The 55,193-nt window shown below is 62.3% G+C and carries 51 protein-coding genes and 1 pseudogene; 16 read left to right on the top strand and 36 right to left on the bottom strand.

Annotation, left to right across the window (positions count from 1 at the left end; translation table 11 throughout):
- The 4 genes from Q8L50_RS17710 to Q8L50_RS17695 all read right to left on the bottom strand — a co-directional run.
- Positions 1-686: sigma-54 dependent transcriptional regulator (locus tag Q8L50_RS17710; protein ID WP_305349952.1), on the bottom strand; the 686-nt coding region annotated here is incomplete at its 3' end.
- Positions 687-717: 31 nt separating this feature from the next.
- A complete protein-coding gene (locus Q8L50_RS17705; RefSeq protein ID WP_305349951.1) occupies positions 718-2,430 on the bottom strand; it encodes a PAS domain-containing sensor histidine kinase in 1,713 nt (570 codons plus the stop codon).
- Positions 2,431-2,670, bottom strand: coding sequence for a PP0621 family protein (locus Q8L50_RS17700; RefSeq protein WP_305349950.1), 240 nt, complete (start codon positions 2,668-2,670; stop codon positions 2,431-2,433).
- Positions 2,667-3,467, bottom strand: a complete 801-nt coding sequence (locus tag Q8L50_RS17695; RefSeq protein WP_305349949.1) for an inner membrane protein YpjD — start codon at positions 3,465-3,467, stop codon at positions 2,667-2,669. Before Q8L50_RS17695 ends, Q8L50_RS17700 begins: the two co-directional genes overlap by 4 nt.
- An 85-nt stretch (positions 3,468-3,552) precedes the next feature.
- On the opposite strand from Q8L50_RS17695, the gene ffh reads away from it, so the two are divergent.
- The 9 genes from ffh to ruvC all read left to right on the top strand — a co-directional run bounded on the left by ffh (position 3,553) and on the right by ruvC (position 12,445).
- The gene (gene ffh / locus Q8L50_RS17690) at positions 3,553-4,911 is read left to right on the top strand and encodes a signal recognition particle protein (protein ID WP_305349948.1); all 1,359 of its coding nucleotides are present in this window, start codon (positions 3,553-3,555) and stop codon (positions 4,909-4,911) included.
- 138 nt (positions 4,912-5,049) lie between these two features.
- Positions 5,050-5,634 carry a YqiA/YcfP family alpha/beta fold hydrolase gene (locus tag Q8L50_RS17685; RefSeq protein WP_305349947.1) on the top strand — a complete coding sequence of 195 codons (585 nt, stop codon included), beginning with the start codon at positions 5,050-5,052 and terminating at the stop codon, positions 5,632-5,634.
- A gap of 64 nt (positions 5,635-5,698) precedes the next feature.
- Positions 5,699-7,768 (top strand): ribonuclease catalytic domain-containing protein, encoded by a 2,070-nt coding sequence (locus Q8L50_RS17680; protein ID WP_305349946.1) that lies wholly within the window; start codon positions 5,699-5,701, stop codon positions 7,766-7,768.
- Positions 7,769-7,786: 18 nt separating this feature from the next.
- The gene (locus Q8L50_RS17675) at positions 7,787-8,635 is read left to right on the top strand and encodes an energy transducer TonB (RefSeq protein ID WP_305349945.1); all 849 of its coding nucleotides are present in this window, start codon (positions 7,787-7,789) and stop codon (positions 8,633-8,635) included.
- A 9-nt stretch (positions 8,636-8,644) separates the two neighbouring features.
- Positions 8,645-9,484 (top strand): shikimate dehydrogenase, encoded by an 840-nt coding sequence (aroE, locus tag Q8L50_RS17670; RefSeq protein WP_305349944.1) that lies wholly within the window; start codon positions 8,645-8,647, stop codon positions 9,482-9,484.
- Complete coding sequence (locus Q8L50_RS17665; RefSeq protein ID WP_305349943.1) at positions 9,481-10,242, top strand: transglycosylase domain-containing protein; 762 nt, start codon at positions 9,481-9,483, stop codon at positions 10,240-10,242. The genes aroE and Q8L50_RS17665 overlap by 4 nt, the downstream gene beginning before the upstream one ends.
- Positions 10,239-10,874 (top strand): 1-acyl-sn-glycerol-3-phosphate acyltransferase, encoded by a 636-nt coding sequence (locus Q8L50_RS17660; RefSeq protein ID WP_305349942.1) that lies wholly within the window; start codon positions 10,239-10,241, stop codon positions 10,872-10,874. The genes Q8L50_RS17665 and Q8L50_RS17660 overlap by 4 nt, the downstream gene beginning before the upstream one ends.
- Positions 10,874-11,854 carry a phosphatidate cytidylyltransferase gene (locus Q8L50_RS17655; RefSeq protein WP_305349941.1) on the top strand — a complete coding sequence of 327 codons (981 nt, stop codon included), beginning with the start codon at positions 10,874-10,876 and terminating at the stop codon, positions 11,852-11,854. The genes Q8L50_RS17660 and Q8L50_RS17655 overlap by 1 nt, the downstream gene beginning before the upstream one ends.
- A gap of 42 nt (positions 11,855-11,896) precedes the next feature.
- Entirely contained in the window at positions 11,897-12,445 is a 549-nt protein-coding gene (gene ruvC / locus Q8L50_RS17650) for a crossover junction endodeoxyribonuclease RuvC (RefSeq protein WP_305349940.1), read from the top strand.
- 16 nt (positions 12,446-12,461) lie between these two features.
- Here ruvC and Q8L50_RS17645 read toward each other — a convergent pair whose 3' ends face one another.
- The 21 genes from Q8L50_RS17645 to Q8L50_RS17545 form a co-directional block, all read right to left on the bottom strand.
- Entirely contained in the window at positions 12,462-12,638 is a 177-nt protein-coding gene (locus tag Q8L50_RS17645) for a hypothetical protein (RefSeq protein WP_305349939.1), read from the bottom strand.
- A gap of 200 nt (positions 12,639-12,838) precedes the next feature.
- Positions 12,839-13,762: a UDP-3-O-acyl-N-acetylglucosamine deacetylase gene (lpxC, locus tag Q8L50_RS17640; protein ID WP_305349938.1), complete on the bottom strand. Its 924-nt coding sequence runs from the start codon at positions 13,760-13,762 to the stop codon at positions 12,839-12,841.
- A 563-nt stretch (positions 13,763-14,325) separates the two neighbouring features.
- Positions 14,326-15,558, bottom strand: coding sequence for a cell division protein FtsZ (gene ftsZ / locus Q8L50_RS17635; RefSeq protein ID WP_305349937.1), 1,233 nt, complete (start codon positions 15,556-15,558; stop codon positions 14,326-14,328).
- A gap of 143 nt (positions 15,559-15,701) precedes the next feature.
- Positions 15,702-16,931 (bottom strand): cell division protein FtsA, encoded by a 1,230-nt coding sequence (gene ftsA, locus Q8L50_RS17630; RefSeq protein WP_305349936.1) that lies wholly within the window; start codon positions 16,929-16,931, stop codon positions 15,702-15,704.
- A 4-nt stretch (positions 16,932-16,935) separates the two neighbouring features.
- Positions 16,936-17,727, bottom strand: a complete 792-nt coding sequence (locus Q8L50_RS17625) for a cell division protein FtsQ/DivIB (RefSeq protein WP_305349935.1) — start codon at positions 17,725-17,727, stop codon at positions 16,936-16,938.
- The gene (locus Q8L50_RS17620) at positions 17,724-18,701 is read right to left on the bottom strand and encodes a D-alanine--D-alanine ligase (RefSeq protein WP_305349934.1); all 978 of its coding nucleotides are present in this window, start codon (positions 18,699-18,701) and stop codon (positions 17,724-17,726) included. The genes Q8L50_RS17625 and Q8L50_RS17620 overlap by 4 nt, the downstream gene beginning before the upstream one ends.
- Complete coding sequence (murC, locus tag Q8L50_RS17615) at positions 18,698-20,131, bottom strand: UDP-N-acetylmuramate--L-alanine ligase (protein WP_305349933.1); 1,434 nt, start codon at positions 20,129-20,131, stop codon at positions 18,698-18,700. The genes Q8L50_RS17620 and murC overlap by 4 nt, the downstream gene beginning before the upstream one ends.
- On the bottom strand, positions 20,128-21,204 hold the full coding sequence (gene murG / locus Q8L50_RS17610; protein WP_305349932.1) for an undecaprenyldiphospho-muramoylpentapeptide beta-N-acetylglucosaminyltransferase: 1,077 nt from the start codon (positions 21,202-21,204) through the stop codon (positions 20,128-20,130). Before murG ends, murC begins: the two co-directional genes overlap by 4 nt.
- A 109-nt stretch (positions 21,205-21,313) precedes the next feature.
- A complete protein-coding gene (ftsW, locus tag Q8L50_RS17605; RefSeq protein WP_305349931.1) occupies positions 21,314-22,564 on the bottom strand; it encodes a putative lipid II flippase FtsW in 1,251 nt (416 codons plus the stop codon).
- On the bottom strand, positions 22,561-24,408 hold the full coding sequence (murD, locus tag Q8L50_RS17600) for a UDP-N-acetylmuramoyl-L-alanine--D-glutamate ligase (protein ID WP_305349930.1): 1,848 nt from the start codon (positions 24,406-24,408) through the stop codon (positions 22,561-22,563). The genes ftsW and murD overlap by 4 nt, the downstream gene beginning before the upstream one ends.
- The gene (gene mraY, locus Q8L50_RS17595; protein WP_305349929.1) at positions 24,405-25,583 is read right to left on the bottom strand and encodes a phospho-N-acetylmuramoyl-pentapeptide-transferase; all 1,179 of its coding nucleotides are present in this window, start codon (positions 25,581-25,583) and stop codon (positions 24,405-24,407) included. Before mraY ends, murD begins: the two co-directional genes overlap by 4 nt.
- Positions 25,573-26,970 (bottom strand): UDP-N-acetylmuramoyl-tripeptide--D-alanyl-D-alanine ligase, encoded by a 1,398-nt coding sequence (murF, locus tag Q8L50_RS17590; protein WP_305349928.1) that lies wholly within the window; start codon positions 26,968-26,970, stop codon positions 25,573-25,575. The genes mraY and murF overlap by 11 nt, the downstream gene beginning before the upstream one ends.
- Complete coding sequence (locus Q8L50_RS17585) at positions 26,967-28,463, bottom strand: UDP-N-acetylmuramoyl-L-alanyl-D-glutamate--2,6-diaminopimelate ligase (protein WP_305349927.1); 1,497 nt, start codon at positions 28,461-28,463, stop codon at positions 26,967-26,969. Before Q8L50_RS17585 ends, murF begins: the two co-directional genes overlap by 4 nt.
- Entirely contained in the window at positions 28,463-30,196 is a 1,734-nt protein-coding gene (locus Q8L50_RS17580; RefSeq protein WP_305349926.1) for a penicillin-binding protein 2, read from the bottom strand. The genes Q8L50_RS17585 and Q8L50_RS17580 overlap by 1 nt, the downstream gene beginning before the upstream one ends.
- Positions 30,189-30,479, bottom strand: coding sequence for a cell division protein FtsL (gene ftsL / locus Q8L50_RS17575; RefSeq protein WP_305349925.1), 291 nt, complete (start codon positions 30,477-30,479; stop codon positions 30,189-30,191). The genes Q8L50_RS17580 and ftsL overlap by 8 nt, the downstream gene beginning before the upstream one ends.
- A complete protein-coding gene (gene rsmH, locus Q8L50_RS17570; protein WP_370869832.1) occupies positions 30,476-31,435 on the bottom strand; it encodes a 16S rRNA (cytosine(1402)-N(4))-methyltransferase RsmH in 960 nt (319 codons plus the stop codon). Before rsmH ends, ftsL begins: the two co-directional genes overlap by 4 nt.
- 4 nt (positions 31,436-31,439) lie before the next feature.
- Positions 31,440-31,868, bottom strand: a complete 429-nt coding sequence (gene mraZ, locus Q8L50_RS17565; protein ID WP_305349955.1) for a division/cell wall cluster transcriptional repressor MraZ — start codon at positions 31,866-31,868, stop codon at positions 31,440-31,442.
- A gap of 399 nt (positions 31,869-32,267) precedes the next feature.
- Complete coding sequence (locus Q8L50_RS17560) at positions 32,268-34,112, bottom strand: STAS domain-containing protein (protein ID WP_305349923.1); 1,845 nt, start codon at positions 34,110-34,112, stop codon at positions 32,268-32,270.
- Between the two features lie 34 nt (positions 34,113-34,146).
- Positions 34,147-35,322, bottom strand: a complete 1,176-nt coding sequence (gene dksA / locus Q8L50_RS18975) for an RNA polymerase-binding protein DksA (protein WP_370869831.1) — start codon at positions 35,320-35,322, stop codon at positions 34,147-34,149.
- A 310-nt stretch (positions 35,323-35,632) separates the two neighbouring features.
- Complete coding sequence (locus Q8L50_RS17550; protein ID WP_305349922.1) at positions 35,633-36,694, bottom strand: GTP-binding protein; 1,062 nt, start codon at positions 36,692-36,694, stop codon at positions 35,633-35,635.
- 176 nt (positions 36,695-36,870) lie between these two features.
- Complete coding sequence (locus tag Q8L50_RS17545) at positions 36,871-38,052, bottom strand: class I SAM-dependent rRNA methyltransferase (RefSeq protein WP_305349921.1); 1,182 nt, start codon at positions 38,050-38,052, stop codon at positions 36,871-36,873.
- A gap of 99 nt (positions 38,053-38,151) precedes the next feature.
- On the opposite strand from Q8L50_RS17545, the gene Q8L50_RS17540 reads away from it, so the two are divergent.
- The gene (locus Q8L50_RS17540) at positions 38,152-39,906 is read left to right on the top strand and encodes a 7TM diverse intracellular signaling domain-containing protein (protein ID WP_305349920.1); all 1,755 of its coding nucleotides are present in this window, start codon (positions 38,152-38,154) and stop codon (positions 39,904-39,906) included.
- 115 nt (positions 39,907-40,021) lie between these two features.
- Here the strand turns inward: Q8L50_RS17540 and Q8L50_RS17535 are convergent, their stop codons facing one another.
- From Q8L50_RS17535 to dapF, 3 genes are read right to left on the bottom strand one after another with little or no spacing between them, the layout of a single operon-like run.
- Positions 40,022-41,023, bottom strand: coding sequence for a tyrosine recombinase XerC (locus Q8L50_RS17535; protein WP_305349919.1), 1,002 nt, complete (start codon positions 41,021-41,023; stop codon positions 40,022-40,024).
- Between the two features lie 10 nt (positions 41,024-41,033).
- Complete coding sequence (locus Q8L50_RS17530) at positions 41,034-41,732, bottom strand: DUF484 family protein (RefSeq protein ID WP_305349918.1); 699 nt, start codon at positions 41,730-41,732, stop codon at positions 41,034-41,036.
- A 35-nt stretch (positions 41,733-41,767) separates the two neighbouring features.
- Positions 41,768-42,655 (bottom strand): diaminopimelate epimerase, encoded by an 888-nt coding sequence (gene dapF, locus Q8L50_RS17525; protein WP_305349917.1) that lies wholly within the window; start codon positions 42,653-42,655, stop codon positions 41,768-41,770.
- 73 nt (positions 42,656-42,728) lie between these two features.
- Between dapF and Q8L50_RS17520 the strand changes: the two genes are divergently transcribed.
- Both Q8L50_RS17520 and Q8L50_RS17515 read left to right on the top strand, forming a co-directional pair.
- A complete protein-coding gene (locus Q8L50_RS17520) occupies positions 42,729-43,280 on the top strand; it encodes a carboxymuconolactone decarboxylase family protein (protein ID WP_305349916.1) in 552 nt (183 codons plus the stop codon).
- A 2-nt stretch (positions 43,281-43,282) separates the two neighbouring features.
- Positions 43,283-44,566 carry a lytic murein transglycosylase gene (locus tag Q8L50_RS17515; protein WP_305349915.1) on the top strand — a complete coding sequence of 428 codons (1,284 nt, stop codon included), beginning with the start codon at positions 43,283-43,285 and terminating at the stop codon, positions 44,564-44,566.
- A gap of 293 nt (positions 44,567-44,859) precedes the next feature.
- Here Q8L50_RS17515 and Q8L50_RS17510 read toward each other — a convergent pair whose 3' ends face one another.
- The 4 genes from Q8L50_RS17510 to Q8L50_RS17495 all read right to left on the bottom strand — a co-directional run bounded on the left by Q8L50_RS17510 (position 44,860) and on the right by Q8L50_RS17495 (position 47,447).
- Complete coding sequence (locus tag Q8L50_RS17510; RefSeq protein WP_305349914.1) at positions 44,860-45,336, bottom strand: CopD family protein; 477 nt, start codon at positions 45,334-45,336, stop codon at positions 44,860-44,862.
- A 25-nt stretch (positions 45,337-45,361) separates the two neighbouring features.
- Positions 45,362-45,955: an exopolysaccharide biosynthesis protein gene (locus Q8L50_RS17505; protein WP_305349913.1), complete on the bottom strand. Its 594-nt coding sequence runs from the start codon at positions 45,953-45,955 to the stop codon at positions 45,362-45,364.
- On the bottom strand, positions 45,952-46,944 hold the full coding sequence (locus Q8L50_RS17500; RefSeq protein WP_305349912.1) for a TerC family protein: 993 nt from the start codon (positions 46,942-46,944) through the stop codon (positions 45,952-45,954). Before Q8L50_RS17500 ends, Q8L50_RS17505 begins: the two co-directional genes overlap by 4 nt.
- A gap of 83 nt (positions 46,945-47,027) precedes the next feature.
- Entirely contained in the window at positions 47,028-47,447 is a 420-nt protein-coding gene (locus Q8L50_RS17495) for a hypothetical protein (RefSeq protein ID WP_305349911.1), read from the bottom strand.
- Between the two features lie 109 nt (positions 47,448-47,556).
- On the opposite strand from Q8L50_RS17495, the gene Q8L50_RS17490 reads away from it, so the two are divergent.
- Positions 47,557-48,438 (top strand): LysR family transcriptional regulator, encoded by an 882-nt coding sequence (locus Q8L50_RS17490; protein ID WP_305349910.1) that lies wholly within the window; start codon positions 47,557-47,559, stop codon positions 48,436-48,438.
- 87 nt (positions 48,439-48,525) lie between these two features.
- Here the strand turns inward: Q8L50_RS17490 and Q8L50_RS17485 are convergent, their stop codons facing one another.
- The gene (locus Q8L50_RS17485) at positions 48,526-49,044 is read right to left on the bottom strand and encodes a YqhA family protein (protein WP_305349909.1); all 519 of its coding nucleotides are present in this window, start codon (positions 49,042-49,044) and stop codon (positions 48,526-48,528) included.
- Between the two features lie 312 nt (positions 49,045-49,356).
- Entirely contained in the window at positions 49,357-50,250 is an 894-nt protein-coding gene (locus tag Q8L50_RS17480) for a LysR family transcriptional regulator (protein ID WP_370869830.1), read from the bottom strand.
- Between the two features lie 51 nt (positions 50,251-50,301).
- On the opposite strand from Q8L50_RS17480, the gene Q8L50_RS17475 reads away from it, so the two are divergent.
- Both Q8L50_RS17475 and Q8L50_RS17470 read left to right on the top strand, forming a co-directional pair.
- The gene (locus Q8L50_RS17475; RefSeq protein WP_305349908.1) at positions 50,302-51,249 is read left to right on the top strand and encodes a DMT family transporter; all 948 of its coding nucleotides are present in this window, start codon (positions 50,302-50,304) and stop codon (positions 51,247-51,249) included.
- A 19-nt stretch (positions 51,250-51,268) separates the two neighbouring features.
- Positions 51,269-51,475 (top strand): annotated as a pseudogene (locus Q8L50_RS17470) (tyrosine-type recombinase/integrase); the annotation flags it as partial.
- A 375-nt stretch (positions 51,476-51,850) separates the two neighbouring features.
- Here the strand turns inward: Q8L50_RS17470 and Q8L50_RS17465 are convergent.
- Entirely contained in the window at positions 51,851-53,059 is a 1,209-nt protein-coding gene (locus tag Q8L50_RS17465) for an ATP-binding protein (protein WP_305349907.1), read from the bottom strand.
- A gap of 128 nt (positions 53,060-53,187) precedes the next feature.
- Complete coding sequence (locus Q8L50_RS17460) at positions 53,188-54,165, bottom strand: tripartite tricarboxylate transporter substrate binding protein (RefSeq protein ID WP_305349906.1); 978 nt, start codon at positions 54,163-54,165, stop codon at positions 53,188-53,190.
- Between the two features lie 134 nt (positions 54,166-54,299).
- Here Q8L50_RS17460 and Q8L50_RS17455 point away from each other — a divergent pair.
- A partial coding sequence (locus Q8L50_RS17455; RefSeq protein WP_305349905.1) for an NUDIX domain-containing protein occupies positions 54,300-55,193 on the top strand: 894 nt, incomplete at its 3' end.

Raw genomic sequence — 55,193 nt, 5'->3', positions numbered from 1 at the left:
CCGAAAAACTCCGCTTCCAGCAGGTTCTCGGGAATGGCGCCGCAATTGACCGCGACAAAAGGCCCGGCGGCGCGATGGCTGCAGTCGTGCACCGCACGCGCGACGAGTTCCTTGCCGGTGCCTGACTCGCCCTGGATCAGCACCGGCGCCATGCTGCCTGCAACCTTGATGATGCGGGCCTTGACGGTCTGCATGACGGCCGACTCGCCGACCAGGCGCTGCAGTGTCAGCGCGCCGTCCTGGGATTTGCCGGGCCGGGCGGCGCCGGCAGCGCCGGTATCGCTGTCGGCTCTGGGTTTTTCCGTGCTTGCCGGGCCCTGGATCGCCGAAGCCACCACGTTGCGGAACTGCTTGAGGTCGACCGGCTTGGTCAGGTAGTCAAACGCGCCAGCCTTCAGCGCCTCCACCGCGTTTTCGGCAGAGCCATGCGCGGTGATGACGACGCAGCGCTCAGGACGCTGCTGGCTCACCATCTCGCGCAGCAACTCCAGTCCCAGGCCGTCGGGCAGCCGCATGTCGGTGATCACGGCATCAAAGCGACGCTCCTGCAACTGCACGCGCGCCTGCGCCAGGTCGGCGGCAGCTTCTACCCGGTAACCCTCACGCAGCAGTGTCAGCTCATAAAGGGTGCGCAGGTCCGGCTCATCGTCGATGACCAGGATGTGGGCCGGATTCGGAGGGCTCATGGGTGTCGTGTTTTATCAGGAAAGCAGCGTGTCAGAACAAGGTGTCCGGGACGGCCAGTGGGAGCACCGAATCGGCGGACGCCGGCCTGAAGATGACAAAAAACTCGTTGCCTTCCACATTCTGCCGTGCCACCCGCTGGTAGCCTATCAGCGCGCCGTGGCGTTCGCACAACTCCCTGCAGATGTACAGGCCCAGTCCGCTGGAGCGGCTTTCCGAGGAGAAAAAAGGTTCGAACAGATGCGACTGGACAGTTTTTTCCAGCGGCTGGCCGTCGCTCCAGACCAGCAGGCGAACCTGGCCCGAAGAAGCATCGGTGGTGACCTGGATGGCGTCGGCGGAGCTGGCATAACGCAGTGCATTGTCCAGCAGGTTGACCATCAACCGGCGCAGATGTTCCGCCTCGAAAAGGATCGCGGTCTGGCCGGTGCCGGCCACCACGCGCAGCCGGTGGCCGGCCGCGTTTTGCTGGGCCCAGTCCGCGCAGATACGCTGCACCATGTCGTCGAGCCGCAGCGCCCGCGTCTGCACCTCGGGCGCCTGCTCCTGCACACGCGACAGGTTGAGGATTTCCTCGACGATGCGGGCCAGCCGCTGGGCGTTCTGCGCCACCATGCCCGTCAGTTGCCGGTGCCCGGCGTCCTTCAGGTCCTCTTCCAGCAGGGCGTTGGCCTGCGTGATGGCGGCCAGCGGGTTCCTGATTTCATGGGCGACGGCCGCCGACATGCGGCCCATGGCGGCCATTTTTTCGGTGCGAACCCTGGCCTCCATTTCCCGCAGGTCTTCCAGGAACATCACGCACAGGCTTTCTTCGGAGCCGTCGCGCGATGCGGCCAGCCGGGTGCGCACCTGCAGGCGCCGTGCATGACGCGAAGCGTGTTCCAGACCCACGTCAGCCTGCTGCGGCTGTTGACGTTCAAAAGTGAGGTGTGCCAGTTTGGCCAGCGGCTGCCAGGCGGGTTGTGAGGCGAGCACAAAGGGAGCGGTGCGTGCCTCGCCCTGGGCCGTCAGCAGCCGGCGCGACGCAGGATTGGCGGCGCGAACAATGCCGCTGGTGTCTATCACCAGCACCCCGTCGACCAGGGTGTCGATCACCAGTTCGTTGACCTGGGTCTGCATGCGCGCGGCGGACTGGTTGGTGTGGGCGCGCTGCTCCTCGCGCGTCAGGCGCTGCGCGAGCTGGTTGGCCAGAAGGGCCACGGCAAAAAAGCCGGACCCGCTGAGGCCGGCCTGCAGAAACCGCGCGGTGGCGTCGCCCGGCATCTCCAGCGACACCCACCAGGCGTCGGCCAGCAGCAGCAGGGTCACGCTGGCAGCCGTTCCCAGCGCCAGCAGGATGGGTCCGAGGACGGACGCCAGCAGCACCGGCAAGGCAAACAGTGGGGTGTAGTTGAGCGCGCCGAACTGGAGAAAATTCAGCGCGGAAAACGCCACCACATCGATGCCGACGGTATACAGCCATTGGGCGTCGAAGGTACTGCCTGGCCGCTTGGGCCGGGCCCAGGCCCGGACCGCCAGCGTGGCGGCGAAGTAGGCCACGCTCAGAAGGATCATTTCCCCGCGCACCGGTTGGTCCAGCGCATAAATCGATGCCTGCAGCGCGAGCAGCACGCTGGCAATCGTGACGCGCGCGGTCATGAAGGCGCGCCACAGGCGGGCGAAGGATTCGCCGCTCGCACCCGTATCCCAGGCACTGGTGTCGGGCGGACCGAACCAGGAGTTGCCCGAGTCCGTGACGCCGCCCATCTAGGCGTCGCCCTGGCGGCGATGCGCTTCGCTGCAGTACAGGCCGTGTTTTCCCGGCACCGCATCCGGCCGCGGCAGGTGCACTGCGCAGACTGCGCAGGCCACGACCTCGGTGGCCTGTTTCGGGCCGCTGACGGTCGGACGCGGGGGTGGTTTTTTGTCGCGTGATTCAGTGCGCCGGTTGGTGCGCCATAACCAGATGCCAACCAGCAGCACTGCGAAAACGATCAGGTATTTCATACGCGCTTCAAAACGACTTCGAGCACAAAACGCGAACCGGCATAACCGAGCAACAGCAAGCCCGAGCCCAGATACAGCAGGCGCACAGCCTGGCGGCCACGCCATCCGAGGCGGGCCCGCCCGGCCAGCAGGCTGGCAAAGGTCAACCAGGCCAGCACTGAAAACACCGTCTTGTGGTTCCATTGCCCGGCCAATCCCGGACCGTACAGGGTTTCGGCAAACAGCCAGCCGACCGCCAGTGTGGCGGTCAGCAGCACAAACCCGGCCTGCACAAAACGGAAGGTCAGGCGCTCCAGCGTCAGCAGGGGAACGCCGGTGTCCGGCTGCGTCGCGGACCGCATGGACCGTTCCGACCGGTTCATCAGCCAGCCGTGCACCACGGCTGCGGCAAACAGGCCGTAGGACGCAATGCCCAGCGCCCAGTGCAGCGGCAGCCAGGGCGAGGCGATCACGTGATAGCTGGAGCCGGGAAACACCAGCGCCAGCAGCACGGCAGCCGTGCCCAGCCCTGCCAGCGTCCAGCGTGCCTTCAACTGCGGAAAGAGGCGGCTTTCCACCGCATACACGCTGAGCACCAGCCAGACGGTCATGGACAGGGCCGGTGCAAAACCGAAGCGTGGCGGATCGCCGATCAGGCCGTCGGCCAGCGCCAGCGCGTGCAGCAGCCAGGCCATGAACAGCACGATGCGGGTGCTTGATTCACTCAGGCGCCGGGCGGCCAGCGCCAGCACGGCGTAGGCCAGCGCGGCGGCAATGGCCGTCGCCAGACCCCACCCAGCGCTCAAAGTTAAAATCATGGCTACAGTTTAGCTGTAGCCGCCTGGCACGCAGGCCGGTATTTCTTCCTTCACTTCCTTTTTGCTCCAGCTGTGGAGCCTGCTCATGGCCTCTGCCCTTACTGACAAACTTTCCCGCCTCGTCAAGGAAATGCGAGGCCAGGCCCGCATCACCGAGTCCAATGTGCAGGACATGCTGCGCGAGGTGCGCATGGCGCTGCTGGAAGCCGACGTGGCCCTGCCGGTGGTGCGCGACTTCATCGCCCGCGTCAAGGACAAGGCTCTCGGCCAGGAGGTCATGAGTTCGCTGTCGCCCGGCCAGGTGCTGGTCAGCATCGTCAACCGCGAGCTCGCCGCGACCATGGGCGAAGGTGTCAGCGACATCAACCTTGCCGCCCAGCCGCCGGCCGTGATCCTGATGGCCGGCCTGCAGGGCGCGGGTAAAACCACCACCACCGCCAAACTCGCCAAACACCTGATTGAAAAGCGCAAGAAGAAGGTGCTGACGGTTTCCGGTGACGTGTACCGGCCGGCGGCGATTGAACAGCTCAAGACCGTCACCAAGCAGGCCGGCGCCGAATGGTTTCCGAGCACCGCCGAGCAAAAGCCGGTGTACATCGCGCTTGCTGCGCTGGACTATGCGCGAAAACACTTCTTCGACGTGCTGCTGGTGGATACCGCCGGCCGGCTGGCGATCGACGAAGCCCTGATGGCCGAGATCAAGGCGCTGCATGCGGCGCTCAATCCGGTCGAGACCCTGTTTGTGGTCGACGCGATGCAGGGCCAGGACGCGATCAACACCGCGAAGGCCTTCAAGGAAGCGTTGCCGCTGACCGGCATCATCCTGACCAAAACCGACGGCGACTCGCGCGGCGGTGCCGCGCTCAGCGTGCGGCAGATCACCGGCGCACCGATCAAATTCTCGGGTACCAGCGAAAAAATCGACGGCCTCGAAGTCTTCGATGCCCAGCGCCACGCCGGGCGCATTCTCGGCATGGGCGACATCGTGGCCCTGGTCGAGCAGGTCACGGCCGGCGTGGACATGGAGGCGGCGCAAAAACTCGCCGCCAAGATGAAGTCCGGCAGCGGTTTTGACCTCAATGATTTTTTGAGCCAGCTGCAGCAGATGAAAAGCATGGGCGGCCTGTCGAGCCTGCTGGACAAGCTGCCGGCACAGATGGCTGCCAAGGCGGGCCAGGTCGACATGGACAAGGCCGAGCGGGACATACGCCGCAAGGAGGGGATCATCCAGAGCATGACCCCGCTGGAGCGACGCAAGCCCGAACTCATCAAGGCCACGCGCAAGCGCCGCATCGCTGCGGGTTCAGGCGTTCAGGTTCAGGAGGTCAACCGCCTGCTCAACGAGTTTGACCAGATGCAGGGCATGATGAAAAAAATGAAGGGCGGCGGCATGATGAAGATGATGAAGCGCATGGGCGGCATGAAAGGCATGCCGAAGTTCTGACAGCCGGCCCGGTCAGGCAACTTGCGGGTCACAACGACCGCCGGCCCTTAGGGGGATTGCGCAAGCAGCTATTCACTCCATAGCAATCAAAGAGCGCGCGCAGCGTCCCGCCAGACAACGGCTGTTCACCATCGCCCCATGACCACCACCCACTTGCTCTATTTGCACGGCTTTCGTTCCTCGCCGCAATCAGCCAAGGCACGCCAGTTTGCCGCCCTGGTGCGCCAGCAGCACCCCGACGTGACCTGGTGGTGTCCGCAACTGCCGCCCTCTCCGCGCGCAGCGATGCTGATGCTGCGCGAAGGTGTTGCAGCCTGGCCGCATGCCTCCATGGCGGTGGTGGGCTCGTCACTGGGCGGCTTCTACGCGACGCATGTGGCGCACACCGTTGGCTGCAAGGCAGTGCTGCTCAATCCGGCCGTTCACCCGGCGCGCGATCTGGCGAAGTACGTCGGTGAGCAAACTGCCTGGCACGCGCCGGATGAACGGTTCTTCTTCGAACCTGCATTTGTGGACGAGTTGCGCGCCCTGGAGGTGCCCGGCCCGCAGCAGCCGCAGAACTTCCTGGCCGTCATCGCCAAGGGCGACGAGGTACTGGACTGGCGCGAAATGGCGCGCCGCTACCACGGCGCACGTATCAAGCTGCTGGAAGGCGGCGACCATGCGCTCAGCGATTTCGACCAACACATCGCGGAGATCGTGGAGTTCCTGAAACTCGCCTGAGGCCTGCCGGGAGGCGGCTGATTACACTAGTCTCCCGGGGGCCGGTTAACCAAAGGACCATGTTTTGTTTGTATTGTTTGAAGAGGCCGGCAAGTTTCTGGCCGGTCGTATTTTGTCGGAGGCGGACAGCTCGCTGCAGGTCGAGCTGGACTCGGGCAAGCGGGTCAAGGTCAAGGCCGCCAATGCGCTGCTGAAGTTTGAAAAGCCTGCGCCTGCGGAGCTGATGGCGGCCGGGCAGAAAATCAGCGAAGAGATCGAGCTGGACCTGGCCTGGGAATTCGCCAGCGAGGAAGAGTTCAGCTTCGCAGAGTTGGCGCGTGACTACTTCAGCGCCGACCCTTCCAAACCCGCGTCCACCGAACAACAGGCTGCTGCCCTGTTCCGGCTGTTCGAGGCGCCGCATTACTTCAGGCGCGCCGGAAAGGGCCGCTTCCGCAGGGCACCGGCCGAGATTTTGCAACAGGCGCTGGCTGCCATTGAGAAGAAAAAGCAGGTCATCGCCCAGATCACTGCCTGGGCCGAGGAACTGGCGCAGGGCACTTGCCCGGCGCCGGTGCGCGAGCAACTCTACAAAATCCTGTTCAGGCCCGACAAAAACAGCCCCGAATACAAGGCCGTGGTTGAGGCTTCGCGCGCCGCGCACAAGGCGCCACTTGATCTGCTACAGCAGGCCGGCGCGATTGCCTCGCCCTACCAGTTCCACTGGAAACGCTTTCTGTTTGAAAATTTCCCGAAAGGCACGGCTTTTCCCGCCGTGCAAGCGCCGCCCGTCAAGGACGAGTTGCCCTTGGCTGCAGTGCGGGCCTTTTCCATCGACGACTCCCGCACCACCGAGATCGACGACGCGCTGTCGGTGCAGGGCATCGGCAGCGGCACGGTCACCTTGGGCATCCACATCGCAGCGCCCGGACTGGCCGTGTTGCCGGGCAGCCCCATCGACCTGCTGGGCCGCGCCCGCCTGTCCACCGTCTACATGCCGGGTTACAAGCTGACCATGCTGCCCGGCGCGGTGGTGGAAAGCTACACCCTGCAAGAGGGGCGCAATTGCCCGGCCCTGTCGCTCTATGTGACCCTCGACGAAGCCACGCTGGCCATCAGCGGCACAGCGACGAGGCTGGAGCAGGTGCCCATTGCCGCCAACCTGCGCCACGACAAACTTGACGCGGTTTTTACCGAAAAATTTTTCGATGCGGCGGTAGCCAGCACCCCACCGGCCGATGTGCCCTGGGGTACCGAGTTGTCCTTTTTGCACCGGCTGGCGCGGCATCTGAAAGCCCAGCGCGAAGTCGTGCGTGGCAAGCCCGAAAACTTCAACCGCCCCGATTACAACTTCAGCCTCGACAACCCGACCGGCCAGGAGCCCGAAGGCAACGAAAAGGTCAGCATCAGCATCCGCAAGCGCGGCGCGCCGCTGGACCTGATCGTCGCTGAGGCCATGATCCTGGCCAACAGCACCTGGGGCGAATGGCTGGCCGAACACGGTGTCCCCGGCATTTACCGCAGCCAGGCCAGCCTGGCGCCCGGCGTGAAAGTGCGCATGGGCACCAAAGCCCTGCCGCACGCCGGCATAGGCGTCAAAAGTTACGCCTGGGCCACCTCACCGCTGCGCCGCTACACCGACCTGGTCAACCAGTGGCAGATCATCGCCTGCGTCAAACACGGCCGCACCGCTGCGCTGGCTGCACCCTTCAAACCCAAAGACGCAGAGTTGTTTTCCATCATCTCGGGCTTTGACGGGGCCTACAGCGCCTACAACGGCTTTCAGGCTGGCATCGAGCGGTACTGGACCCTGAAGTATCTGCAGCAAAACGGTATCAGCGAACTGAACACCACCGCATTCAAGGACCAACTGGTGCGCGCCGACGACCTGCCGCTGGTGCTGCCCGCCATGGGCGCACAAGGCTTGCCGCGCGGCGCCAGGGTGCGCATCCGCCTCGGTGAGATTGATGAGATCACACTGGACATCAGCAGCACGGTGATCGAGCGCCTGGATGTGGTGCTGGATGACGCTGCCGCCGAACAAGTGGACGAAGAAGACAACGAATCGGAAATCGCCGCTGGACCGATCTCGATTGCAGTCGATATGAGCGATATGCCCGATGACACCTCTGCGGTGGCTCCCGCGGCCACTTAGCGCTGATAATCTTTTCCTGTGAAGTCCACCAGCACCCTGCAAATTGCCCTGGGCGTATCGGTCGCCATCCACGCGGTTTTGCTGACCGTGCGTTTTGTCGATCCGGAACGCTTCAACCGCATTTTTCAGGACACGCCGCTGGAAGTGATTCTGGTCAACGCCAAGTCAAACGAGCGCCCGGAGCAGGCCAAAGCCATCGCCCAAACCTCGCTGGCTGGCGGCGGTGAGCTGGAAAAAGGCCGCGCCACCAGCCCGCTGCCGCCCTCGGCCCTGACCGAACTCGGCGACGCCAGTGAAGATGCGCGGCGCAAAGTGGAGGCCATGCAAGAGCAGCAAACCTTGCTGCTGGCACAAATCAAGAAGCAGCTGGCGAGCATGCCGCCGCCGGACCCCAAGGTAGCCGCCCGGGATCCAGCGCAACTGGAGCGTGAGGAAAAACGCAAACAACTGGTCAAGATACTGGCCGAGATCGAGCGGCGTATCAACGAGGAAAATGCCAGGCCGAAGAAGCGTTACATCAGCCCGGCCACGCGCGAAGAAGTCTATGCGGTGTACTACGACACTCTGCGTCGCAAGATTGAAGAAAAGGGAACAGTGAACTTTCCCGAACAGGCGGGCAAAAAGCTCTACGGCGAACTCACCATGATCATCACCGTCAACTTCGATGGCCGGGTGCTGTCCACCGAAGTGGCGGAAACTTCGGGCAGCCTGACCCTGGACCGGCGCGCACAAAGTATTGCGCGCAGCAGCGGACCGTTCGAGCCCTTCAACCAGGCCATGCGACGCAAGGCCGACCAGATTGTGGTGGTCTCGCGTTTCAAGTTCAATCGCGACGAAACCCTGGAAACGCGGCTCACTGAGCGCTGATCAGCACTTATGGATCACTATGGCGTTCTCGGCAACCCGGTGGCACACAGCCGCTCCCCCGCTATTCACGCGCGTTTTGCCGAACTGACCGGGCAGTCCATGGACTATGGCAGGCTGCTGGTTCCGCTGGACGGTTTCGCGCTCACGCTGCGGCACTGGATGGCGGGCGGCGCCAGCGGCTGCAATGTGACCGTACCTTTCAAATTCGAAGCCTTCCAGCTGTCCAGCACAGCCACCGACCGCGCGCAGCTGGCCCAGGCGGCCAACACCTTGCGCTTCAGCAGTGCCGGAATAGAGGCAGACAACACCGATGGCGTGGGCCTGGTCAACGACATCCAGAACAACGCCGGCGTCAGGCTGGCGGGGTGCGATCTGTTGCTGCTGGGTGCGGGCGGCGCCGCGGCCGGGGTGCTGGGGCCCCTGCTGGCAGCCGGCCCGCGCCGCGTTGTGCTTGCCAACCGTACCCATGCGCGAGCTGCCGAGCTGGTGGCGCGCCACGCCAGACACCCGTCGCTTCGGATATTGCTACAAAAAACAGAGCTGCTTGCGCAAGAGCTGCAAGGGCTGGAGGGTGATTTTGATGTCATTGTGAACGCCACCGCCAGCAGCCTCAGTAGTAGCGCGATCACGCTGGCGCCAGGCCTGATCAAGCCCGGCGCGCTGGCTTACGACATGATGTACGGCCCGGCTGCCCGGGGTTTTATGGACTGGGCCGGCGCGCTGGGGGCCGCGCCGCGCGATGGCCTGGGCATGCTGGTGGAACAGGCGGCAGAGTCCTTTTTGTTCTGGCGCGGGGTACGCCCGCCGTCGGCGCAGGTGCTGCAGGAAATGCGCGGGGCCGGCGCATGAAAGCCGCGCTGCGCTGGATCGTGTTGGCCTTGTTGGCAGGCCTGGCAGTGCAGCTGTATTTTGCGGGCCGCATCGCAATGATGGTGGTGCTCGATCCGCAATCCACCGCCTTCCAGCGCTCGGAAATTTACCGCGTCGCGACTGAAAAAGGCGCACTCCCCTGGCGCCAGCAATGGGTGCCCTACACCGCAATTTCCGACCACCTGAAGAAAGCCGTGATCGCGTCCGAAGACGCCACGTTTGTGGAGCACGAAGGTGTGGACCTGGAAGCGCTTGAAAAAGCGTGGGAGAAAAACACCCAGGCGGAAGAGCGCGCCGAAAAAGCCGCCAGCCGGCTCGGCAGCAAGGCCGCACCGGCGGGCAGCGCAAAGGCAGCGGCCAAACCACCAAAAATTGTGGGTGGCTCCACCATCACGCAGCAACTCGCCAAAAACCTGTTTCTGTCCGGAGAGCGCACACTGATGCGCAAGGGCCAGGAGTTGCTGCTGACACTGCTGCTGGAAGCCCTGCTGAGCAAACAGCGCATTCTGGAGATTTACCTGAACAATGTCGAATGGGGCGAAGGTGTGTTTGGCGCCGAAGCGGCGGCCCAGCACTACTACCGCAAACCCGCCGCCAAACTCAGTGCCTACGAAGCCGCGCGCCTGGCCGTCATGCTGCCGCGCCCCAAGTATTTTGAAACACGCCCGGGCTCGGGCTACCTCGCCTCCCGGGCCGCCACCATTGCAGCCCGCATGAGCGGGGTGGAGGTGCCATGAACAACCCGGAGCTGTCCCGGCTGCTGGCGCGCCTGATGGGCCTTTTTCTGCTGGGCCTGATCCGTGCGCTGACCGGCGCGCAGGCGCGCTGGCAAGGTTGCCCGCCCAAGGCCGAGCAGCGCATTTATTTTGCGAACCACCAAAGCCATGCCGATCTGGTGCTGATGTGGGCAGCGCTGCCCAGCGAATTGCGAAGCATCACGCGGCCGATTGCAGCCAAGGACTACTGGACCAAAACCCCGTTCAAGCAATGGATCACCACCGCAGTTTTTAATGCAATTTACGTGGACCGCGCCAAAACCGGTGATCAGGACCCGCTGGAGCCCCTGATGGATGCGCTGCAAAACGGCGACTCCATCATTTTGTTTCCAGAAGGCACACGCGGCAACCAGGAAGAGCCGCAGGCCTTCAAGTCGGGGCTGTACAACCTCGCCACCAAATTTCCGCAAGTGGTGCTGGTTCCGGCGTGGATCAACAACGTGCAGCGCGTGATGCCCAAGGGCGAAGTGGTCCCCGTGCCGATTTTGTGTTCGGTCACTTTTGGCGCCCCCATTGCGCTGGGTGACAGCGAAGAGCGCAGCGCCTTTCTGGTGCGCGCACGGCAGGCCGTGATGTCGCTAAGGGATACCTGATGAGCAGCTTTCTGCGCAACCTCAGCCCCTCACACCAGGTCGGCCTGCTGTTTGTGATGATCTTCGGCTTGCTGATTGCTGCCAGCATTGCGGCCCTGGTCATGTCCTTGCGCGACGACGGCGACAACGAAGAGCGTACCCAGGACATCCGCGAGCTCAGCAGCCTGCTCAATACCTCCTGGATCATGTGTACCGTGTTCTGGGTGGGCTGGGCACTCGGCGACACCGTGGCCACCCTGCTGTTTGCGCTGGTGGCGTTTTTTGCGCTGCGCGAATTCATCACGCTTTCACCCACGCGCCACGGCGACCACCGCAGCCTCGTGCTGGCGTTTTTTGTGGTGCTGCCTGCGCAGTTCTGGCTGGTGATCACGGAGCATTTTGATCTGGTCACGGTGTTTATCCCGGTGTATGTGTTTCTTGCCATTCCGGTGGTCAGCGCGCTGGCCAACGACCCGCAACGCTTTCTGGAGCGCAATGCCAAATTGCAGTGGGGCATCATGGTCTGTGTTTATGGCATGAGCCATGTGCCGGCCCTGCTGTTGCTGGACTTTCCGCGCTACAGCGGAAAAAACGCCTTTCTGGTCTTCTTCCTGGTGTTCGTGGTGCAGACCGGCATGCTGGTGCAACACCTTGCGGCGCGCCGGTGGCCCCGACCGCCCACAGCGCCCCAGGTCAGCAAGACCTTTCACTGGAGCAGCTGGCTCATCGGCCTGGCGGTCGGCGGCTTTGTAGGCGGTCTGATGTCGGGGCTGACCCCGTTCAAGCCAGCCCAGGCGGTGGCCATGGCCCTGATCGCCTGTGTGGCCGGTTCGCTGGGCCACCTGGTGATGAAAGCCCTCAAGCGCGACCGCGGTATCACCAACTGGGGCAGCGAAGGCAAGTCGGTCACCGGTGCCAGCGGCCTGCTCGACCGGGTCGATGCCCTGTGTTTCGCCGCACCCGTGTTTTTTCACTCGGTTCGGTGGTATTTTGGCCTCTAGCTCAATACCGGCGTGCGCAAGCAGCTACAAAATGGATAGCAGATGAGAATCCTGGGGATTGATCCTGGCTTGCAGATCACCGGTTTTGGTGTGATCGATGTGGACGGGCCGTTGCTCGCCTACGTAGCCAGCGGCACCATCAAGACCACCCACCTCGATACCGGCAACCTGCCGGCGCGCCTGAAGGCGTTGTTCGACGGCATTTGCGAAATCAGCGCCCGCTACAGCCCGGACTGCTCGGCCTGCGAGATTGTGTTTGTCAACGTCAATCCCCAGGCCACACTGATGTTGGGGCAGGCGCGCGGCGCGTGCGTCACGGCATTGGTCAGTTGCAACATCGAGGTGGCTGAATACACGCCGCTACAGATGAAAAAAGCCGTCGCTGGTTACGGCAAAGCCGGCAAACCGGAGGTGCAGGAGATGGTCAAACGCCTCTTGAGGCTGCCCGCTTTGCCGGGCAAGGACGCGGCCGACGCACTGGGACTGGCCATCACCCATGCACACGTGGGTGGATCGGCGGCGATTCTGGCAAGGGCGGCCACACTGGGCCGCAAGTCCACCGCGTCTTTCAAGGACGGGCGGCACCACTGACTAGATGTTCCAGGTCTCAGGCCAGCTGGTCGGCGATCAGGATGGCGAAAAAGATGAAGGCCGCAATCAGGGTGCCCGCAAGAATCCTGAGACCGGCGCGTTTGTAACGCGGGTTCGATGTCAACGCGAACAGCGCGAAGGACACCCCGGCTGCAGCAAGCAACAGGAAAATGACAATGCGAAAAATGGCCATGATGGGTGTCCGTGATCTCTCGTTTCGGGCATCGAGCCCGAAACGCTCGCCGGCCCCTCCGCTGGTCGATCCCCGCTAGCGGGGGTGCGCCAAAGCGTCCGCGTTGCGTAGCAAGCAGCGTCGGCGCACCATGATCGCGCTCGACGGCTTCGCTTCGCCGAGCTTACGCCTCGCGCGATCCTCGCCCCGCGCTCCGTGTCCTACCAAGCCCGCGCCAGCTGCGCAAAACCTTGGGGCGCTTTCTCTTCGTCTTCAAAAGTGACTACCTCATAGGCATCGGAATGTGACAGGAGCTCACGCAGCAGCTTGTTGTTCAGCGCATGGCCAGAGCGAAAGGCGCTGTAGGCCGCCAGCAGCGGTTTGCCGAGCAGGTGCAGGTCGCCCATGGCGTCGAGGATCTTGTGTTTGACGAATTCGTCGTTGTAACGCAGGCCGTCGGTATTGAGCACCTTGTAGTCGTCCATCACGATGGCGTTGTCCAGACCGCCGCCCAGGGCCAGCCCGTTGGCACGCATCATCTCGACATCCTTGGTGAAGCCAAAGGTTCGCGCACGCGCAATGTCCCGGCTGTAGGAGCCGCTGCCCATGTCAAACTCCACGCGCTGGCCGGTCGAATCAACCGCCGGGTGATCAAAGTCAATTTCAAACCCCAGCTTGTACCCGTTGTAGGGCGTCAAGCGCGCCCATTTTTCAGAAGCGCCCTGCCCTTCACGTACCTCCACCGGTTTGAGCACACGGATAAAACGTTTGGGCGCGGCCTGCAGCGCAATGCCCGCCGATTGCAGCAAAAATACAAAAGACGAGGCCGAGCCGTCGAGGATGGGCACCTCTTCCGCCGTGATGTCCACATAAAGGTTGTCAATGCCAAGCCCCGCGCAGGCGGACATCAGGTGTTCAACCGTGTGCACCTTGGCGCCGCCGCTGGAGATGGTCGAAGCCAGACGTGTATCGGTCACCGCCTGTGCAGAAATGGGGATATCTACCGGTTGCGGCAGATCGACCCGCCTGAACACAATTCCCGTATCAGGCGCCGCAGGCCGCAAGGTCAACTCGACCCGCTGGCCGCTGTGCAGGCCGACACCAACCGCCTTGGTCAGGGATTTGAGGGTACGTTGCTGGAGCATGGGGCCATTTTAGTGGGCATGGATGAAGCGTTGGTAAAGCACGGGGAATCAGGTTTGGAAGCAGTCCTTACCTTCAACGTTTGTGGTTCGCCTGCTTGCCGGGGGTTGCCCGGCGGCAACTCACTTTTCTTTTGCGTCGCCAAAAGAAAAGTAAGCAAAAGAAAAGGCGACCCGATGGTCTGGGACCCTTCGCTTCGCTGCGGGCACCCTGCGGTGCTCGGTAAAAGCGGGGTCTCGCTCGAACTCGGCTTCGCCTCAGACAATCGCGAGCCCTGGTCCGCTTTGACCTGCGCTCCTCGGCCCAGCCCGACGGGTGGGGGGCAAAAACAAAATACAAACTTCCGCATACCGAATTCCCATCCAGAGTGCAAGAAGCGCGTTGCGCTTCCTGCGCGGGAATCCCAACAGACCGTCATGTTTGCACGCGAGCGCAGCGCACGCGGCCAAATGAAGTCCCCCTCCATCGCCCAGCGGGGCGAGGGAGGGGCTAGGGGTGGGAGTGGGGAGTTAGGCCTACTGCCCAAAGCGAGCCGGGGACGCAGCGTGACGCCTCAACCACAAACTCAGTCGGCTTGTTTTCGCAGAAACGCCGGAATCTCGAAGTCGTCCATGCCGCCCGATGCCAGCGCATCGACCTTGGCCGCTGCTTGCGTGCGGTTGGTGCGCCAGACGCTGGGGACCGACATGTTGCCGTAATCCGGCTGGGCCGAACCCATGCTGCTGCCGCCCGGATGCGCGCCGCTGACGGTGCCGCTACCGACTGCCATGTTCAGCACCGGCATGTTGTCGGTGCCAGTGCGCAGCACCTGCAGTGGCGGTGCATGGCGGCGCGCCCCCTGGCGGCTCAGGCCGGTAGCCACTACCGTGACACGGATGTCCTCACCCAGGTCATCGTCATAAGCAGTGCCGTAAATCACATGTGCATCCGGCGAAGCATAAGCACGGATGGTGTTCATTGCCAGCTTGGACTCGTTGAGCTTGAGCGAACCCTTGGCCGCGCTGATCAGTACCAACACGCCCTTGGCACCCGACAGGTCGATGCCTTCAAGCAGCGGGCAGGCCACCGCCTGTTCGGCGGCAATACGCGCGCGGTCCGGGCCGTTGGCGCGGGCCGTGCCCATCATGGCCTTGCCGGGCTCGCCCATCACGGTGCGCACGTCTTCGAAGTCAACGTTGACGTGACCGGGCACATTGATGATCTCTGCAATGCCTCCAACGGCATTTTTCAGCACATCGTTGGCATGGGCAAAGGCTTCGTCCTGCGTCACGTCGTCGCCAAGCACTTCGAGCAGCTTTTCGTTGAGCACCACAATCAGCGAATCGACGTTGGCTTCGAGTTCTGCCAGGCCGAGGTCGGCATTGGTCATGCGGCGTCCGCCTTCAAACTCAAAAGGCTTGGTCACCACACCGACCGTGAGAATGCCCATCTCCTTGGCGATACGTGCAATCACCGGAGCGGCGCCGGTGCCGGTACCACCACCCATGCCGGCGGTGATGAATAACATGTGCGCGCCGGCAATCGCCTCGCGGATGTCGTCCACCGCCAGTTCGGCGGCGTCGCGGCCTTTTTCCGGCTTGCTACCCGCCCCCAGCCCGCTGCCGCCGAGCTGGATCTGTTTGTGCGCGCTGCCACGGCCCAATGCCTGCGCATCGGTGTTGGCGCAGATGAACTCCACACCCTGGACGTTGCGCTCAATCATGTGTTCAACAGCGTTGCCGCCACCGCCACCAACACCGATCACCTTGATCTGTGTGCCCTGGTTGAACTCTTCGATTTCAATCATTTCGATGCTCATGTGAGCCTCCTGTCAGTGAATTTGCAGTTGCCTAAAATTTTTGTAAGAACGCCTCAAGAAACAAAAAACTCATGCCGGGGGGTCTGCACCCCCCGAGTGTCTGCAACGTGAAGTCCGCCGGATAAAGTCAATGAAGTTTTTCATCAGAAGTTCCCCACAAACCAGTCCTTGACCCGACCAAAAGCGTTGTGCACGCTGCCTGCCTTCTGCGACACCCGATGGCCGCGCATGCGTGCCAGCCGGGCTTCTTCCAGCAGGCCCATGACGGTGGCGGCACGCGGCTGGGCCACCATGTCGGACAACGCGCTGGAGTAACGTGGAATGCCACGCCTGACCGGTTTGAGAAAAATGTCTTCACCGAGCTCCACCATGCCCGGCATGACGGCGCTGCCCCCGGTGATGACAATGCCGGAGGACAACACTTCCTCGTAGCCGGACTCCCGGATGACCTGCTGCACCAGCGAGAAAATTTCTTCGATACGGGGCTCTATCACGCCGGCCAGCGCCTGCTTGCTCAGCATGCGCGGACCACGGTCGCCCAGCCCCGGTACTTCAACCTGTTGATCAGGGTCCGCCAGCAATTGCTTGGCAAAGCCGCTTTCAACCTTGATGTCTTCGGCGTCCTTGGTCGGTGTGCGAAGCGCCATCGCGATGTCGCTGGTGATCAGGTCGCCTGCAATCGGTATCACCGCCGTGTGGCGAATCGCACCACCGGTGAAAATCGCCACATCGGTGGTGCCGGCACCGATATCGACCAGCGCCACGCCCAGCTCCTGCTCGTCGCGGCTGAGCACCGACAAACTGGAGGCCAGCGGGTTGAGCATCAGCTGGTCGACCTCGAGGCCGCAGCGGCGCACACACTTGATGATGTTCTCGGCCGCGCTTTGTGCGCCGGTAACGATGTGCACCTTGGCCTCCAGCCGGATGCCGCTCATGCCAATCGGCTCGCGCACGTCCTGGCCGTCAATCACAAACTCCTGCGGCTCGACCAGCAGCAGGCGCTGATCGGTGGAGATGTTGATGGCCTTGGCGGTCTCAATGACCCGCGCCACGTCGGCCTGTGTGACTTCCTTGTCTTTCACGGCCACCATACCGCTGGAGTTGATGCCGCGTATGTGGCTGCCGGTGATGCCGGTATAGACGCGCGCGATCTTGCAGTCGGCCATCAGCTCGGCCTCTTTCAGCGCCTGCTGGATGCTCTGCACGGTGGCGTCGATGTTGACCACCACCCCGCGCTTGAGCCCGTTGCTGTACGCGATACCCAGCCCCGCCAGCTTGAGCTCGCCGCCGGGCAGCACCTCGGCCACCACCGCCATGACCTTGCTGGTCCCGATGTCCAGCCCCACCACCAGATCTTTGTATTCCTTGGCCATATCTTTACCTTTTTTCTTTCCTGTCCTCTTTGCCGCCCAAGCCCGTGGTTGTGACGCCCCTCAGCTTCAATGCATAGCCGTTGCTGTAACGCAAATCGGCCGACTCCAGGTTCCGGCCAAATTTGCTGGCTACCTGTGTCAGCGTGGCGACAAATCGCTGCGCGCGGCTGACGATGTCGTCAAGCGAGCCCAGACCGAGCTCGATCACCACCCCGTCTTCCAGCCGGGCGCGCCAGCCGCCACGCGGGGTCAGCTCCAGCTGCTCCAGCCGGCGGTCGATCCTTTCAAACACTGGCGCCAGCAGTCGGTAGCCCTGCACCACCAGTCCGGCTTGTCCCTGCGGACCGTTGAGCAGGGGCAAGTCGTCGGACTCGACGTCGCCCTGGTTGGCCTCGAAAACCTCGCCGTAACTGTTCACCAGGCGGGCGTCACCCTCCTGTCCCCAGAAAGCGATCGCCTGGTGTTCCTGCAACACCACCCGCAGCCGATTGGGGAACTCGCGCTGCACCACGGCCTTGCGCACCCAGGGCACAGCCTCGAACGCGGTTTGCGTCCGGGCCAGATCAACGGTGAAAAAATTGCCACTGAGTTTGGGGACCACGTTGGCGCGCAGCGTGACCGCGTTGTTGTGGCCCAGATCGCCACCCACCCGTATGGCGGTAAGCCGGAAGAGGTTTTGTTGCAGCAACCAGGACACCCCAAGCGTCAGCAACATGCCCACAAACACCAGCGTTAGCACCAGCGAGGTGGTGTTCATGAGCTTGACGTCCAACGGTGTGGGCAGGGCCTGGTTCACGCAGTGCCTCCAGTGGCGGGGCGGTGGTCCAGGCTGGCCGTGCGCAGCAGTTCCACGCACAGGTCTTCATAACTGATGCCGGCGGCACGCGCTGACATCGGCACCAGCGAATGTCCCGTCATGCCCGGCGAGGTATTGATCTCAAGCAGGTAGGGTTTGCGGGTTTTGCCATCAATCATCACATCGACGCGGCCCCAGCCCCTGCAACCGAGCACGCGGTAGGCCTTGAGCACGATCGCCTGAATCGCCTCTTCCTCGCCGGACGGCAGACCGCAGGGCACCACGTACTGGGTGGTGTCGGTGAAGTATTTGTTCTGGTAGTCGTAGTTGCCCTCAGGCGCCACGATGCGAATCACCGGCAGGGCCCGCGCGCCTTCGCCGCTGCCCAGCACCGGGCAGGTCACTTCATCGCCTTCGATGAACTGTTCGCAAAGCACATCGGCATCCAGAGCTGCTGCCTGATCCACCGCGTCTGTCATGCCGGAATAACCGGCCACTTTCACCACACCGATGGACGAGCCTTCGCGCGCGGGCTTGACGATCACCGGCAAACCCAGCTGGTCGGGCACCGCAACGACCTGCTGGCGGTCAAACGCACCGCGGCGCAGCAGGATGTATTTGGGCGTCGGCAAGCCCTCTGCCAGCCAGACGCGCTTGGTCATGACCTTGTCGATGGCGATGCTGGAGGCCATCACGCCAGAGCCAGTGTAGGGAATCCCCATCAGCTCCAGCGCGCCCTGGACCGTGCCGTCTTCGCCAAAACGGCCATGCAGGGCAATGAAGCAACGCTCAAACTTTTCGCGCTTGAGTTCGCCGAGGTCGCGCTCTGCCGGATCAAAAGCGTGCGCATCAACGCCGCGCGAACGCAGCGCCTGCAATACACCCTGGCCCGACATCAACGAAACCTCGCGTTCGGCCGACTGCCCGCCCAGCAGCACCGCCACTTTGCCGAATTGAGAGTCAATCTGGCTCACAGCCCTTTCCCCTTCTGCGCAACACGCTGTGATTTTTGTAGCAGCTCAACCACCTTGCCAGGCACGCCGCCAATCGTGCCAGCCCCCATACACAGGACCACATCGCCGTCCAGTGCGTTGTCGGCAATCGCCTGGGGCATGGCGTCAATGTCATCAACGAACACGGGCTCCACCTTGCCGGCGACACGCAGGGCACGCGCCAGGGACCGGCCATCGGCCGCCACAATCGGCGCCTCGCCCGCAGCGTAAACCTCGGACAGCAACACACTGTCGGCCAGCCCTATCACTTTGACAAAATCTTCAAAACAATCGCGCGTGCGGGTGAAGCGGTGCGGCTGGAAGGCCAGCACCAGGCGCCGTCCCGGATAGGCGCCACGCGCTGCCGCCAGCGTGGCTGCCATCTCCACCGGATGGTGGCCGTAATCGTCAATCACCGTGAAGCTGCCGCCAGACGGGGCCTGCACATCGCCGTAATGCTGAAAGCGGCGCCCGACACCTTTGAACTCCGCCAGCGCTTTTTGAACGGCAGCGTCTGGAATATTGAGTTCCACCGCCACGGCAATCGCCGACAGGGCGTTGAGCACGTTGTGTTCTCCCGGCAGATTGAGCACCACCGGCAGGTCCGGCAGGGTGACGCCGTTGCGCCGCTGCACCGTGAAAAACATCTGGCCGCCGACCGCTTTCACATCCACCGCGCGCACCTGCGCCTCCTCGCCAAAACCGTAGCTGGTGATGGGGCAGGACACCTGCGGCAAGATGTCTCGCACGGCCGCATCGTCGGTGCACAAAATCGCCGTGCCGTAGAAAGGCATGCGGTGCAAAAAGTCGACAAAGGCTTTTTTCAGGTTGCCAAAGTCGTGGCCGTAGGTCTCCATGTGGTCGGCGTCGATGTTGGTGACCACCGCCATCACCGGCAGCAGGTTGAGGAAGGACGCATCCGACTCATCGGCCTCGACCACGATGTAGTCGCCAGACCCCAGCTTGGCATTGGCACCGGCGCTGTTCAGGCGCCCGCCGATGACAAAGGTGGGGTCCAGCCCGCCTTCGGCCAGCACACTGGCAACCAGACTGGTCGTGGTGGTTTTGCCGTGGGTACCCGCGATGGCAATGCCCTGCTTGAGGCGCATCAGCTCAGCCAGCATCAGTGCGCGCGGTACGACGGGGATGCGCTTCTCGCGGGCCGCCAGTACCTCGGGGTTGTCGGCTTTTACCGCAGTTGATGTGACCACGGCATCGACACTGGCCAGGTTGTCGGCTGCGTGGCCCACAAAGGTCTTGATGCCCAGGCCGGCGAGGCGGCGCAGCGTGGCGCTGTCGGACAGGTCCGAGCCGGAGATCACATAACCCAGGTTGTGCAGCACCTCGGCAATGCCCGACATGCCGGAGCCGCCCAGGCCAATGAAGTGAATGTTCTTGATCGCGTGTTTCATGACGCCAGCTCCTCGCAGGCCGCCACCACTTCTGCAGTGGCGTCTAGTTTTTGCATTGTTTTGGCCTGCAGCGCACGTTCCAACAGCGCAGACCGCTCTGTTTTTTGTAGCATTTCGGAAAGGGAATTGGCTGTCAGCTCTGCCTGTGGCATCAGCCAGCCTGCGCCGCCCTGCACCAGAAATGCGGCGTTGCTGGTCTGGTGATCGTCCACCGCTGCTGGAAAAGGAACAAACAGTGCCGCCGCGCCCACCGCCGCGATTTCTGTCACCGTGCTCGCGCCGGCGCGACAGACAATCAGATCGGCCTCGGCAAAAGCACTGGCGGTGTCATCGATGAATGGCGTCAGCTCGGCAGGTACGCCTGCGGCGCGGTAGTTCTCGCGCAGCTCTTCAATCTGTCGGGCGCCACTCTGGTGCAGCACATGGGGGCGCTGCGCCTCGGGGATCAGGGCCAAGGCCTGCGGCACGATGCGGTTCAGCGCCTGCGCGCCCAGGCTGCCGCCGACCACCAGCAATCGCAGGGGGCCGGTGCGGTTCGCAAACCGGGCAGCCGGCTCAGGCTGCTGCGTAAAGGCCGGGCGCAGCGGGTTGCCCACCCACTTTGCATTTTTCAGTACGTCCGGGAAAGCGGTAAATACACGGTCAGCCACACCGGCCAGCACTTTATTGACCATGCCAGCCACTGAGTTCTGCTCATGCAGCACCAGCGGCTTGCCCAGCAGCACACTCATCAGGCCAGCTGGAAACGCGATGTAGCCACCGAGGCCCACGACCACGTCGGGCTTGACGCGGCGTATCACCTGGACGCTCTGCCAGAAGGCCTTGAGCAGGCGCAGGGGCAGAAAGGCCAGCGTGACTGGCCCTTTGCCGCGCACGCCAGAGAAATCAATGGTTTCAAAAGCAAAACCACGCGGCGGCACCAGCTGGCTTTCCATGCTTGGATGATCGGGCGTCCCCTTGCCGCCCAGCCAGTGCACACGCCAGCCCCGCTCACGCAGGGCCTCGGCCACGGCCAGCCCTGGAAAGATGTGGCCGCCCGTGCCGCCGGCCATGATGAGAGCGCATTTGTTCATCCCAGTTGCCTCCGGCACTGCTGCGCAGCCCGCACGATCAGGCGTCGGCAACGCATCCCATTGGCTTTACTGTCGATCCCCATCTCGATGGGGCCCCGCGCCAGGTAGCTCATGGTCGCCCCCCTCTCATGAGCAATCTATTCTCGTAGTCAATTCGAAGAACCACCGCCAGCGAAATCAGGTTCATCAAAATCGCCGACCCGCCGTAACTCATGAGTGGCAAGGTCAGGCCCTTGGTTGGCAAAGCGCCCAGGTTCACACCCATGTTGATGAAGGCCTGAAAACCGATCCAGATGCCAACGCCCTGCGCCACCAGACCGGCAAACAGGCGGTCCAGCGCAATCGACTGGCGGCCGATGTGCATGATGCGGCGTGTCATCCACATGAAGGCGCCAATCACGCAGAGCACGCCCAGAAAGCCGAACTCTTCGCCAATCACCGCCAGCAAGAAATCGGTGTGCGCCTCTGGCAACCAATGGAGTTTTTCGATGCTGCCGCCCAGCCCCACACCGAAAATCTCACCGCGCCCGAAGGCAATCAGTGAGTGTGAAAGCTGGTAGCCCTTGCCGAGGGCGTATTTTTCGCTCCAGGGATCGAGGTAGGCAAAAATCCGCTCGCGCCGCCAGTCGCTGAGCATGACCATCAGGGCGAACGCAATCACCACCACGGTCGCGATCACAAAAAACATGCGGGCGTTGACACCGCCCAGAAACAGGATGCCCATGGCAATCACCGAGATGACCATGAAAGCGCCCATGTCCGGCTCGGCCAGCAGCAGCAAGCCCACAATACCAATGGCCACAGCCATCGGCATGACCGCGCGGAAAAAGCGCTCCTTGACTTCCATCTTGCGCACCATGTAGTCGGCCGCATACAGCAGCACCGCAAACTTGGCGAGTTCAGAAGGCTGGAAGTTCATGAAACCCAGGGAAATCCAGCGGCGCGCACCGTTGACACCTTTGCCAATAAACGGAAACAACACCAGGATCAGCAGCACCAGCGAGGCCACAAACAACCAGGGCGCCAGTTTTTCCCAGGTCGAAACCGGCACCTGGAAGGTCAGCAGGGCGACGGCAAAAGCGACGCCGAGCGACATGGCGTGGCGCAGCAGAAAGTGGGTGTGGGCATAACGCGCAAACTTCGGGTTGTCCGGCATCGCAATCGAGGCGGAATACACCATCACCAGGCCCCACGCCAGCAGGGCGACGGTGACCCAGATCAGCGCCTGGTCCACTCCCGACAGGCGCACAGGAGTCGTGGCCGAACGTGAGGCGCCCTGCCCCCCGAGCCGCACGGGCAGCCCGTCAGCCACCGCACCGGCCCCGGCGAACCAGCCAAAAAGACGCTGGACCATGCTCATGCGATGACCCCCGCGCCATGCGCCAGCAGCTGGACCGCAGCACAAAACACCTGCGCCCGGTGGCCATAGTTGTCGAACATGTCAAAACTTGCGCAGGCTGGTGACATCAGCACCGCATCGCCGGTTTGCGCCTGCGCGGCGGCCAGTACAACCGCCGCCTGCATGGAGTCGGCGTCGAGAAGGTGTACGCCTGTGCCTTGTAGCGCAGCGCGGATTTGTGGCGCATCCCGCCCGATCAGGACCACAGCCCGGGCGTAGGTGCGTACCGGCCCGGCCAGCGGTGAAAAGTCCTGCCCCTTGCCATCCCCACCGGCGATGAGCACCAGCTTGCGCTCGGCGCCCAGGCCGGTCAGCGCAGCCACCGTGGCGCCGACATTGGTGCCCTTGCTGTCGTCGAAGTACTCGACGTCGTTGACCACCGCCACGGGGGTGACGCGGTGCGGCTCGCCCGCGTAGTCACGCAGGCCATGCAACATGGACGCCATGGTGCCGCCCACGGCGCTGGCCAGCGCCAGCGCAGCCAGCGCATTGGTGGCGTTGTGGCGTCCGCGCAGGCGCATGGCCTCTACCGGCATCAGGCGCTGGATGTACAGCACCACCTCTTCGTCCTTGCGACGCTTCACCGTCTCATCAGCTTCGGCAGCACGTACCAGCCAGGCCATGCCATTGACGGTTTCAATACCGAAATCACCAGGGCGCTGCGGCATCCCCAGGCCAAAACTCACGTACTCGCGCCACTGCGGCTTCTGCAGTTTGACCCGCTTGGGTTCCGGCAACATGGCCATCACCGCAGGATCATCGCGATTGAGCACCAGCAGGGCCTTGCTGCCGAAGATACGCGCCTTGGCCGCCCCGTAGGCCTGCATGTCGCCATGCCAGTCCAGATGGTCCTGTGTCAGGTTCAGAACGGTCGCGGCAGTGGGCTCGAAGCCCTGCACACCGTCGAGCTGGAAGCTGGACAGCTCCAGCACCCAGACCTCGGGCAGCGTCCCCGCATCGATGTGCGCGGCCAGCGTGTCGAGCAGGCTGGGGCCGATGTTGCCCGCCACCGCCACGGTCTTGCCTGCATGGGCGACCAACTGACCGGTCAAAGCCGTAGTAGTCGTTTTGCCATTGGTACCGGTGATCGCTACTACCTTCGGCGCATAGCCGCGTTCGGCCTGGAGCTCCCGCAGGGCCGCTGCAAACAGGTCCAGCTCTCCGCCGACCGACAAACCGATGGCCTTGGCCGCCTGCCATACCTGGGCCACCACCTCTGGAGACAGGCCCGGACTGCGGAAAACCGCGCGGACGTCGCGCCCCTCAATCAGCCCAGCCGCCAGGTCACCGGCCCGAAAGTCTGTTTGCGGCAGATCGATCCGCAGCCGGTCCAGTTGGGGAGGGGCCTCGCGGGTATCGGCCACCGTGACACGCGCGCCCTGGCGCACGCACCAGCGCGCCATGGCCAGGCCCGAAGCACCCAGACCCAACACGAGCACGTGTTGTCCCTGCAACGGCGATGACACCGTCACGCCGGCGTCGGCGCCCTCAGGCAGCTCTTCTTCATGGCCACCCTGTGCAGTCGCCTCAGCTGTTGGCGGCCCTTCCAGAGCGGCGACAGGCGCTACAGCCTGCTCGGGCGCGCTCACCTCGGCAAACAGCTGGGCCACAAACGCAGCGGCATCGCGCGCAGCCGTCAGCGATTCGGGCAAAGGCCGGGCACCCGCCTTGCCAGCCACTCCGCGGCCAGTCTGACCATCGTCTGCCGCCGGTGCCGAATCAGGCCCGGGCAAGGGCACCCGCGTCAGCTCTGGGGGAGACTGTGCGGGCAGATCGCCGGGGTTGACGGGTTCTTCAGGAGTCATCGCAGCTTCAGGGTGGACAGGCCGATCAGGCACAGCAGCATGGTGATGATCCAGAAACGAACAACCACCTGCGTTTCCTTCCAGCCGCTTTTCTCAAAATGATGGTGCAGCGGCGCCATCCGGAAAAGACGCCGTCCTTCGCCGTAACGCATGCGGGTGTATTTGAAATAGGCCACCTGCAACATCACCGACATCGCTTCGACCACAAAAATGCCGCCCATGATGGCCAGCACGATTTCCTGGCGCACGATCACCGCAATCGTGCCCAGCGCGGCACCCAGCGCCAGCGCGCCGACGTCACCCATGAAGACCTGCGCCGGATGCGTGTTGAACCACAGGAAGGCAAGACCGGCACCGGCCATGGCCGAGCAGAAAATCAGCAACTCACCGGCGCCCGGGATGTGCGGGAAAAACAGGTACTTCGAATACACCGCGCTGCCCGTCACATAGGCGAACACGCCGAGCGCCGATCCGACCATCACCACCGGCATGATCGCCAGGCCGTCCAGGCCATCGGTCAAATTCACTGCATTGCTGGAGCCCACGATCACCAGGTAAGTCAGCAGTACAAAACCAAACACACCCAGCGGGTAGGAAACTTCCTTGAAGAAAGGCAGCTGCAGTCCGGCCTTGGGCGGCAGATTCACATCAAAACCCGACTGCACCCAGCTGAAAAACAGCTCCAGCACCCGCAGGTTGGAGCTTTCCGAAATGCTGAACACCAGGTACAACGCGGCCAGCAGGCCAATCACCGACTGCCAGAAATATTTTTCGCGTGAGCGCATGCCTTCCGGATCTTTATGCACCACCTTGCGCCAGTCGTCGGCCCAGCCGATGGCACCGAAACCGAGCGTGACAATCAGTACGATCCAGACGAAACGGTTGCTCAGGTCAAACCACAGCAGCGTAGAGATACCGATGGCCAGCAACACCAGCACGCCACCCATGGTGGGTGTGCCGCTTTTGCTCAGATGCGTCTGCATCGCGTACTCTCGGATCGGCTGGCCTATCTTCAGGCTGATCAGGCGGCGGATGACAAAAGGCCCGGCAATCAAGCCGATCAGCAAGGCGGTCATCGCAGCCATCACGGCGCGAAAGGTCAGGTACTGGAACACCCTGAAATAGCCGAACTCGGGCGTCAGGGTTTGCAGCCATTGGGCCAGGCTAAGCAGCATGTGTCTGTTCCTTGCTATGTTCTTGGTCTTGCGCGCTGGCGATCAAAGCCTCCACCACCCGCTCCATCTTCATGAAGCGTGAACCCTTGACCAGCACGCTGCCCAGTCCCGGCAGCGCGGAAAGAGCCGCAGCCTGCAGCGCAGCCATGTCCTCACCGAAAGAACGCGCCTCGCCAAAAACCTGCGCGGCGTACACCGACTGCGGGCCCAGGGTGAACAGCAACTCGATGCCGCGCTCGCGCGCATACAGGCCCATCTCTGTGTGAAAGGCCGGCCCCTGATCGCCAACCTCCCCCATGTCGCCCAGCACCAGCAGGCGTGGCCCCGGCATTTCTGCCAGCACATCGATAGCGGCACGCACCGAGTCCGGGTTGGCGTTGTAGCTGTCGTCGATCAAGGTGATCTTGCGACCGGACGAAAGCAGTTGCAGGGCGCGGGAACGACCTTTGACTGGCGAGAAGTCCGACAGGCCGGATGCAATCGCGCTCAGGGGAACACCTGCAGCCAGTGCGCAGGCAGCCGCTGCCAGCGCATTTTTGACGTTGTGGCGCCCAGCAAGCTGCAATGAAAAACTGAACGTACCCTCCGGGCTGCGGGCCTGAACCTGCCATGCCATGTCGCTCCACTGGAACGAGGCCGTCACATCGGCAGCGCCCTCGGCAGCAAAATTCAGCACAGGGCGTGCCCCGGCGGCGGCCCGCCAGAGCGGCGCATACACATCGTCAGCCGGAAAAACCGCCACACCCGAGGCTGGCAGCGCTTCAATGACGGCACCGTTCTCGCGGGCCACCGCCTCCACTGTGGCCATGAACTCGAGGTGTTCGCGCTGCGCGTTGTTAACCAGCGCCACCGTGGCCTGGGTCATAGCGGCCAGATAGGCAATTTCACCAGGGTGGTTCATGCCCAGCTCCACCACACCGACCTGGTGACTGGCGCGCAGGCGCAGCAAGGTCAGTGGTACGCCGATGTCGTTGTTGAAATTGCCCTGCGTCGCAAAAGCCGCATCCTGCTTCCAGGCGCGCAGGATGGACGCGATCATTTGCGTGACTGTGGTTTTACCGTTGCTGCCTGTCACCGCAATCAGCGGCAGGCTGAAGCGGGCCCGCCAGGCGGCGGCAAGCTGGCCCAGTGCCAGTCTGGAGTCGGCTACCAGCAAGCCGGGAAGATCGGCACTCAGGCCATGCTGCGCCAAGGCGGCTACCGCCCCCTGTTTCCGGGCCTGGGCAAGAAAATCATGCGCGTCAAAACGCTCCCCCTTGAGTGCCACAAACAGGTCGCCAGCCTGCAGGCTGCGGGTGTCGGTGTGCACACGCTCGAATTCCAGCGCCCCATCGCCGATCAGCCCGGCACCCGGCAGGCACAACTGGGCTTGCTGCAGAGTCATCATGCCCCACCTCCCGATGCCGACTGTCCGCCGGCACGCGCAAGCAGCGCCGCCTCAGCCTGTGCCTTGTCGGAAAACGGGCGCTTGATGCCAGCGATATCCTGGTAATTTTCGTGGCCCTTGCCGGCAATCAGCACCACATCAGCAGTGCACGCCTGACGTACCGCCTGGGCAATGGCCAGCGCGCGGTCCGCCTCCACCAGCACCGCTTCATTGCGGCTGAGCCCCTGCAAAATCTGGTCAATGATGGCGTGCGGATCTTCGCCGCGCGGGTTGTCGCTGGTAACGACCACACGGTCCGCGGCTTGCTGCGCCGCGGCTGCCATCAGCGGACGCTTGCTGGCATCACGCTCCCCGCCACACCCAAAAACACACCAGAGTTTTCCGCCACGGCCTGTAGCCAGGGGTCTGAGTGCGGCCAGCACTTTTTCCAGTGCATCCGGTGTGTGGGCATAGTCGATCACCACCCGCGGCTGGCCTGGCTGCGCAATGCTGTCCATGCGCCCGGGTACCGGCAGCAGATCGGCACAGGCCTGGACCCCCTGCTGCAAAGGCAAGCCGAGGGCACGCAAGGCAGCCATCACGCCGAGCAGGTTGGAGACGTTGTATTGCCCCACCAACGCGGTCGAAATCCGGTGGCATTCATCGCCCTCCCATACCTCAAACGACAGGCTGTCCTGGCCATGGGTTATGGCCCTGGCCTGCAGACGTGCGGGCGCCAGGCAGGACACGGTCCACACATCCAGGTCCGAGTCGCGCAGCGAGTCGGCGAGTGCTTCGCCATGCGAATCATCGGTATTGATCACGGCAGCTTGCAAACCGGGCCAGCCGAACAGGCTGGCTTTGGCAGCCCAATACGCCTGCATGTTGTGGTGGTAGTCGAGGTGGTCCTGCGTGAAATTGGTGAATATCGCCACCCGGATCGCAGTGGCGTCCAGCCGGTTTTCGACGATCCCGATCGAGGAGGCTTCCAGCGCACACGCGGCAAAACCTTGATCAACCCAGCGCCTGAGCTGCTGCTGCAGCAGCACCGGATCGGGTGTGGTCAGTCCGTTGAAGACCATGGCCCCAGGCAGGCCCATGCCCAGTGTGCCGACCACGCCACAGGGCTTGCCAAGCTTGCCCAGCACCTGGGCCAGCCACCAGGCGGTCGAGGTCTTGCCATTGGTACCAGTGACGGCCAGCACATCCAGCTGTCGGCTCGGGTGCTCAAAGTAGGCTGCAGCGATAGGCGCGGTGGCGGCTTTCAGGCCGTTGTAAGCTGCCACACGCGCGTCGGAAAATCCGAAAGCTTCGGCGCCAGACTGCTCCACCAGGCAGGCGCGGGCACCTGCGGCCAGCACCTGCGGCACATACTGGCGGGCGTCGGTGGCAGCGCCCGGCCAGGCAATAAAGCCGTCACCGTCACCGACCTTGCGGCTGTCGGCCCAAAGATTGCCACGCACCTGCTGGCGCAGCCAGCGCGCTGCCTGCTCAGGTGTTTGCAGGCGCTCCATCAGAACGACTCCTCCACCGGCCTGGTCACGATCTGTGGCTTGACGGCCATGTCCGGCGGCAAGCCCATCATGCGCAGTGTCTGCTGCACGGTTTCACTGAAAACCGGCGCGGCCACGTCACCGCCAAAATATTTGCCACCAGTGGGCTCGTCGATCATCACGGCGACCACAATGCGCGGCTTCTCCGTCGGCGCAATGCCAACAAAAAATCCCCGGTACTTTTTATCGGCGTAGCCCTTGCCCTCCTGCTTGTGGGCGGTACCGGTTTTGCCACCGACCGAATACCCCATGGTCTGGGCTTTGGGTGCGGTGCCTCCCGGGCCGGTCACCAGGTGCAGCATGTGACGCACGGCCTGGGCATTTTTCTCGCTGATGACACGCACCCCTACGGCGGGCTCTTCGGTTTTCAGCATGCTCACAGGCACCAGTTCGCCGTCCCGCGCAAAAATGCTGTAAGCATGTGCCAGCTGAAACAGGGATGTGGACAGGCCGTAGCCGTAACTCATCGTCGCCTGCTCGATCGGTCGCCACGTCTTGTGGGCGCGCAGCCGGCCACTGACCGCTCCCGGGAAGGGTACTTGCGGTTTGGCGCCAAAACCCACCTGGGTGTACATCTCCCACATCTCGCGTGGCTGCATCTGCATGGCCAGTTTGACCGTGCCCACATTGCTTGATTTCTGGATCACCTGGTTGACCGTCAGCAGGCCTTGGGGATGCGCATCGGAAATAGTCGAACCGCCTATCGTCATGCGGCCCGGCGCCGTCTGAATGAGGCTCTCCGGTTTGGCCAGTCCCTTTTGCAGAGCCAGCGCAATGACCAATGGCTTCACGGTCGAGCCCGGCTCAAAGGTGTCCGTCAGGGCGCGGTTTCTCAATTGCGCGCCACTGAGGTTCTGACGCTTTTCGGGTGAGAAGCTGGGGTAGTTCGCCAAGGCGAGCACCTCACCGCTGATGCTGTCAAGCACCACCACGCTGCCTGCCTTCGCCTTGTGCAGCAGCACCGCATCACGCAACTTCTGATAGGCAAAAAACTGTATCTTGCTGTCGATGGACAACTGCAGGTCCTGACCGTCCACCGGGGGTACCTGCTCACGCACGTCCTCAACCACCCGGCCCAGCCTGTCCTTGATCACGCGGCGCGAGCCGGCACGCCCGCCCAGTTCCTGATTGAACGCCAGCTCCATCCCCTCCTGGCCCCGGTCTTCGACATTGGTGAATCCGACCACATGCGCAGCGGCTTCGCCCTCCGGGTACTGGCGCCGGTACTCCTTGCGCTGGTAAATGCCCTTGAGGCCCATGGCCTGGATTTTCTGGCCGACTGACTCATCGACCTGACGTTTGATCCAGACAAAATTCTTGTCTTCATCGGCGAGTTTTCTGGTCAGCTCAGGCAGCGGCATCTGCAGCAGGCGGGCAAGTTCGGCCAGCTCGGCCTTGCTGGCGTCCACATCTTCCGGAATGGCCCAGATGCTGGGCGCCGGCACGCTGGACGCCAGAATCAGACCGTTGCGGTCCAGGATACGGCCCCGGTTGGCCGGCAACTCCAGCGTGCGCGCAAAGCGCACCTCGCCCTGGCGCTGGAAGAAGTCATTGCCCACCACCTGCACAAATAGAGCGCGGCCGGCGAGCCCGGCAAAGGCCAGGGCAATGCCCGCCACGATCAGCTTGCTGCGCCAGACCGGCGTTCTGCTGGCCAGCAAGGGGCTGGAGGTGTAACGCACACTTCTACTCACGGGTGGCCTCCGCAGGCACGGCCTTGTAGGTGACGTATTGCGTGATCGCCGGTGTGGCGCTGCGCATCTGCAGGCGTTCCCGGGAAATCTGTTCCACCCGCAACGGCGTGGCCTGTGCGCGTCTATCGACCTGAAGGCGCTCCTTGTCGGCTTCCAGCTGCCGGCTCAGCGCCGCTGTCTTTTCAAGCTCTACAAACAGCCGGCGCGATTCGTACTGCGTGTGCACCAGGTACAGCGCACTGAACAAAACGGCCAAAAGCAGCACCAGGTTCAGGCGCGTCATGTTGAAGCCCCCGGATAACGCTGCGTGACCGCCTGGACGGGCACGTCGGTGCGCTCGGCGCTGCGCATGACCGCGCTGCGCGAGCGCGGATTGGCGGCGACTTCATCGGCACCAGGCTTGACACGCTCCAGCGCTTTCAGCCGCATCGGTTTGGGGGCGGCAAAAGGAGCGCGGCGGTCATAGACCTCGCGCGAATGCTCGGCGATGAATTGCTTGACAATGCGGTCTTCCAGCGAATGAAAACTGATCACCACCAGACGGCCTCCCGGTTGCAACACCTTGAGCGAAGCATCTAGCGCCTGTTGAAGCTCTTCAAGCTCGGCGTTGATGAAAATCCGAAAAGCCTGAAATGTGCGCGTTGCAGGGTCCTTGCCCGGCTCGCGGGTTTTGACCGCGCCAGCCACGACTTCGGCCAGTTCAGCGGTGGTTCCAATAAGGCCCCGCTCCTGTCGGCGACGATCAATCGCCTTTGCAATCTGCCCAGCAAACCGTTCTTCGCCATATTCACGAATCACCTCCGCAATGGTCTCCAGCTCTGCATCGGCCAGCCACTCGGCCACACTCTGGCCACGTGTTGTGTCCATGCGCATGTCGAGCGGTCCGTCGCCGCGAAACGAAAATCCGCGCGCCGGGTTGTCGATCTGTGGGGAGCTGATGCCCAGGTCCAGCAAAATTCCCGCCGCGCTTGCCGCTGGCAAGGCAGACAGCTGGCTGAAACCCTCGTGCCGAATGGAAAACCGCGCATCGGCAATGCTGCCTGCTTCGGCGATGGCTTCGAGGTCCTTGTCGAAAGCGGTGAGGTGGCCGGCAGCGGACAGCTGCGACAGGATCAGGCGCGAATGGCCGCCACGCCCGAAGGTCGCGTCGATGTAGTGGCCGTCTGGTTGGATGTGAAGCGCTGCGATGGCTTCGTTCAACAAGACGGTGCGGTGTGTCCATGTGTCCTGCACCGTCATCTTTCTAAAACGAGAAGTCCCGGAAGACGTCCGGCATCTCGCCCTTCATCTGCTCGGCCTCCTGGGCCGCATAGGTGGCGGCATCCCACAGCTCGAAATAGGCACCCATGCCGAGCAGCACCGTGTCCTTGCTGATGCCAGCGGCCGCGCGCAGCTCGGGTGATACCAGCACGCGCCCGGTGGCGTCCATATCGACATCCATCGCATTGCCCAGAAAAATCCGCTTCCACCACTGCGCCTGCATGGGCAGCGCGACAATCCGCTCGCGGAACTTCTCCCACTCATTGCGAGGAAATATCATCAGGCAGCCATGCGGGTGTTTGGTCAGGGTCAACTGGCTGGCTGTAGTGGCGCTGAGCACGTCACGATGCCGGGTTGGCACAGAGAGCCGACCCTTGGTATCGAGAGCTAAGGAAGACGCGCCTTGGAACACCGTTAAAAACCTTTGAAAAACACTTTTCACCACTAAATTGCACTTTTTCCCACTTTATCAGGAAAGTTTTCGCATGCAAGGGGTTTGCTACAAATTTTTTCAATGAAATCAAGTACTTAGAATGTTTTTGCAAAGCAGGCCAGACACAAATAGTGTTCTAAATTAAGCACTTAGAACATCCAGTGAAAGTGTTGCTTTAAGCCATGTCGCAAAACCACGGCTGTTACAGGCTCGCAAGCGCTGAAGCAGGCCTGCTGCCCTCGATTCTTCGCCCGTTCGAGCCGCTTCATCGCCCCGCAGGACAAAAACGCCGCCGCCGAGGCTGCGCCGCCCCGTACAGGCGGAGCAGATTTTCAGAGACAGAGAGTTGGGAGGCGCTGCCGATGGCAACGCAGACTTCTAGTCGATACGTGACAACACGCTGGCGTGTTCGGTGATACCGATCACGTTGAAAAACGCGGCCACCAACCGGTTCACGTCGGTGAACTGCACGGCGCGGTTTTCCGCCTCTCTGGCGGATACCCAATTGAGCAAGGTTCCCGCCGCAGAAAAATCAACCCGGATCAGCTTGGCGCAGGAGATCACCATGATGTCCGCGCCCATCATTTTGGCTTCCAGCTGGTCGAGCACGGCGATGGCATCCCCCTCAATCTGGCCCGAGAGCTCGACCGCGTAGAGATTGCTCATCTGCGAATGTCCGTCCATCTGGGTATCGCCTTCCGTTGCACTGCTCATGCTGGACGGCACGGAATCGCGGTAAACATCGCCCACGATGGCCTGTCCGGAGGCCTCGGCACTCGGCGGGTCCATCGATTTGTAGTCGCAGCGGGCACTGTCCCAGGCCGGCGGAGAAACCTCATAGGTGACACAGAAATCAAGCGCGGTCAGCTCGAACTCGTCCGGCTGGTGCGTTACCCGCAGCGCCTCCATACGCAGTTGCCACCAGCCCTGCGCGGTCTCGCGCGTGCCCGAAGGGGTTGCATCCTGCAGGATGCGCTGTAACACGGGCTCTCCCATGAATCGAAGCTGCACCGGCTGTGCGGCCCAGCCGCTGAATACCTTGCACAGGGGTTCAACCGCGTTGGCATCGATTGTCTTGAGGTTTTTCCAGTCAAGGCGCCAGGGCATGGTCGAGCGGGCCAGCGCTGCATTCAGCGCGGCAATGGTCTGAATACCCAGCACCGAGGGACAAACCCAATCAGCCGCCGGCCCATTGGCGGCGTGGCTGACGGGCGCAGCCATCTGGCGGACCATATCGGGCATGGAAAACCATTGGGGCGCGGACCGGTCGAACCGGCCAACAAACTCAATCGCCAGGTTTTCAAATTTATCCTGCTGCGCGGTTGCGCGGTACAGGTCAAACAGCGCCAGCCAGGTATCGGCATGCTGGGCCCGGCTGCCCTGCGGCGTCAGCGTTTCAAGCAGCCCTGACTCTGCGCCCGCATCGTCGCCGTTGGCAAAACGGATGGACGCCTCTTCGAGCTCAGGGTCGTGCGCCACTTCTGCGCCATCCACCACCGAAAATTTGGAGGCAGAAAAACCGGAAGCTGTTCCTTCGCGAGACAAACCAAACTGGCCAGCCATAGCAGCAGCTGCGGCTACCGCCGGACGGGGCGCGGGTCCTGGCGTCGCCGCTTTGGTGACGGGTATCGGCGCGGGCGCTGGCCCGGGTGGCGCTGCTGCTGTTCTGGGCTGCACAGGCGCTGTAGCGGCAGAAGCAGCCGGTGCTGCCTTGGTTGGCACCAGCGCGCTAGGCGCAGTCGGTGCATAACTGGCGGGCAAGGCGTTGTCCAGCAAAGTTGCATGGGTGCTGAGCCTGCCAGCCATCGGCTGCACCGAAGAGGAAAAAGCGGTTGAATCGATCGAGGGAATGGCACCGGTACCATGCTTGGTCTTCCACCACTGCATCGACATCTGGGCTTCGATTTCGTCGATTTTCTTCAGTGTGACAGCGCGGTCATCCGGCTTGGACGGCATACTGCTCTGGAAGAAGGACGGGCGAGCCCCCGGGTCCTGGCCGGTCATGGCCTCACGCTTGCGCATTTTCCGCAGCATGTCGAACTCGCGCTTGCGTACAAAATCGTTGCGGCGCTTGCGCTCTATCATCTCCTTGAGCATCTGCTTGCTCATGGCTTCATCCTGACCCGCAGCCTTGGTGTCCAGATCAGACCAGTTCGTCGCAGGGTTGCGGACGAACTTGACGACTTTGGACAACAAGCCGGGTGTGGTGTCTTCTTTGGCCATCAGCGAAGAGTCAGAAAGGGATGGGAGAAATAAATCAGTCGCCAAACATTTTCTGCTTGAGCTCCCGGCGCTGCTGCGCTTCAAGTGACAGGTTGGCGGTGGGTCGCGCAATCAGCCGCCCCACACCAATGGCTTCGCCCGTTTCATCGCAGTAACCATAGTCGCCGGAGTCGATGCGGGCAATCGACTGCTCAATCTTCTTGAGCAACTTGCGCTCGCGGTCACGTGTGCGCAGCTCAAGGGCGTGTTCTTCCTCGATGGTCGCGCGGTCTGCAGGATCGGGCACCACGACGGTGTCTTCACGCAGATGCTCGGTGGTCTCCCCCGCGCTGTTGTGGATGTCCTGCTTGAGGATGGACAGCTTGTGCCGGAAGAAGGCCAGCTGCTTCTCGTTCATGTATTCCGAGTCCGGCATGGCCTTGACTTCGTCGTCCGTCAGGTCGGCCGCCGCCTTGGCTTTCCAGTTATTGGCGAGTTTGGGGTCTTTTTTGGCTGCCACATGGGGCGGCGGTGCGATCACGCGCTCGGCAATGGTGGAGTAACTGGCCTTGGCAGCGTCAGGCGAATGAGTAGGAATCATGGGAGCGGGCGGAGGCGCGAAAGAGGAGTTGCGCAGCGAGGCACGGCGACCCGGCTTGAGCGCCGGGGTTGGCAGCGGCGCGGGCGCAGCGGCAATACTGGCAGGGCTGGGAGCCGCTTTGACAGCGGGGCTTGCAGCCGTTTTGAGGACGGTTTTGATAATGACTTTTTCTTTAGGTTTGGCGGTGGGCTTGACAGCGGCTGCCGACTTGCCGGCTACCGGTTTGGCAACCGCCTTGACGGCTTTCACCGCCGGTTTCACGGGGGCAGCAGGCTTGCCGCCCTTGAGGGGTTTGGCAACCGGCCGTTTTTTGGCAGCGGGCACCGGCTTTTTTGACACCGCGGCGGCTTTTTTGGCAGCCACCGGTTTGGCCTTGATAGCCACTTTCGGCTTGGCCTTGACTACTGGCTTGGCCTTGACTACTGGCTTGGCTTTGACTACTGGCTTGGCTTTGACCACTGGCTTGGCTTTGGCTGCCGGCTTGGCAACTGGCTTGACGGGCTTCTTGACAGCGCTTTTGGGCGCAGCCGGACTGGCCGCCTTTTTGGGCACCACTTTGGCTTTGGCAACAGGTTTGACGCCTGCTTTGGCCTTGACGGCGGGTTTTGACTTTTTCGCTTGAGTTTTCACGTTGTGTCTCCTCGGGATGCAGCTTCCGGATGAACCTGAGGCTGACCCCTGGCCGGGCTGATTTCGGTCAGCCCAAGCCTGTCTTTTACCTGATTGCCCGCTTGGTTTGCCGCCTCTGTGGCAGTTTGTCGGCCAGTACTTACCCTGACCGACCGGTGCACACCGCCAGAACGGGAAGTTCGGGCAGCAGAGTCGGCGCGCGATTGTAGCGGCTCGCCGGGACGCTGTGCCGCGTGCCTATCTAATCGTTGGAGAATGGAGACAAACATCAGGCCCTCCGCCCTTAAGAGCAATCTGGAGACAGCCTACCTTAAACCAGACACTGCTCCAGGCCCTGCAGGAAAATATCTTTGGGCAAATCGATGCCGATGAACACCATCTTGCTGAGTTTTTGCTCATCCGGGCCCCAGGCAGGCCCAAGGTCGCTGCCCATCAGCTGGTGCACCCCCTGGAAAATCACCTTGCGCTCGGTGCCCTGCATGTTCAGCACGCCCTTGTAGCGCAACATGCGCGGGCCGTAGATATTGACGATGGCGCCCAGAAAGTCCTCCAGCTTGGCGGCGTCAAACGCGCGCTCGGAGCGAAACACAAAACTCTTGACGTCGTCATCGTGGTGGTGGTGGTGGCCGTGGCCGGCCTCATGCGCATGGGAAGGATGGTCGCAATGCTCACCTTCGGCATGGTCGTGCCCGGCGTGATCGTGGCCGTGCTCCTCGGCCTTGAGAAAATCGGGATCTATGTCCAGTTTGGCGTTCAGGTTGAAGCCGCGCAGGTCAAACACCTCGGAAATCGCCACATCGCCAAAATGCACGGCCTTTTGCGGCGCACGCGGGTTCATGTGTTTGAGGCGGTGCATCAGTGCCTGCACCTCATCGGCAGCCACCAGATCGGATTTGCTGATGAATATCTGGTCGGCAAAACCGACCTGCCGGCGTGCCTCCTGGCGGTCATTGAGCTGGGTGGGTGCGTGTTTGGCATCCACCAGGGTCAGGATGGAATCCAGCAGGTATTGCTCGGCGATTTCCTCGTCCATGAAGAAGGTCTGGGCCACCGGGCCAGGATCGGCCAGGCCAGTGGTTTCAATCACCACGCGCTCGAAGTCCAGCAGGCCCTTGCGTTTTTTGGCGGCCAGCAGCTGCAGGGTTTCGCGCAGGTCTTCGCGGATCGAGCAGCAGATGCAGCCGTTGTTCATCTGGATGATGTTCTCCTGGGTGTCGTTGACCAGGATCTCGTTGTCGATGTTTTCTTCGCCAAACTCGTTTTCAATCACCGCGATCTTCTGGCCGTGGGCCTCGGTCAGGATGCGCTTGAGCAGCGTGGTTTTGCCGGAGCCGAGAAAACCGGTCAGGATGGTCACAGGAATCAAACTCATGGTGGCGGTCCAAAAACAAATACAAGGAAAACAAGGAAAGGCGAGCTCGGGAGTTTAACGACCCAGGCAATCCCCTGATGCCGGGGGATGTATGACACAGCAGAATATTTGCTATTTATTTGATAGCTATCCACGCACAACCCATAAGGGCTGGAGGCACTTTTCTATCTGAAAAATCACCTGCGCAGCAAGACCAGGCCTTTCAGGTACTCACCTTCGGGGAAGTTCACCGTCATCGGGTGATCGGGCGCGCCGCCCAGGCGCTCGGTGATGAAGGCGTCCACCCCGGCGTCCATGCCGGCCGAGGCCACTATTTTGTGAAACAGGTCGGCGCTGATGCCGCCCGAGCAGGAATAGGTGAACAACACCCCGCCCGGCGCCAGGATGGACAGGGCGATGCGGTTGATGTCCTTGTAGGCGCGCGCTGCACGCTCGGCGTGCGCCACAGTGGGTGCAAATTTGGGCGGGTCCAGCACGATGGCGTCAAAAAACCGGCCTTCCTTGTGAAACTGGCGCAGCGAGGCATTCACATCCGCGTCCAGCAGGGTGCTGCGGCCAGCATCAAAGCCGTTGAGGGCCACATTGGCGCGGGCTTTTTCAATCGCCGGGCCCGACGAGTCGATGGACGTCACATGGGTCGCGCCACCGGCCAGCGCGGCAACGGTAAAGCCGCCGGTGTAGCAATAACAGTTCAGCACGTCCTTGAACTTCAGGCGCTGTGCATGCTCGGCAAACTTGCGGCGGCTGTCGCGCTGGTCCAGGTAAAAGCCGGTTTTGTGGCCCTCGGCAATGTCCAGGCCGAGCTGCCAGCTGTGTTCGGTGATGGTGATGCTGGTCTGGCCCGAGCCGGCTATCCAGCCGGTGGCCTCGGGCAGCCCTTCGAGGGAGCGCACGCTGGCGTCAGAGCGCTCATACAGTCGCGTGAGGCCGGTTTCATGCAGCAGGGCTTGAACAATCACACTTTTCCAGCGCTCGACACCGCAGCTTGAAAATTGCGCCACCAGGGTGTCGGCATACCGGTCCACCACGAGCCCGGGCAAACCATCGGACTCGCCATGAATCAGCCGCAGGCCGTCGCTTTGTATGTCAAAAAGGCCTCTGGCCCTTATGGCACTTGCGATACGCGCTATAAAAAAAGCAGCGTCTATGCGTTCTGCCTCGTCAAAGCTCCAGGCGCGAGCGCGGATTTTTGAGGCCGGACTGAAAGCCGCCCAGGCCAGAAAGCGGCCTTCATGACTCTCCACCCGCACTGTTTCGCCGGGGTCAGCCCCGCCCCTGGCGATCGCCCCATCAAACACCCAGGGGTGGCGCCGCAGCAATGACCGGTCTTTACCTTCTCTCAGCCGTATGGATTTCATGCGCTTATTGTCGCGGCTTGCGCCACGCATTGAAAAGACGGCTGAACTGTGCTGTACTCACAGGTTTTTCAACCAGACCACCGTGAATCAGGCAGCATTTTGAGCAACGCAGGCATTACCCCACATCTTGATGGCCGCATTCGGGCATATGTGTGTGCACTTGCGGCCGGGCTGCTTTTGGCCTGTGGGCTGGCGCTGCCGGGGCACAGTCTGGCCCGCACCGTGCTGGACCTGTCAACGCCGGCGCTCCCCGTCGATCTGCTGGACTGGGGCGACTACCGGATAGAGGGCATCACCAGCCTGTCGCCGTCCGGCGTTGCGGGATTGGGAGAAGCGGGCTGGCAGCCCACACGTGCCAACATGATTTATCCACTGACGGGCGATCAGTCGCTGTGGATACGTTTTACCGTGCCGCCCGCGCCAGACAACGAGCGCTGGTACCTGGAGGTTCCCTATCCGTCGGTCAACCGCGTGTCGCTTTTCACCCTGGACAGCGCCGGGCAATGGAACGAGCAGAGCGCCGGCGACACCCTCGCCGTCAATGGCTGGCCGGTCCCGCACCGTCATCCGCTGCTGCCTGTCAACGTGTCTGCCGAGGAGCCCAAAAAATACATGGTGCGCGTCGACAACCCTTACAGCTTCGGCGCGCCGCTGCGCTTTGTGAGCGAAAGCTACCTGAGCCGCAACGAGCAGCGCACGTCACTGATTCTGGGTATTTATTTCGGACTGGCGGGACTGGCCGTGACGCTGGCGGCGCTCAGCGCCGTGTCGCTGCGCGACTCCGCCTACGGGTTGTATGCCGTGAGTGTGGCGTTGATGGCCTTGACCCAGGCGGCCATCACCGGCATTGCCGGCTTGCACCTGTGGCCGGAGTTTCCCGTCTGGAATGACCTGTCCTCCCTGGTTCTGCCGGTATGGACGGTGGCCTCACTGCTCTGGTTCTCATCGGCGGTCGTCTCCATGCCGGTGCGTTCCCGGCGCCTGCATCAGCTCCTGACGGGCCTTGGCTTTCTGGGCCTCGCCGCAGGCGTGGCCATCATCCTCGCGGAACCCGCGCAGCGTTTCTACCTGATGGTGCCGTACATCGTTGTATCGATGGTCGCCGCCACGCTGGCCCTGCTCTGGGCGCGGCGTCGCGGTGACCGTTATGGCGGATGGTTGTTGCTCGGAAGCCTGCCGCTGATTGCCGCATCCCTGTTCCCGCTGGCGCGCCTGAGCGGCATGATTCCTGTGAGTTTTCTCACCATGTACGGCATGCAGCTTGGCGTCGCAATCGAGCTTCCCATTGTCATGGTCATCCTGATGCTGCGCAGCCAGCACCGGCGAGAAAACATGCGCAGGATTCAGGGGCTGGACCGGGTCGACCCGGCCACCGGTCTGATCAACGAACCGGTGTTTGCCGAGCGCATGATGCGCATGATCGCGCGGTCAGAGCGCTTGAAGCACCAGAGCGTTGTGCTGATGATTGATCTGGTCAACACCGACCAGATACAACGCGACTTTGGCCGCCGGGCCGCCGAAGAGTTGCCCTTGCGCATGGCGGCCAGGCTGCTGTCCACGGCGCGCGAGATCGACAGCGCTGCGCGCCTGAGCGAGCAGCGTTTTGGCATGCTGGTCGAGGGCCCGGTGTCGCCGGAAGAAGCCGCGACGCTGGGGCCGCGGATTGTGGCGCGCTGCCTGATGCCCTACAAAGGTCTGCCGGAGACCTGCACGGCCCAGGTCCGTGTGGCCTACGCCCTGGTGCCGCGCCAGGGACCCAGCGCCGAGATTGTGCTGGACCGCCTGGCGCAGCGCCTGACCAACATACCGCCGGAAAGCAAACGCGCCGTATTCCTGGTGCCCGACTATAAGTAGAGCCCCCACGTTCGCTCACTTCGTGTAGCTCTCTGCCCCCCGGGGGGGCGCTGCGCCTGCGGGCCGGCAAAGCCGGACCCGCGGCCCCGGCTGGTTGAAGAGTCCGCACACTCACTCAAACCTTGTTTTTTGTCGCCGGTTTGACACCCACGACGGTCGCGCGCGGATGTGCGGCGTCATACACCTTGGCCAAGTGCTGAAAATCCAGCCGGGTATAGACCTGCGTGGTGGTGATGTTGGCGTGGCCCAGCAATTCCTGTACGGCGCGCAAATCGCCGCTGGACTGCAGCACATGGCTGGCAAACGAGTGCCGCAGCATGTGCGGGTGCACCGGCGTGGCCAGCCCCGCTTGCAATGAGCGCTGCTTGAGCCGTACCCGGATATGCTGCGGCGTCAACCGCCCGCCGCGCTGGTTGATGAACAGGGCTGCATCGTCCCGGGCCCAGGCCTGGCGCAGCGCCAGCCAGGCGCGCACGGCCTCCAGCGCCTTGCTGCCCACCGGCACACTGCGACGCTTGGACCCTTTGCCCAGCACATGCGCCTCGGCGGCCTGCAGGTCAATCCAGCCACGCGCCTGGCTGCTGGCGGCGGCGTCCAGCCCGGTCAACTCGCCGATACGCAAGCCGCAGCCGTAGAGCAACTCAGTGATGCAGTGGTCCCGCGCCTGCAAGGCCGGGTCTTGACCATCTGCCCCCTGAAACGCGGCCAGCTGCACCGCTTCATCCACGCTCAGGGCCTTGGGCAGCGGTTTGGCCGCCTTGGGGGCGCGCAAGTCCTGCACAGGGTTGCTGGCCACCAGGCCCTCGCGCCCCAGCCAGGTGTAAAACCCGCGCCAGCCCGAAAGAATCAGCGCAATACCCCGGCCGCTGCGGCCACCGCTGTGCATCTGCGCGACCCAGCGCCGCATGTGAAGGTTCTGCACCGCGGTCAGCGCCACACCGGCCTGGCGGCAGTTGGCCTGCAGCTTGAGCAAGTCCAGCGCATACAGCTCTACCGTACGCTGGGCCAGGCGTTTTTCGACGCGCACATGTTCGAGGTAACGCTCAACCAGCGGGTCGTTGTCGGGGACCGGCGGCGCAGCCCCGGCAGCGAGGTCGGATACGTCCTGCCCGGCCATGCGTTATCGGCTAGTCGGCCGCCGGCCGCAGCCGCGACAGCGCTGCGCCTGCCAGCTCGCCAATACGTTCTAGAAAATCCGTGCCCATGCCGGCCTGAAAACGCTCTGGGTCCGGTGAGGCCAGTACCAGCATGCCAAAAGCCTGCGGTGCCTTGCCGGGCCGCAGCGGGATCAGCGCTACCGACATCGCCTGCGCCGGATCGGGCAGCCAGCTAACGGCCTCGAAACCGGAGTTGACGCCGCAATACGGCGCAGTGAGGGACGAGGCAAAGGTCTGTGTGTCCTCGCTGACGCCGGTGGAAAAATCTTCCATTGAAAAAATGCCGTTGACGTGCCAGACCTTGATCGCTGCCTGCGGCACCGCAAAGCGCGCCTGGATTTCGCGCACGATGGTGTCAGGCAGGTCACGCGCATGCGCCGTGAGCAGCAGGTTCAGCGTGCACTCCTGCAGCTTGTCGGCAATGCCCACGTTTTCGTTGCCGTAGCGGATCATCTCGACCACCCTGGACTCCAGCGCCTTGATCTTGTCGCGCAACATGCCGGCCTGCCGCTCTTGCAGGCTGACCGCGCGGCTGCCGTGGCCGCTGGACAGCTGCACGGTGGCCAGCAGTTCCGCATGGCGCTCAAAAAAGTCCGGCGTGTTGGCCAGGAAGTTGGCGATGTCGTCTTCGGTGATCGGGTTCTGGATCGAGTGTTCGCTTGGGTTCATGTTCTTGTGGTTCCGGTAAATCAATGTCGGTCAGTCTACAGATGATCAGGCACGTCGATCGAGGCTTCAAACACCGTGGTCGCCGGGCCGGTCATCAGCACCGGCGCGGGCTTCGCATCCATACCGCCCTGCCATTCAATGGTGAGCGTGCCGCCATGGGTCCAGACATCGACCCGCGCGTCCAGCAGACCCAAGCGTATGCCAGCGACCACCGCCGCGCAAGCCCCGCTGCCGCAGGCCAGGGTTTCACCGGCGCCGCGTTCATAGACCCGCAAGCGGATCTGGCTGCGCGAGACGACCTGCATGAAGCCGGCATTGACCCGGCGCGGAAAACGCGCATGGCCCTCGATCAGCGGCCCGGTTTGCAACACAGGCGCAGCCTCCACATCATCGACCAGTTGCACCGCATGCGGATTGCCCATGGACAAAACCGCTATCAAAACAGGAGCTGCTTGCACAGACGAGGTAAGGGCCAGCGGCCATTTTTGCCATGAATGAACAGCCTCAGGTATCAAACCACTGACATCAAAAGGCACAAGTGACAGATCGAAAATCGGTGCCCCCATGTTTACCGTGACACGGCCATCGGGCTGCAAACGCGGCTCAATCACGCCGCCCAGGGTTTTGACGCGGACGCTGTCCTTGTCGGTCAGGCCCTGCTCGCGCACAAAACGCAAAAAGCAGCGCGCGCCGTTGCCGCACTGCTCCACCTCGCCGCCGTCGGCGTTGTGGATCACGTATTCAAAATCAATGCCGGCCGCGCTTGCAGGGCGTACCGACAAAATCTGGTCGGCGCCGACGCCGAAGTGGCGGTCCGCCAGAAAGCGGTACTGGCCGGGTGTGAGGTTCAGGCGGCCAGCGGTCTCATTGAGCATGACAAAATCATTGCCAGCCCCCTGCATTTTGGTAAATCGGATCAGCATGCGGGCATTATCCGCTGAGGCCGCGCCCCGCTGACCTCTGCCCTTTCACGCCTTTTTTTTCTGAAAGACACCCATGCGTATTCCCGACTGGTCGCCCGTCCTCAAACCCCAACCGCAAGACCTGGTGGACGCCATTCTGAAACGCCGCGGCGGCACCCTGATCAACCTCGACAAGGCTTTGCTCTGGAGCGAACCCCTGGCGCGTGGCTGGAATGTGTACCTGGGCGCCGTGCGCACCGGCCTGCCCACCAGCCGCAAACTGCGCGAGCTGGGCATCTGCACGGTGGCGCTGCTGACAGGCGCAGCTTACGAGTACCACCACCACGCGCCGGACTTTTTGACGGCTGGCGGCACACAGGCCGAACTCGATGCGCTCAACTTGCTGGTCAAAGCCGATGCACGTGCCTCGGCGATCCACCCTGCGCTGGCCGAGGTCGAACAACTGGTAATTCGTTATGCCGCGCAGATGACGCTGAACGTCAAAGTCAGCGACGATGTTTTCGAAGGCTTGCGCCAACATTTTGATACCACTGAACTGGTGGAGCTGACCAGCGCGATTGCCACCTACAACATGGTGGCGCGTTTTCTGGTGGCGCTGGGTGTGTCGCCCGAAGAGCATGACTAGGCATGCAACAAACACGCTCCCGCTTTCCTGTGCCCGCAATTTCCTGGCTGGCGCCCACGCTGCTGACGCTTTTTGCGCTGGCCGCAGGCGTCGCAACGCTTTCGGCCAATGCGCAGACGCCGCAGGCCAGCGGCAGTCCAGCGCCATCCACGTCCGGTGATACCGAGCGCGATCAGCGCTTTGCCCGCTGGGTGGCCGACTTCAGCGCCACCGCACGCGCAGCCGGCATCAGCGACGCCACGCTGCGGCTCGCCTTCGACAACATTCGCTTCATCCCGCGGGTGACCGAGGCCGACAGCGCCCAGCCCGAGTTCACCCGCGCGGTGTGGGACTACCTCGACAGGGCGGTGTCGGCGCAACGTATCGCCCGCGGCCAGGACCGGCTGCTTGAGGCGCGGCCTGCGGTCGATGGGGCCGCAGCGCGTTATGGCGTGCCGGCAGAAATCCTGGCGGCGATCTGGGGCATGGAGAGCAACTACGGCAGCAACACCGGCGACATCCCCACCATAGACGCGCTGGCATCACTCGGTTTCGAAGGCCGGCGCGAGGCCTGGGCGCGCAGCCAGTTGCTGGCTGCGTTGAAGATTCTGCAAAACCGCGACATAGACCGCGCACAAATGATCGGGTCCTGGGCAGGCGCCATGGGCCAGACACAATTTTTGCCCTCGAACTTTCTGGCCTATGCGGTCGATGCAGATGGCGATGGACGGCGCGACATCTGGGGCAGCCTGCCCGATGTGATGGCTTCGACCGCCAACTTTCTGGTCAAGTCCGGCTGGCAGGCCGGTCAGCCCTGGGGTCTGGAGGTGCGCTTGCCGCCGGGCTTCGACCTCGCGCTTGCCGATGGCGAACAGCGGCGACCCGCGTCGGCCTGGGCCGTCCTGGGCGTGCAGTCCATGAACGGCTCGCCGCTGCCCGCCCTGCCCGACAGCGCCATCCTGCTGCCCGCTGGCGCACGGGGACCGGCTTTCATCGTCGGCGCCAACTTCCGCACCATCCTGCGCTACAACAACTCGACCAGTTATGCGCTGGCCGTGAGCCTGCTGGCCCAGGCGCTGGGCGGCGAGCCGGCAGTGCAAACTGCCTGGCCGCGCGATCTGCAGCCGCTGTCGCGCAGCCAGTTGCTCGCGCTGCAAACCGCGCTCAACACCCGCGGTTTCGACAGCGGCACGCCCGACGGCGTGGCGGGCCCCGCGACGCGAGGTGCGATTCGCCGTTATCAGCAGAGCGTGGGACTGCCGGCGGATGGGTATCCGACCTTGGAGTTGTTGCAGGGGCTGCAGTAAGCCTGCGGCGGCGCTTGGACGGTAAAAGCGGAGAGACGCGGTCAACCTTAACCGTGCATTTATGGTCACTGCTATAGATGCGTCCGACTCCAAAGCATGTCTGCGTTCGGGCCAGAAGCTGACGTTAGCGAATGACCGGTTTCAGGTGACGAAATTTCGCGAAGCAGGTGTTGCTGCCGTCTAAAGTTCGAGCAGCTTCGCACTGGAAGCTGATGTGTCTATGAAAGCGGGTCAAGTCCATGGCTCCATCCGAGCCGTCTACTACGCATGAAATGGTCTGCAGGGGTCCGAACTCAGGTCGTCAAGCGCAATAGAGTTACGAGCAGCACCAAGACAGCCAGGCCGAGGCTAATCGAGACCCATGTGCGAATTTGCGCCAGGGCCACACCACCGGCGATCCACTCAGACATTGCCACGGCCTGACCGAATCTCTTGAAGAGCACGAAGCGGATGTGCATGAAGATCGCCACCATGACGACTCCAACTACCGCCATAACGGTCCACGCCAGCGGCATTTCGAAGTTGCCCCCTGATTGCACCACCTGCTTGGCCACACGACCGAGCATCCATACGCCGCTGGCCAAAATCAGCACCGCGGCAAAAAGCACGGCTTTGAAGAAGCGCCCGAGTACGTCGTGCATCAGCCGCAGCCGCACCGACGCCTCCAGCTGAGCGACCGCCGGCCGCAGAAAGAAGAGCACAAACACCATGCCACCGATCCACACGATGATGGATAGCACATGAACAGTCTTTAAAAACTCGTAGATCATCGATCAACTCCATTCAAACTAAAGGTCAGCCCAAGATCCACTCGCTGCCCCAGACCCATGCCAGCAGTAACAGTCCGGTCGTGGCAACCAGGGCCACCCCCGACATCAGGAGCCCCAAGACCACTACAACTCCATCGCGAAACACCAGCCCCAAGCTGATAAACACCAGCGCCACCGCAGGTAGGAGGTTTCCGAAGGGAATCGGCATCACGATGATTGCGGCCATCAGCCCAACGGCGAGCGCAGTGATTGACCGTCGGCCGGAAATGGCGAGATGGCTCAGCCGAGCTCTGGCATGGCGCCCGGCCAGGGCATAAGCTGAAGCCAACCCGACCAGGACCCGCTGGGCCCAGTGAGGCGGCAGCTCAAGATTCGCCACCCGCCATGGCAAACGTGGCGCGCAGTGCCCCCGCCACATCGCAACGGCTAGCGCAGCGATGACCAGCCCAAGCACCGTACCCACGCCGGGTACCGGTAGCAAACAGGGCATGGTCAGCAGCAAAAGCAAGGTCGCGTTGGCGTCAGGACCGTGGGCTTGTGCCATCGCCCGCATCGACACCCGCTCGTCCTGAATGGCAGCGGCTGCGTCGCGAAGCCGCTGCACGATCAGCGGCATCATGTGGGCTCGGCGACAGCGGGCTGCCCCCGGGTTTTCCACAGCGACACCAGCACACCACCGGCGATCAGGCCGAAGGTCACGCTCAGCGAGATCACCGCAGGGATTTTGCCGATGATGCCTACTAGGAAGATCTTGCTGCCGATGAACACCAGCACCAGGGCTAGGGCGTACTTCAGATACTTGAAGCGGTGGATCATGGCGGCCAGCGCGAAGTACAGCGCCCGCAAGCCCAAGATCGCAAAGATGTTGCTGTTGTAAACAATGAATGGGTCGGTGGTGATCGCAAAGATGGCCGGCACCGAGTCGACCGCGAAGATCAGGTCAACGAACTCGACCAGCACAAGGGCCAGCAACAAAGGCGTCGCGAAGCGCTCCAGCTTGCCCGTTTTGGGGTCGGTCTCGCGCACCCAAAAGGCATTGCCACGCAAGCCCTCAGTCACGCGCATGTGTCGTTTCAGGAACTTCAGTAGCGGGTTGTTCGCTATGTCGGGCATGTGGTCGGCAATGATCCACATCTTGATGCCGGTGAAGATCAGGAAGGCGCCGAACAGATAGAGCACCCAACTAAACTGGCTCACCAGCGTCGCACCCAGGCCGATCATGATCGCGCGCAGCACGATCACGCCCAGGATGCCCCAGAACAGCACCCGGTGCTGGTACTGCCGCGGGATGGCGAAGAAGCTGAAGATCAGCGCGATGACGAAGACGTTATCCATTGACAGTGACTTCTCGATCATGAAGCCGGTGTAGTAGTCCATACCGCTTTGTGCGCCCAAGTACCACCAGACCCACGCGCCAAAGAGCAGTGCCACGCTGATGTAGCCAGCCGACAGCAGCAGACTCTCGCGGACGCCTATCTCCGCGTCGTCCTTGTGCAGGACTCCCAGATCGAAGGCCAGCAACGCGACGACGATGCCGACAAAGGAGAGCCAGACCCAGGCAGGCTTGCCCATGAAGTCGGCTGTGAGGAAGGGAAGCAGGAAGTCCATGTTTTGTTTTCAGATCCAGAGGATTGCCGTAATAAGCCGTACCCTGATGAAGGGTGGTTCGAAGTGACGATGGCCTGGCGCGATCAACCAGCCGCCAGCAAGGGCCTGGCGTTGGACCCAGATCCGCCGGTGCCGCGGCGGCGCCACAATGCGACGAGCAAATGTATTCCGGCACCCACCATCAGGAGCAGCGCGCTGCCGATGCCCCAAACGACCCAGGTCACCACCGTTACGCCACCAGCCAGAGCAGGCGCGGCCTGAAGCATGCTGTCAACCATCGGCGCAACAACTGCCACCACTTGGCTTGCCCACTGCCCTACTTCCGGCGGCATCCAGGGGGCCAGCCAATCCGGCAGATTGATAGTGCTGGCGCCAGACGCAACCCCTGTGAGCGCGCCGGCATTCAGTACTGCCCATGCAGCAACCGTATGAAACGCCAAAGCGGCCAGGGACCACAGCGCTAGGAGAGCGGCGACGACGAACCAACAGAGGGCATAGAACATGATCGGGCTTTCTTAGTGTTCGAATGGGACAGAGTGTCGGGATAAATCTGAATCGAATAAATCAGACTGAAACGCAGTTAAACTTCGGCTTTTCCGCACTGTAGAACACATGTTGAACTATCGCCATCTTCACTACTTCTGGGTTGTCACCAAGGAAGGCGGCTTCGCCCGCGCCGCCGAGCGTTTGGACATGGCGATACAGACCATCAGCGCGCAGGTGCGTGAACTTGAGAAGTCTCTGGGGCACCAGTTGCTTAAGCCCTCGGGCCGCGGAGTGGCCCTCACAGAAGCGGGCCAGGCTGCATTCGCGCGCGCCGAGGAAATCTTTCAGCTGGGTCAATGCATCCCTGACGAGGTACGCGAGGCGGCCAGTGGCAAGGTGGCTCGGCTGGCGGTCGGGCTCTCCGACGGAATCTCAAAGCTAGCCGCTCATGCACTGCTGGAGCCCGTCTTGAGCACACCCAACCTTCGCCTCGTTTGCCACGAGGGCGAGTTCGAGCAGCTACTCGGGGAACTGGCGCTGCATCACCTGGACCTGGTGCTGGCTGGTCAAACCGCTCCGCGCAACCCCAACCTGCGCCTGACCAGCGAACTGCTCGTCGATTCGCCGGTCGAGTGGTACGGCCCGGCCCGGCTGGTCGGCAAGACCGAGCGCGACCGCTTTCCGCAAAGTCTTAACGAACTACCGGTGCTGCTACCCACGGGCCACTCAGCCCTGCGACCGACCCTAGACCACTGGTTCGAAACGCAAGGTCTGCGGCCGCGCATCGTCGGTGAGTTCGAAGACAGTGCGCTTCTGGCGGTGTTTGCGGCCCGCGGGCTTGGCGTGTTCCCGGTCAGCCGGCTGGGGGCAGACGACGTCGGACTGATGCGCGGACTTCGCTTGCTCGGTAGCAGCGAGGGCGTAAAGGAGGAGATCCACGCTATCCGTTCGCGGCGCGGTCAGCACCACCCATTGGCGATGCAAGTTCTGGCCGCGGCGCGGAATTAGTCGCTTCTTGCCCAACCCCGATATGGAGCGCAGCGTCGGCACAGACCCCTTTGGATGAGCAGCATCGTGGCCAGACCCGAAGGCGCTTTATGACTTTTCCCGCGTCAACCGCTCTGCAAAGGAAATTCCTATAGCAGAAAGTACGAAAGTGAAGTGAATGACTGCCACCATCGTTACTACCTGTATGTTTTCCAAACTCAGGTCGCCACTCAAGTAAGTCTTCAACGCATGCACGCCTGAAATGGAGATGATGGCGAACGCGAGCTTTAACTTGAGGTTGTAGGTATTGACGTGGTCCAGCCAATCAGGCTTTTTCATGTCCTTTTTGTCAAAGTGTCCGGTGGTCACGAAGAGAGATACACCCGCCAGGGCCACAACCCACACAAGCTGCGCCACCATCGTCATGTCCACGAGTTCAAGCACCTTGATGATCAGGTCGATCTTTTCGAGCTCGCCAAACAGCAATGTGCTCATCAACTTGTATGTTTCCAGCAGGAACTTTCCCAAAATGCCGAAAATGATCGTTACCAGCCCCACATAAAAGAACAGCATGGTGAATCTCATGCCGTACAGCAGCGACCCCACCCCCGAAAGTAGTTTTTCCATTTTTGTTTACCTTAAAAACCTAGCTGGCAGCGCAACGGTGCCGACCACAACCCAAACTTCAAAGTTTGCGGTAAAAGTATCGCTCTGCGTTCAGGTTTATCCGATGTTCGCATCACACAAATGCAGCTTTATCGGGTTTATCAGCGGCCTAGAAAGTTGGCTGTAGTGAACCATTAAAGATCCGTAACGCCAGTGATCTTCACTCCCGCCATAACCACAGGCGCACGTCCATCTGTGATGTGTAGGCTTCTGCATTTTTCTTCGCGTCTGCCGTGTTAGTCCTCTTGATGGCGCCCGCGGCGATTACCCGGCCTATCCGGACTGACGCAACGTCCGCACGATCAGCTCGCAAAGACTATCCACTGCACGGGAGTTCTGCGAGGTCTTGCTGCGGTAAACGGCGACTTGCATCGGCTCTAGAGGGCCGAGGCCATGCTCGGCGCCCAGCAACTGCGCCCCGTCCGGCACACTACATTTGGTCAGCACCGCGATCGCCAGACCGCTTTGAACTGCAGCGATCTGCCCGGCCAAGCTTGAGCTGTTGTAGACGACGCGGTAGCGTCTGCCCTGCAAAGCAAGGGAGTTGATCGCGCTGCGGCGCGCCAAGCTCGCATCCTCGTACACCGCAATGGGGAGCGGATCGCGCCGCCAGACATCGAAATGAGGTGAACCGACCCAGACCATGGGTTCGTGGAACAGCAGTGTTCCGCGCCGCGCGTTGTCTCTAGATATCAGAGCCAAGTCCAACTCCCCCTTTGTCACCCGCGGGATCAGAGAGGTGGACTGCTCGCAATCCAACTCGATCTCCACGCCACCGAAGCGTGAGGCGAACCGCTTGAGTACTGGCGTTAGGTATTTGCCCGCATAGTCGTCCGGAACGCCCAAGCGAATCCTGCCAGCCAGCTTGGTCCCCTGGAAGGCAGACTGCGTCTCTGCGTGCAGGTCCAAGAGCCGCCGCGCGTAGCCAAGGAGAAGCTGCCCTTGGGCGGTCAACTGATGCTGCCGTGGTCCACGCAGCAGTAGTTGGCAAGAAACTGCATCCTCGAGCTTCTTGAGCTGCATGCTGACCGCGGACTGGGAGCGGTGTATTTCCATCGCCGCGCGCGACAAAGACCCAGTGTCCACCACCGCCACGAAACATTTGAGCCAATCGATCTGAAGGTCGGAGTAATGCACAGGGCTGTTATTCGTTAATCGAATTGCCATGTTCTAAATTATCCGCTTTTCGCGGCGATCTAGCGAGGTGAGACTGTTGCCATGACTCAAGCCTTAAATGAATCCGGTATGGCGTCGGGTGCTGCAATCCCGTCAATGTCGTCTCAGCCGTCAGAGACATCCGGCGCCAGCCTGTTTGTGATGGGCAGCGTGCTTTTAGGAACAATTGGCATTTTCGTCACCCAGGCCGGTGCCCATCCGGTCACTGCGACGTGGTTCCGGTGTGCCTCCGGCTTGCTCGGCCTCAGCATTTGGCTCGCATGGCGCAAAGCGTTACCGGCGCTCCGACTTTCGCGCGCCGACGCGATACCAGTGCTATCAGCCGCGACCCTGATGGTCTTGTCTTGGGTTCTCTTCTTCGCCGCGATTGAGCTGACCTCGGCCGGGGTTGCCAGCGTGCTGTTTCATGTCCAACCGCTCTGGATTCTTGTGCTGGCTGCATGCTTTTTGAAAGAAGGAATAGCTAAAAGGCGTGCCTGGGCCGTGCTCGCCGCCATGGCGGGATTGGTTTTAGCAACGGGCGCCGCTGACAAGTTCGCAGCGGCCTCACCCGCTGGCTCGAATGCGGGGTACTGGCTCGGCGTTGGCCTTTGCCTATTTGGAGCACTTTGTACAGCATCGGTGACGCTGATCGCAATGCGACTGAAGGACGTCCGGACCGGGGTACTGGCGTGGTGGCAATGCGCAATAGGGACAGCCGTCTTGCTTGCTTGGCCCGTGATCCATGGCTGGCCTGCGGCCGGACCTGCATGGGGATGGCTGGCGGGCCTTGGCGTGATCCATACCGGACTGGCCTACAGCCTGATGTACACCGGCATGACCCGTCTAAACACGGACCGGATCGCAGTGCTCCAGTTCATCTACCCTGGGTTAGTGCTCATCCTCGACTGGGTTGTGTACGGCTATCGGCTCGGAGGCCTGCAAATCGCCGGAGTCGTCATGCTGGCTGGGGCGGTTTACGCCGCCGAGCGGCCTGCGAGGACGGCATAAGGACGTTTCACGTTCGCACGCGGGCATTGCCAAGCCTGTATTGGTGCACACCCTGCGTCATTCCTTTGCCACGCATTTGCTGCAGGCTGGGTCGGACATTCGCACGATGCAGGAGTTGTTGGGTCACTCCAACGTCAGCACCACGATGATTTAAACGCATGTGCTGAAGGTGGCAGCGGATGGTACGTCAAGCCCGTTGGATTCGTTGACTCGTCTGCATGTTTGAATGAGCGCGGTCGTCGCAACACAGCCGGTCGCCAGCGCAGCCGTCATGTGATAGTCAATGTCCGCTTTTATACTTCGAGTCTGAAACACTGTAGTTCCGCTATGTCGTCGAAAGCCGCCGCCAGCGATGCGTCGTGTCCCAAAGTAAAAAAAGGGCCCGCAGGCCCTTTCGTCATCCAGCGGAGAAGTTCAATCCGCCTTGATCCCGTTGTCCTGCACCACCTTGGCCCAGATGCCGATTTGCCCATCGATAAACACACGGGCCGACTCGGGCGTACCGCCCAGAATATCGGTGCCCTGGACGCTGAGTTTTTTGGCGATCTCGGGATTCTTCAGCCCTCTGTCATTTTCCCGCTTGCCTGCGGTTCCGTCATGACTAGGCGCCCACCGCCCCCAACGCCAGCAACTCCTGCATCAACAACAGCAAGGGCAGATGCTCAATATCCCCGGCCATGGGGAATTTTGTATTGGCGCTACTGACAACGATGCGACGCGTGGCCGACACGTCATCGCATGCAAGGTGAAACCCCCGGCTTACCGTCGGGGCGCTGGAGCGTTTGATTTCTATGGCCCAGACCTTGTTACCCGGCAGCTCAAGCAGCAGGTCAATCTCGGCACCCACGGCGGTGCGGTAGTAACTGGCCTGTGTTTGGGGCGGCGCGCAAGCCAGCAGGTTTTCAATGATCCAGCCTTCCCAACTGCCGCCCACCACAGGGTGCGCCAATAAATCGTGCTGGCTACCCAAACCCAGAAGCGCATGCACCACGCCACTGTCGCGCACGAACACCTTGGGCGCCTTGACGAGGCGCTTGCTGGACTGCCGCGCCCAGGGTTCGAGCCGCCTGACCAGCAGCAGATCGCACAGCAGATCAAGATAACGTGCAATGGTTTGACCGCTGACGCCAAGGGAGGCGGCAAGCCGCGCGGCATTGAGCATTTGCGCCTGTTCGTAGGCCAGCATGGTCCACAGGCGGCGCAGGGTCTGCGCGGGAATACGGGGGCCGAGCTGCGGTATGTCGCGTTCCAGGTAAGTCGTGATGAACTGCTGCCGCCAGCGCAGGCTGGCAGCGTCGCTACGCGCCAGGTACGAATCCGGGAAGCCGCCGCGCAGCCACAGGGCCCCGGGCACGGCCGCCTGATCCGCAGGCAATTCGGTCACGACAAAAGGCCCCAGTTCGACATACGCCAAACGTCCGGCCAGGCTCTCTGAAGACTGCGCCAGCAAATCCATACTCGCTGAGCCCAGCAGTAAAAACTGGGCAGCGCGCGCGCCCGCCCGGCGGCGCTGGTCTATCACACCGCGCAGCACGGCAAACAGGCCGGGCATGCGCTGCACCTCGTCCAGCACCACCAGACGATCCGCGTGCGCCGCAAAAAAAGCTGACGGATCGCTCAGTTGCGCAATGTCGGTGGGCGTTTCAAGATCGAGGTAGAGCGCAGGCGGCCCGCCCGCAGTGACGGACGGACTTTCAGCGATTTGAAGTGCAAGCGTTGTTTTGCCGGCTTGGCGTGGCCCAAGAATAGCCACCGCAGAAAATTCCTGCAGGTATTGCCGTAAAGCCTGATCAACTTGCCGTTTGAACATTACTGCAATTATTCCATAGACTGGAAGAATTGCAAGGTTATTTGTTGCTTCAGATGTAATGCCATCTGCGGCGAGCAGCCAGGCGACCCCGAACAAATCCCATTCGGCGAGGACCTATTCAGCGCTGCTTAATCCGCCTTGATTCCGTTGTCCTTCACCACCTTGGCCCAGGTGTCGATCTGCTTGTCGATGAAGACCCGCGCGGCGTCAGACGAGCCGCCGACAATTTCAATGCCCTGGGCACTGAGTTTTTTGGCGATCTCGGGGTTCTTCAGGGCCTTGTCCACTTCTTCGCTCATGCGCTTGATGACATCGGGCGGTGTTTTGGCTGGCGCCAGAATGGCCCACCAGGCGGGGGCGTCAAAACCGGTAAAACCGCTTTCAGCGACCGTCGGTACATTGGGCAGCTCGGGAGAGCGTTTGCTGGTGGTCACGGCCAGCGGGCGGAGGCGCCCGCTGTCGATGTGGGGCTTGGTCACAAACACCGAGCCGATGGACAGCGGCACATGGCCGGCCACGGCATCGGTCATCAGCGGGCCGCCGCCCTTGTAGGGGATGTGCTGCCAGTCGATGTTGCCGCTTTTGCTGAGCAAGGCCATCGCCAGGTGGCCCAGGCTGCCCGAGCCAATGCTGCCGTAGCTCACATTCTTTTTGGCCTTGGCTGCGGCCACCACGTCGGCGAAGGTTTTGTACTCGGAGCCGCTGAACGTGGCCAGCACCATGGCCGAGGTTCCGATCAGCGTCACCGGCGTCAAGTCCTTGCGGGTGTCAAACGGCAGGCCCGGGATCAGGCTGGGGTTGACGCCGTGGGTATCAAACACAAAGGCAAAGGTGTAGCCGTCCCCTGGCGCAGCAGCGACTGCCGCGGTGCCAATAGAGCCGGACGCGCCACCCTTGTTTTCGACAATGATGTTCTGGCCCAGTTGCTGCGACAGCGGCACGGCGAGAATGCGCGCGACCTGATCGACCGAGCCGCCGGGCGGAAAGACGGCGACAAACTTGATGGGCTGCTTGGTAGGCCAGGCCTGGGCCATGGCGCTCAGGGGCGCTGCCCATAAAGTCGCGGCCGTCACGGCGAAGACGGTTCTGGAAATCCACTGTTTCATGAGGAGTACCTGCTAATAAAGTGATCCCCAGTATCCCCATGCGCCGGTCCATCCGCCATTGCGGATAACACTTAGCATGCTACCAATCCGGCCACAGAAGGCAGCGGCCGCGCGTTTCGCGCAAAATCAGCCCCATGGTCAGACCCACCCAACTTCTTTATCCGCAGCGCGAACCCGCCCCCACCCGCCCCGCCGCCACCGTGCTGCTGCTGCGCGACGGACCCGAAGGCGTCGAGGTGTTGATGACGCGGCGCTCCATGACCGCCAGTTTTGCGCCAGGTGCCTATGTTTTCCCTGGCGGGGGCATTGACGCTGCCGATGCCGCAGCGCATGCGCAGTCCACGCGCCGCGCCAGCCAAAGCGATTTACACCTGACCCAGGCGATTGCCGCCATCCGCGAAAGTTTTGAAGAGCTGGGCGTGCTGCTGGCGCGTCATGCCGACGGCAGCCATGCCACCACTGCCGACATCGCTGCCCTTAGCCGCAAGGCGCCGTTCGCTGCGCAGTGCCGTGACAAAGGCCTGGTGCTGGCCGGCGACCAGGTCTTTGTGCTCGCGCACTGGATCACCGACCGTGATTTGCCGCGCCGCTTCGACGTGCCCTTTCTGGTCGCGCGCATGCCCCAGGGCCAGGAGCCAGTGGCCGATGAGTCCGAGCAGTTCGAACCCTGCTGGGTACGGCCGGCTGAAGCGCTGGCGAGGCACGAGGCCGGCGGCTTCTTCATCATCTTCCCGACCATACGCACGCTGCAGCGGCTCACGCCCTTTGAAACAGTGGATGCCGTGCTGCAAGCCTGTGCCGCGAACGAGGAGCCGCTGTGGACCTCCTGCCCGCGCGCCGGTTTTCTCGAAGGTGCCGAAGCGCGCTACATGGAGCACGAAGCACCGTACGGCGAACTGGCGCTGACCAGCCCCGACGGCCAGATGGTGCACACGCTGGACTGGCAGACTTCGCAGCCGGTGCCGCTGCTCAAAAACGTGATGCGCCTGACCGCTCCGAACCCCGGCGTGATGACCGGCCCCGGCACC

Origin of the sequence: Polaromonas sp. (genome assembly GCF_030680935.1) — a bacterium.
Lineage (GTDB): Bacteria > Pseudomonadota > Gammaproteobacteria > Burkholderiales > Burkholderiaceae_C > Polaromonas.
Note: the sequence above shows the minus strand (reverse complement) of the source record. Positions and strands in the feature narration are given on the sequence as shown.

Bases quoted from the DNA above. Each gene is read 5' to 3' on its own strand.
- Q8L50_RS17465 (WP_305349907.1), bottom strand. From the start codon at position 53,059: ATGTTCAAACGGCAAGTTGATCAGGCTTTACGGCAATACCTGCAGGAA.
- Q8L50_RS17585 (WP_305349927.1), bottom strand. From the start codon at position 28,463: ATGGAGCGCCTGCAAACACCTGAGCAGGCAGCGCGCTGGCTGCGCCAG.
- Q8L50_RS17655 (WP_305349941.1), top strand. From the start codon at position 10,874: ATGAGCAGCTTTCTGCGCAACCTCAGCCCCTCACACCAGGTCGGCCTG.
- Q8L50_RS17510 (WP_305349914.1), bottom strand. From the start codon at position 45,336: ATGATCTACGAGTTTTTAAAGACTGTTCATGTGCTATCCATCATCGTG.
- mraY (WP_305349929.1), bottom strand. From the start codon at position 25,583: ATGCTGCTTAGCCTGGCCCAATGGCTGCAAACCCTGACGCCCGAGTTC.
- rsmH (WP_370869832.1), bottom strand. From the start codon at position 31,435: ATGACGGTGCAGGACACATGGACACACCGCACCGTCTTGTTGAACGAA.
- murC (WP_305349933.1), bottom strand. From the start codon at position 20,131: ATGAAACACGCGATCAAGAACATTCACTTCATTGGCCTGGGCGGCTCC.
- Q8L50_RS17495 (WP_305349911.1), bottom strand. From the start codon at position 47,447: ATGTTCTATGCCCTCTGTTGGTTCGTCGTCGCCGCTCTCCTAGCGCTG.
- Q8L50_RS17685 (WP_305349947.1), top strand. From the start codon at position 5,050: ATGACCACCACCCACTTGCTCTATTTGCACGGCTTTCGTTCCTCGCCG.
- Q8L50_RS17665 (WP_305349943.1), top strand. From the start codon at position 9,481: ATGAAAGCCGCGCTGCGCTGGATCGTGTTGGCCTTGTTGGCAGGCCTG.
- Q8L50_RS17480 (WP_370869830.1), bottom strand. From the start codon at position 50,250: ATGGCAATTCGATTAACGAATAACAGCCCTGTGCATTACTCCGACCTT.
- lpxC (WP_305349938.1), bottom strand. From the start codon at position 13,762: ATGCTCCAGCAACGTACCCTCAAATCCCTGACCAAGGCGGTTGGTGTC.
- Q8L50_RS17500 (WP_305349912.1), bottom strand. From the start codon at position 46,944: ATGGACTTCCTGCTTCCCTTCCTCACAGCCGACTTCATGGGCAAGCCT.
- Q8L50_RS17705 (WP_305349951.1), bottom strand. From the start codon at position 2,430: ATGGGCGGCGTCACGGACTCGGGCAACTCCTGGTTCGGTCCGCCCGAC.
- Q8L50_RS17535 (WP_305349919.1), bottom strand. From the start codon at position 41,023: ATGGCCGGGCAGGACGTATCCGACCTCGCTGCCGGGGCTGCGCCGCCG.
- aroE (WP_305349944.1), top strand. From the start codon at position 8,645: ATGGATCACTATGGCGTTCTCGGCAACCCGGTGGCACACAGCCGCTCC.
- Q8L50_RS17485 (WP_305349909.1), bottom strand. From the start codon at position 49,044: ATGGAAAAACTACTTTCGGGGGTGGGGTCGCTGCTGTACGGCATGAGA.
- Q8L50_RS17695 (WP_305349949.1), bottom strand. From the start codon at position 3,467: ATGATTTTAACTTTGAGCGCTGGGTGGGGTCTGGCGACGGCCATTGCC.
- ftsL (WP_305349925.1), bottom strand. From the start codon at position 30,479: ATGACGCGCCTGAACCTGGTGCTGCTTTTGGCCGTTTTGTTCAGTGCG.
- Q8L50_RS17700 (WP_305349950.1), bottom strand. From the start codon at position 2,670: ATGAAATACCTGATCGTTTTCGCAGTGCTGCTGGTTGGCATCTGGTTA.
- murD (WP_305349930.1), bottom strand. From the start codon at position 24,408: ATGACTCCTGAAGAACCCGTCAACCCCGGCGATCTGCCCGCACAGTCT.
- ftsA (WP_305349936.1), bottom strand. From the start codon at position 16,931: ATGGCCAAGGAATACAAAGATCTGGTGGTGGGGCTGGACATCGGGACC.
- Q8L50_RS17515 (WP_305349915.1), top strand. From the start codon at position 43,283: ATGCAACAAACACGCTCCCGCTTTCCTGTGCCCGCAATTTCCTGGCTG.
- Q8L50_RS17475 (WP_305349908.1), top strand. From the start codon at position 50,302: ATGACTCAAGCCTTAAATGAATCCGGTATGGCGTCGGGTGCTGCAATC.
- Q8L50_RS17550 (WP_305349922.1), bottom strand. From the start codon at position 36,694: ATGAGTTTGATTCCTGTGACCATCCTGACCGGTTTTCTCGGCTCCGGC.
- ftsW (WP_305349931.1), bottom strand. From the start codon at position 22,564: ATGAGCATGGTCCAGCGTCTTTTTGGCTGGTTCGCCGGGGCCGGTGCG.
- ruvC (WP_305349940.1), top strand. From the start codon at position 11,897: ATGAGAATCCTGGGGATTGATCCTGGCTTGCAGATCACCGGTTTTGGT.
- Q8L50_RS17530 (WP_305349918.1), bottom strand. From the start codon at position 41,732: ATGAACCCAAGCGAACACTCGATCCAGAACCCGATCACCGAAGACGAC.
- Q8L50_RS17545 (WP_305349921.1), bottom strand. From the start codon at position 38,052: ATGAAATCCATACGGCTGAGAGAAGGTAAAGACCGGTCATTGCTGCGG.
- ffh (WP_305349948.1), top strand. From the start codon at position 3,553: ATGGCCTCTGCCCTTACTGACAAACTTTCCCGCCTCGTCAAGGAAATG.
- Q8L50_RS17660 (WP_305349942.1), top strand. From the start codon at position 10,239: ATGAACAACCCGGAGCTGTCCCGGCTGCTGGCGCGCCTGATGGGCCTT.
- Q8L50_RS17560 (WP_305349923.1), bottom strand. From the start codon at position 34,112: ATGGCCAAAGAAGACACCACACCCGGCTTGTTGTCCAAAGTCGTCAAG.
- ftsZ (WP_305349937.1), bottom strand. From the start codon at position 15,558: ATGAGCATCGAAATGATTGAAATCGAAGAGTTCAACCAGGGCACACAG.
- Q8L50_RS17460 (WP_305349906.1), bottom strand. From the start codon at position 54,165: ATGAAACAGTGGATTTCCAGAACCGTCTTCGCCGTGACGGCCGCGACT.
- Q8L50_RS17490 (WP_305349910.1), top strand. From the start codon at position 47,557: ATGTTGAACTATCGCCATCTTCACTACTTCTGGGTTGTCACCAAGGAA.
- Q8L50_RS17520 (WP_305349916.1), top strand. From the start codon at position 42,729: ATGCGTATTCCCGACTGGTCGCCCGTCCTCAAACCCCAACCGCAAGAC.
- Q8L50_RS17505 (WP_305349913.1), bottom strand. From the start codon at position 45,955: ATGATGCCGCTGATCGTGCAGCGGCTTCGCGACGCAGCCGCTGCCATT.
- murG (WP_305349932.1), bottom strand. From the start codon at position 21,204: ATGAACAAATGCGCTCTCATCATGGCCGGCGGCACGGGCGGCCACATC.
- dapF (WP_305349917.1), bottom strand. From the start codon at position 42,655: ATGCTGATCCGATTTACCAAAATGCAGGGGGCTGGCAATGATTTTGTC.
- murF (WP_305349928.1), bottom strand. From the start codon at position 26,970: ATGATGACTCTGCAGCAAGCCCAGTTGTGCCTGCCGGGTGCCGGGCTG.
- Q8L50_RS17645 (WP_305349939.1), bottom strand. From the start codon at position 12,638: ATGGCCATTTTTCGCATTGTCATTTTCCTGTTGCTTGCTGCAGCCGGG.